42 protein-coding genes and 2 pseudogenes are annotated in these 50,688 nt (G+C 74.3%); 28 read left to right on the top strand and 16 right to left on the bottom strand.

What is annotated here, in order from left to right; genetic code table 11:
* Nucleotides 1–353 precede the first annotated feature (353 nt).
* The 5 genes and pseudogenes from bdeA to AC069T_RS07040 all read left to right on the top strand — a co-directional run.
* Nucleotides 354–1,331: a bis(hydroxyethyl) terephthalate hydrolase gene (gene bdeA, locus AC069T_RS07020; RefSeq protein ID WP_478781746.1), complete on the top strand. Its 978-nt coding sequence runs from the start codon at nucleotides 354–356 to the stop codon at nucleotides 1,329–1,331.
* A 759-nt stretch (nucleotides 1,332–2,090) separates the two neighbouring features.
* Nucleotides 2,091–4,376, top strand: a complete 2,286-nt coding sequence (locus AC069T_RS07025) for a helix-turn-helix transcriptional regulator (protein WP_478781747.1) — start codon at nucleotides 2,091–2,093, stop codon at nucleotides 4,374–4,376.
* Between the two features lie 118 nt (nucleotides 4,377–4,494).
* A complete protein-coding gene (locus AC069T_RS07030; RefSeq protein WP_478781748.1) occupies nucleotides 4,495–6,063 on the top strand; it encodes an RsbRD N-terminal domain-containing protein in 1,569 nt (522 codons plus the stop codon).
* A 193-nt stretch (nucleotides 6,064–6,256) separates the two neighbouring features.
* Nucleotides 6,257–6,907, top strand: a pseudogene (locus tag AC069T_RS07035) (MFS transporter); the annotation flags it as partial.
* A gap of 660 nt (nucleotides 6,908–7,567) precedes the next feature.
* Nucleotides 7,568–8,173, top strand: a pseudogene (locus tag AC069T_RS07040) (MFS transporter); the annotation flags it as partial.
* Nucleotides 8,174–8,363: 190 nt separating this feature from the next.
* Here AC069T_RS07040 and AC069T_RS07045 read toward each other — a convergent pair.
* Entirely contained in the window at nucleotides 8,364–8,999 is a 636-nt protein-coding gene (locus AC069T_RS07045) for a TIGR03085 family metal-binding protein (RefSeq protein WP_478781749.1), read from the bottom strand.
* A gap of 118 nt (nucleotides 9,000–9,117) precedes the next feature.
* On the opposite strand from AC069T_RS07045, the gene hisI reads away from it, so the two are divergent.
* From hisI to lgt, 11 genes are all read left to right on the top strand, one after another.
* Nucleotides 9,118–9,510, top strand: coding sequence for a phosphoribosyl-AMP cyclohydrolase (hisI, locus tag AC069T_RS07050; protein ID WP_478781750.1), 393 nt, complete (start codon nucleotides 9,118–9,120; stop codon nucleotides 9,508–9,510).
* Nucleotides 9,511–9,521: 11 nt separating this feature from the next.
* Nucleotides 9,522–11,000 carry an anthranilate synthase component I gene (locus AC069T_RS07055; RefSeq protein WP_478781751.1) on the top strand — a complete coding sequence of 493 codons (1,479 nt, stop codon included), beginning with the start codon at nucleotides 9,522–9,524 and terminating at the stop codon, nucleotides 10,998–11,000.
* Nucleotides 11,001–11,052: 52 nt separating this feature from the next.
* Entirely contained in the window at nucleotides 11,053–11,694 is a 642-nt protein-coding gene (locus tag AC069T_RS07060) for a TIGR02234 family membrane protein (RefSeq protein ID WP_478781752.1), read from the top strand.
* A 233-nt stretch (nucleotides 11,695–11,927) separates the two neighbouring features.
* Nucleotides 11,928–12,176 carry an HGxxPAAW family protein gene (locus AC069T_RS07065; RefSeq protein ID WP_358852213.1) on the top strand — a complete coding sequence of 83 codons (249 nt, stop codon included), beginning with the start codon at nucleotides 11,928–11,930 and terminating at the stop codon, nucleotides 12,174–12,176.
* Between the two features lie 115 nt (nucleotides 12,177–12,291).
* On the top strand, nucleotides 12,292–12,753 hold the full coding sequence (locus AC069T_RS07070; protein WP_478781753.1) for a DUF2752 domain-containing protein: 462 nt from the start codon (nucleotides 12,292–12,294) through the stop codon (nucleotides 12,751–12,753).
* Between the two features lie 166 nt (nucleotides 12,754–12,919).
* Nucleotides 12,920–13,729 carry an indole-3-glycerol phosphate synthase TrpC gene (gene trpC / locus AC069T_RS07075; RefSeq protein ID WP_476754051.1) on the top strand — a complete coding sequence of 270 codons (810 nt, stop codon included), beginning with the start codon at nucleotides 12,920–12,922 and terminating at the stop codon, nucleotides 13,727–13,729.
* 49 nt (nucleotides 13,730–13,778) lie between these two features.
* The gene (trpM, locus tag AC069T_RS07080; protein WP_478781860.1) at nucleotides 13,779–14,030 is read left to right on the top strand and encodes a tryptophan biosynthesis modulator TrpM; all 252 of its coding nucleotides are present in this window, start codon (nucleotides 13,779–13,781) and stop codon (nucleotides 14,028–14,030) included.
* Between the two features lie 141 nt (nucleotides 14,031–14,171).
* Nucleotides 14,172–15,458, top strand: a complete 1,287-nt coding sequence (gene trpB / locus AC069T_RS07085; RefSeq protein WP_478781754.1) for a tryptophan synthase subunit beta — start codon at nucleotides 14,172–14,174, stop codon at nucleotides 15,456–15,458.
* A complete protein-coding gene (gene trpA, locus AC069T_RS07090; protein ID WP_478781755.1) occupies nucleotides 15,455–16,270 on the top strand; it encodes a tryptophan synthase subunit alpha in 816 nt (271 codons plus the stop codon). Before trpB ends, trpA begins: the two co-directional genes overlap by 4 nt.
* Before the next feature lie 84 nt (nucleotides 16,271–16,354).
* Nucleotides 16,355–17,131, top strand: a complete 777-nt coding sequence (locus tag AC069T_RS07095) for a DsbA family protein (RefSeq protein WP_478781756.1) — start codon at nucleotides 16,355–16,357, stop codon at nucleotides 17,129–17,131.
* Between the two features lie 131 nt (nucleotides 17,132–17,262).
* Complete coding sequence (gene lgt / locus AC069T_RS07100) at nucleotides 17,263–18,375, top strand: prolipoprotein diacylglyceryl transferase (RefSeq protein ID WP_478781757.1); 1,113 nt, start codon at nucleotides 17,263–17,265, stop codon at nucleotides 18,373–18,375.
* 83 nt (nucleotides 18,376–18,458) lie between these two features.
* Here lgt and AC069T_RS07105 read toward each other — a convergent pair whose 3' ends face one another.
* From AC069T_RS07105 to AC069T_RS07135, 7 genes are all read right to left on the bottom strand, one after another.
* Entirely contained in the window at nucleotides 18,459–19,292 is an 834-nt protein-coding gene (locus tag AC069T_RS07105; RefSeq protein ID WP_478781758.1) for an HpcH/HpaI aldolase/citrate lyase family protein, read from the bottom strand.
* Nucleotides 19,289–20,464, bottom strand: coding sequence for a CaiB/BaiF CoA transferase family protein (locus AC069T_RS07110; RefSeq protein WP_478781861.1), 1,176 nt, complete (start codon nucleotides 20,462–20,464; stop codon nucleotides 19,289–19,291). The genes AC069T_RS07105 and AC069T_RS07110 overlap by 4 nt, the downstream gene beginning before the upstream one ends.
* Before the next feature lie 161 nt (nucleotides 20,465–20,625).
* Nucleotides 20,626–21,528, bottom strand: a complete 903-nt coding sequence (gene rbsK / locus AC069T_RS07115; protein WP_478781759.1) for a ribokinase — start codon at nucleotides 21,526–21,528, stop codon at nucleotides 20,626–20,628.
* Nucleotides 21,525–22,907, bottom strand: coding sequence for an ADP-ribosylglycohydrolase family protein (locus AC069T_RS07120; protein WP_478781760.1), 1,383 nt, complete (start codon nucleotides 22,905–22,907; stop codon nucleotides 21,525–21,527). The genes rbsK and AC069T_RS07120 overlap by 4 nt, the downstream gene beginning before the upstream one ends.
* Nucleotides 22,895–24,058, bottom strand: a complete 1,164-nt coding sequence (locus tag AC069T_RS07125) for an ADP-ribosylglycohydrolase family protein (RefSeq protein ID WP_478781761.1) — start codon at nucleotides 24,056–24,058, stop codon at nucleotides 22,895–22,897. Before AC069T_RS07125 ends, AC069T_RS07120 begins: the two co-directional genes overlap by 13 nt.
* 7 nt (nucleotides 24,059–24,065) lie before the next feature.
* On the bottom strand, nucleotides 24,066–25,385 hold the full coding sequence (locus AC069T_RS07130) for an ADP-ribosylglycohydrolase family protein (protein ID WP_478781862.1): 1,320 nt from the start codon (nucleotides 25,383–25,385) through the stop codon (nucleotides 24,066–24,068).
* A 128-nt stretch (nucleotides 25,386–25,513) separates the two neighbouring features.
* Nucleotides 25,514–26,629 (bottom strand): ADP-ribosylglycohydrolase family protein, encoded by a 1,116-nt coding sequence (locus tag AC069T_RS07135; protein ID WP_478781762.1) that lies wholly within the window; start codon nucleotides 26,627–26,629, stop codon nucleotides 25,514–25,516.
* 311 nt (nucleotides 26,630–26,940) lie between these two features.
* Between AC069T_RS07135 and AC069T_RS07140 the strand changes: the two genes are divergently transcribed.
* The 3 genes from AC069T_RS07140 (at nucleotide 26,941) to AC069T_RS07150 (ending at nucleotide 34,113) form a co-directional block, all read left to right on the top strand.
* Nucleotides 26,941–27,672 (top strand): VIT1/CCC1 transporter family protein, encoded by a 732-nt coding sequence (locus tag AC069T_RS07140; protein WP_478781763.1) that lies wholly within the window; start codon nucleotides 26,941–26,943, stop codon nucleotides 27,670–27,672.
* A gap of 395 nt (nucleotides 27,673–28,067) precedes the next feature.
* The gene (gltB, locus tag AC069T_RS07145) at nucleotides 28,068–32,660 is read left to right on the top strand and encodes a glutamate synthase large subunit (protein WP_478781764.1); all 4,593 of its coding nucleotides are present in this window, start codon (nucleotides 28,068–28,070) and stop codon (nucleotides 32,658–32,660) included.
* A complete protein-coding gene (locus AC069T_RS07150; protein ID WP_478781765.1) occupies nucleotides 32,653–34,113 on the top strand; it encodes a glutamate synthase subunit beta in 1,461 nt (486 codons plus the stop codon). The genes gltB and AC069T_RS07150 overlap by 8 nt, the downstream gene beginning before the upstream one ends.
* A gap of 120 nt (nucleotides 34,114–34,233) precedes the next feature.
* On the opposite strand, the gene AC069T_RS07155 is transcribed toward AC069T_RS07150, so the two are convergent.
* Nucleotides 34,234–35,130 carry a chitosanase gene (locus tag AC069T_RS07155; protein ID WP_478781766.1) on the bottom strand — a complete coding sequence of 299 codons (897 nt, stop codon included), beginning with the start codon at nucleotides 35,128–35,130 and terminating at the stop codon, nucleotides 34,234–34,236.
* Between the two features lie 190 nt (nucleotides 35,131–35,320).
* Here AC069T_RS07155 and AC069T_RS07160 point away from each other — a divergent pair, with 190 nt between their 5' ends.
* Both AC069T_RS07160 and AC069T_RS07165 read left to right on the top strand, forming a co-directional pair.
* Nucleotides 35,321–36,040, top strand: coding sequence for a vWA domain-containing protein (locus tag AC069T_RS07160; protein WP_478781767.1), 720 nt, complete (start codon nucleotides 35,321–35,323; stop codon nucleotides 36,038–36,040).
* Complete coding sequence (locus AC069T_RS07165; protein WP_478781768.1) at nucleotides 36,037–36,588, top strand: HutD/Ves family protein; 552 nt, start codon at nucleotides 36,037–36,039, stop codon at nucleotides 36,586–36,588. The genes AC069T_RS07160 and AC069T_RS07165 overlap by 4 nt, the downstream gene beginning before the upstream one ends.
* A gap of 609 nt (nucleotides 36,589–37,197) precedes the next feature.
* On the opposite strand, the gene AC069T_RS07170 is transcribed toward AC069T_RS07165, so the two are convergent.
* Together AC069T_RS07170 and AC069T_RS07175 are read right to left on the bottom strand one after the other, a co-directional pair.
* Nucleotides 37,198–38,178, bottom strand: a complete 981-nt coding sequence (locus AC069T_RS07170) for an acyl-CoA dehydrogenase family protein (protein WP_478781769.1) — start codon at nucleotides 38,176–38,178, stop codon at nucleotides 37,198–37,200.
* Nucleotides 38,178–39,323, bottom strand: coding sequence for an acyl-CoA dehydrogenase family protein (locus AC069T_RS07175; protein ID WP_478781770.1), 1,146 nt, complete (start codon nucleotides 39,321–39,323; stop codon nucleotides 38,178–38,180). Before AC069T_RS07175 ends, AC069T_RS07170 begins: the two co-directional genes overlap by 1 nt.
* A 181-nt stretch (nucleotides 39,324–39,504) precedes the next feature.
* On the opposite strand from AC069T_RS07175, the gene AC069T_RS07180 reads away from it, so the two are divergent.
* Genes AC069T_RS07180 through AC069T_RS07190 form a run of 3 tightly spaced genes read left to right on the top strand, consistent with a single transcriptional unit; the run spans nucleotide 39,505 to nucleotide 42,118 of the window.
* Nucleotides 39,505–40,296, top strand: a complete 792-nt coding sequence (locus tag AC069T_RS07180; protein ID WP_478781771.1) for an SDR family oxidoreductase — start codon at nucleotides 39,505–39,507, stop codon at nucleotides 40,294–40,296.
* A 30-nt stretch (nucleotides 40,297–40,326) separates the two neighbouring features.
* Entirely contained in the window at nucleotides 40,327–40,941 is a 615-nt protein-coding gene (locus AC069T_RS07185) for a TetR/AcrR family transcriptional regulator (protein WP_478781772.1), read from the top strand.
* Between the two features lie 19 nt (nucleotides 40,942–40,960).
* On the top strand, nucleotides 40,961–42,118 hold the full coding sequence (locus tag AC069T_RS07190) for an acetyl-CoA C-acetyltransferase (RefSeq protein ID WP_478781773.1): 1,158 nt from the start codon (nucleotides 40,961–40,963) through the stop codon (nucleotides 42,116–42,118).
* Nucleotides 42,119–42,398: 280 nt separating this feature from the next.
* Here AC069T_RS07190 and AC069T_RS07195 read toward each other — a convergent pair whose 3' ends face one another.
* From AC069T_RS07195 to AC069T_RS07210, 4 genes are all read right to left on the bottom strand, one after another.
* The gene (locus tag AC069T_RS07195) at nucleotides 42,399–43,490 is read right to left on the bottom strand and encodes an NAD(P)H-dependent flavin oxidoreductase (RefSeq protein WP_478781774.1); all 1,092 of its coding nucleotides are present in this window, start codon (nucleotides 43,488–43,490) and stop codon (nucleotides 42,399–42,401) included.
* Complete coding sequence (locus AC069T_RS07200; protein WP_478781863.1) at nucleotides 43,490–44,299, bottom strand: CoA-transferase subunit beta; 810 nt, start codon at nucleotides 44,297–44,299, stop codon at nucleotides 43,490–43,492. Before AC069T_RS07200 ends, AC069T_RS07195 begins: the two co-directional genes overlap by 1 nt.
* 110 nt (nucleotides 44,300–44,409) lie before the next feature.
* Nucleotides 44,410–45,276 (bottom strand): CoA transferase subunit A, encoded by an 867-nt coding sequence (locus tag AC069T_RS07205; protein WP_478781775.1) that lies wholly within the window; start codon nucleotides 45,274–45,276, stop codon nucleotides 44,410–44,412.
* Complete coding sequence (locus tag AC069T_RS07210; protein WP_478781776.1) at nucleotides 45,273–46,040, bottom strand: enoyl-CoA hydratase family protein; 768 nt, start codon at nucleotides 46,038–46,040, stop codon at nucleotides 45,273–45,275. Before AC069T_RS07210 ends, AC069T_RS07205 begins: the two co-directional genes overlap by 4 nt.
* 83 nt (nucleotides 46,041–46,123) lie before the next feature.
* Here AC069T_RS07210 and AC069T_RS07215 point away from each other — a divergent pair, with 83 nt between their 5' ends.
* On the top strand, nucleotides 46,124–46,873 hold the full coding sequence (locus AC069T_RS07215) for an SDR family oxidoreductase (RefSeq protein ID WP_478781777.1): 750 nt from the start codon (nucleotides 46,124–46,126) through the stop codon (nucleotides 46,871–46,873).
* A 1-nt stretch (nucleotide 46,874) separates the two neighbouring features.
* Nucleotides 46,875–47,807, top strand: coding sequence for an SDR family oxidoreductase (locus AC069T_RS07220; RefSeq protein WP_478781778.1), 933 nt, complete (start codon nucleotides 46,875–46,877; stop codon nucleotides 47,805–47,807).
* 85 nt (nucleotides 47,808–47,892) lie between these two features.
* Here AC069T_RS07220 and AC069T_RS07225 read toward each other — a convergent pair whose 3' ends face one another.
* A complete protein-coding gene (locus AC069T_RS07225; RefSeq protein ID WP_478781779.1) occupies nucleotides 47,893–48,792 on the bottom strand; it encodes a hypothetical protein in 900 nt (299 codons plus the stop codon).
* Between the two features lie 199 nt (nucleotides 48,793–48,991).
* Here AC069T_RS07225 and AC069T_RS07230 point away from each other — a divergent pair, with 199 nt between their 5' ends.
* The gene (locus AC069T_RS07230) at nucleotides 48,992–49,771 is read left to right on the top strand and encodes a S1 family peptidase (protein WP_478781780.1); all 780 of its coding nucleotides are present in this window, start codon (nucleotides 48,992–48,994) and stop codon (nucleotides 49,769–49,771) included.
* Between the two features lie 425 nt (nucleotides 49,772–50,196).
* Entirely contained in the window at nucleotides 50,197–50,568 is a 372-nt protein-coding gene (locus AC069T_RS07235; protein ID WP_478781781.1) for a chorismate mutase, read from the top strand.
* The last annotated feature ends 120 nt before the right edge of the window (nucleotides 50,569–50,688 follow it).

Below are 50,688 nucleotides of genomic sequence, written 5' to 3' on the forward strand. Positions count from 1 at the left end.
TCATCTGCCCCCCCCGCCCAAGCCCTTGCCAGACGCACCCCCCCCCCCCCCCCCCCCCCCCCCCCCCTCCCCCCCCCCCCCCCCCCCGGCCCCCCCCCCCCCCCCCCGTCCCGGGCCGTTCGGCCTGCCGGGGGCGGGAGCGGGGCCCGTGCGGACGGGTGTTCCGCCGGGGTGGCCGGGCCCGGTCCTGAGCGAGACCGGTGATTCTGCCGATGTGCGGGGGCGGGCGGGCCGGGACAGTTGCCGCTGCAACCAACCGAGACGGATCCCGCCGTGCCGGAGGCGTTCCTTCCGGCGCCCCACGCCCTGCGGTACGCCGACCCGCGGCCGGGTCCGTCGCCCCTTCCGAGAGGATGCACACCGTCGTGCAGCAGCCGAGCAGCGAACTCCCCACCGCCGCCCCCGTCGGCACCGCCCCGGCCGGATCCCGGCCGAGCCGCCTCAAGTCCCGCCTCGTCCGGTCCGGCCTCGCGGCCTTCCTGGCCGTCGGCGCGCTCGTCGCCGGGCAGGCCACCGGAGCGCAGGCCGCCGGGACGGAGGCCGCCGCGAACCCCTACGAGCGCGGTCCCGCGCCGACCCAGTCGAGCATCGAAGCGTCCCGCGGCTCGTACGCCGTCTCCGAGACCTCCGTCTCCGCCCTCTCCGTCACCGGCTTCGGCGGCGGCACCATCTACTACCCGACCTCGACCAGCGACGGCACGTTCGGCGCCATCGCCATCTCGCCCGGCTACACCGCCTACCAGTCGTCCATCGCCTGGCTCGGACCGCGGCTCGCCTCCCAGGGCTTCGTGGTGTTCACCATCGACACCAACACGACCCTCGACCAGCCCGCCAGCCGCGGCGACCAGCTGCTGGCCGCACTCGACTACCTGACCTCGCGCAGCACCGTCCGCACGCGCATCGACAGCAGCCGGCTCGGCGTGATGGGCCACTCCATGGGCGGCGGAGGCACGCTGGAGGCCGCCAAGGACCGTCCCTCGCTCCAGGCGGCGATCCCGCTGACCGGCTGGAACCTCGACAAGACCTGGCCGGAGATCAAGACGCCGACCCTGATCTTCGGTGCCGACGGCGACACGATCGCGCCGGTGGCCTCGCACTCCGAGCCCTTCTACACGAGCCTGCCCAGCTCGCTCGACAAGGCCTACCTGGAGCTGAACGGCGCCACGCACTTCACGCCCAACAGCTCGAACACGACGATCGCGAAGTACAGCATTTCCTGGCTGAAGCGGTTCATCGACAACGACACCCGCTACGAGCAGTTCCTCTGCCCGCTGCCGCGGCCGTCCCTCTCCATCGCGGAGTACCGCGGCAACTGCCCGCACACCTCCTGACCCCGGCGGCGCCCCTTCCCGTGGCGGGGGCGCCCCGGCCGGTGCACCGATGACGGCCGTGTGACACGCGGCCGTCATCGGCGTGTCCGGCCGTCTGTCGCCCGTCCGGTTCGGGGACACTGCCGGCGGTGCGGGCCCGCCGGGCACTGTGCGGCCGCACAAGCTTGCCGCGCCGCGGCTGGGACCGTGCCCATCGCGCATCGTCCCGGCGGGCACCTTCCGGCTGGTCACGCGGGGTGCCCGGGCGAGCGGAACAAGTGAAGGCAGGACTTCCGCGTTCGGTTACGCGGAAGTAACGTGACGGTCGTGACCGGAATGACGACTGCGCGAAGTCCACTCCGGATTTACGGCCGGAGTGCTGAACCCCCGCCCGCGCGGGGGTCGTTGGAGGAGCCGGGGCATGCCCCCGGCCCCGTGCCGCCGCCCGGCGCCGGGCCCGCCCCAGGACCTGCCCCGACGCTGTCCCGCGCCCTCACGGCCGGACCGCCCGACGTCCCGGCGCCGGGCACCGAGCAGCTCCCGCCGCGTGGAGGGGACGCGGCGGGAGCCCCCGCCCGCGCCCCCGGGGACCACCGGGACACCGGGAGGGCGGGGCCCGCTGCATACGGCGCCGGGGGCGATCGGGGCGAGGGTGTGCGGGACGACGCGGCCGGTGACCCGCGGGGCGGGTCCTCCGAGGATTCCGGATCCACCGGGGGCGCGGGCGGCGACGCTCGGCGCGATGCGGCCGAGGGTGTGCCCGCGGGTGCGGCCGGTGACATGCCGGACGTCGCCCGCGGTCGGACGTCCGGCGGTGCGATCCAGGAGCTGCCGGGCGGTGTGCGGCCGGGGGTCCCCGATTCCGTTCACGCCGGTGTGGACCCCGGCGTGCCCGACGGTGCCGGGGCGGGCTCCGGCGGTGCGGCGTCCGGTCCCGAGGAGCCGGCCGGTGACCCGGCGGCTCCCGGAACGGACGGGCCGTCCGCCGCCGTGGCGCGGTTGCTGCTGCTGGCCGCGGCCGAGCAGGAGCGGGACCCGGGGGCAGCCGGGGTGGACGCCGGGGTCGTCCTGCGGGCGGCCGGGGCGGCCGGGCTCGACGCCGGTGTCGTCGAGGCCGCGGAGGCCGCGGGCGTCGTCCGGCCGGCCGGGGGCCGCCTGTGCCTCGTGGACCCGCGGTGGGCCCGTACCGTCTACGCCGCCGCTCCGCGCGCCCGCCGCCGCGCCGCCCACCGCCTCCTCGCCGACGCCTTCGAGGCGGAGCTGTGTGCGGCCCCCGAGCCGTCCCGCCCGGACGGCCCCGACCAGGGCGACGAGCCGGACGGCGCCCGCGAAGGTGACCGGTACGCGCTGCCGCTGCTGTACCACCGGGCCTCCGCCGCCGAGGGCCCCGCGCCGGGGCTCGGTGACGAACTGGCCGCCGCCGCGGGCGCCGCCGCCGGTCCCCGCCGGCGGCCGACGCACCCCGAGCGGGCAGCGGCGTACGCGCGTTCCGCGGAACTCGCCGTGGCCGAGGGTCCCCGGGCTGTCCGGCTGACGGCCGCGGCGGACCACGCCCGGCTCGGCGGACTCCCGGACCGGGCCGGGGAACTGCTCGACGCGGCCGGCCGCGAGGACCTGCCCGACGCCGTGCGCGGAGCCGCCGAACTCGTCCGCGGCCGGCTCGCCCTGTGCGACGGGCCCGTCGCCGACGCCCGCGAGACCCTGCTCCTGGCCGCCGAACTGCTCGCCCCGCACGACCCTCCCCGCTCCCTCGCGGCACGCCTCGCCGCCATGGAGGCGGCCTGGGCGATGGGCGACGCGGCGGCCTACCTGGAAGCGCTGGACCACCCCTCGGCCCGCACCGACCCCGACCAGCGCCTCGCCGAGTACCGCGCCGGGATGTCCGCGGTCATGCACGGACGCCTGCACGCCGGACGGCAACGGCTGCGGGGATACCTGGCGAGCGGGCGCACCGAGGCGACCGACGACCCGGACCGCCTGCTGCACGCCGGGGTCGCCGCCCTCGTCGTCGGCGACCTCGTGGCGGCCTGCCGGATCAACTCCCGTGCCCTGGCCCTCGCCCGGGCCCGCGGGCCGTACATCCTCGTGCCGCAGGCCCTGGAACACCTCGCCTACGGCGAACTGCGCGCCGGCCGCCACGCCCGGGCCCGCGCCCACGCCGAGGACGGACTGCGCACCGCCCTCGACACCGGGCAGCGCAACATCGCGGCCCACCACCACGCCATCCTCGCCCTGGCCGCCTCGGTCGAGGGCGACCCCGACGCCGTGGCCGAACACGCCACCGCCGCGGAACGCGTGGCCGCGCCGCACGGCCTGGTCCAGGCGGCCACCCTGGCCCAGTGGGCCAGAGCCCGGGCCGACCTCGGCCGGGGCCGGGTCCCCGAGGCCGCCGCCCGCCTCGGCCCGCTGGTGGGCCCCGGCCCGCGGAGCGGCCACTTCGCCGTCCGCATGCTGGCCATCCCCTGCTTCGTGGAGGCGTCGGCCCGGGCGGGCCAGCCCGGCGCCGCCAGGGCCGCGGTGGCCGAGTTCGCCGGCTGGGCCGCGCAGGGCGCCGATCCCCAGGCACCGGCCCAGCTGGCCCGCTGCCAGGCACTGCTCGCCGGTCCCGAGGAGTGCGAGCCGTTCTTCGCCACCGCGCTGGCCTGCCACGACCGGGCGGACGGCGACTTCGAGCGCGGTCGCACCCTGCTCCTCTACGGAGCCTGGCTGCGGCGGCGGCGCAGGCCGGGCGAGGCCCGCGGCAGGCTCCGCGACGCGCTGGTCTCCTTCGAGCGCGGCGGGGCCCTGGGCTGGGCCACGCAGGCACGGGCGGAACTGCGCGCGACCGGCGAGGCCGGCGCCCAGGAACCGCCGGGGCCGCTGGCGCTGCTGACGCCGCAGCAGCTGCGGATCGCCCGCTGTGTCGCGGAGGGGGCCACCAACCGTGAGGTGGCGCTGCGGCTGTCCGTGAGTCCGCGCACAGTGGACTACCACCTGCGGAACGTCTTCGCAGCTCTGGGGGTCCGTTCCCGCGTCGAGCTGTCCCGATTGGTGGACCGGGCGGAGAAGACCGCCGCACACCCCTAGGTACCGACCGGGCGGTATGCCATCCTGCGGGCTCAGGAAAGGTCCGGCGGGACCGGCGTGCCGTGCGGCGGCGCACCGTGCCGAGCCGGTCCGAGCCGATTCCGGTGGAGGACAGCGAATGCAGCACCTCGTACAGGACCACGTCCGTACCGTGTCCGGTCCGCGGCCACTCGTACCCGCCGCCCGCTCGGCCGTCGACGCGGAGGCGCTCTCCGTGCTGCACCGGGCCGCCCGGGTCCTGCTGGCGGGACTGCCCGAGCTCACCGAGGCCCTGATGGCCGTCCTGCGGGAGCGGGAACCCGCGTACCGGGCCGCCATCCACGCGGACGTCGACAGCGTCCGCGAGGAGGTGCAGCGCTCGCTCCGGCTCAACGTGGGCTCCCTGCTGCGGCCCGGCGAACTGCGCGAGGCGGCGCGCCGCTGCTCCTGGGGGATCGGCAGGACCCGCGCCGAACGCGGCCTCCCGCTGGACGCCCTGCTGCGCGCCTTCCGCCTCGGCGGCGGCATGGTCTGGCAGGGGCTGGTCGACGAGACGAGCCGCCGCCATCCCACGGACGTCCGCCTCCTCGTGCACGTGGCCGCCGACGTGTGGAACTTCGTCGACGAGCACTGCGCGATCGTCGCCGACGCCTACCGCCAGACGGAGCGCGAACTGACCTGGCGCCGGGAGAACCGGCTGCGGCTGATGACCGCCGCGCTGCTGGACGGCACCGCCCGCATCGCCGACCTCCCGGCGACGGCCGCCGGGCTCGGCCTGCCCGAGCAAGGACGGTACGCCGTCGTCCTGGCGCAGAGCGCCGCCGGCCCGGCGCTGGTGAACGGCCGCGTCCCGGTGGATCTCCCGGGCCTGCGGGTGCAGTGGCACCGGGAGGCGGGCGGCGACTACGGCATCGTCCTGCTGGGCGGGCGCCCGCACGGCGACACCGGGCCGCTCCGCGGTGACGGGCGCGGGCAGGACGCCCGCCCGTACGGCGACACGCGCCTTCCGCGCGGCCAGCTGCCCGGCGACGGAGAGCACCTGCCCGGCGACGACGCCCGTCCGCGCGGAGACGGCCAGCACGACCGGGCCGACGACGGCCACGACGGGCGCGTGCACGACGGCACCGGGGAGGGAGGCGGGGCGCAGGAGCGTCCGCGCGCCCACGGGCTCGCCGAGGACGCCGGTGACATCGCCCGCCGGCTGAGCGCCCCGCCCGGCACCCGGATCGGGGTGAGCCCGGTCGTCGACGGCCTCGCCGCGGTCGGGGACGCCCGGCGGCTCGCCGACACGGCGCTGCGCGCCTGTCCGCGGGCCGGGGGCACCGTCGTACTGGAGGAGAACCTGCCCGCCGCCCTCGTCGTCTCCGCGCCCGCCCTCGGTGCGGCGCTCGCCGAGCGGGTCCTCGGCCCCCTGCTGCGCCTGGACCCCTCCGACCGGGACATCCTGCTGGACACCCTCACCGCCTGGCTGGCCTGCGACGGTTCGGCCCAGCGGTCCGCCGCCCGGCTCTACTGCCACCGCAACACCGTCCTGAACCGGCTGCGCCGCTGCGAGCAGCTGACGGGCCGCTCCCTGACCCGCCCCACGGACGTGGTGGAGCTCTCACTCGCGCTGGCCGCCCGCACCCTGCTGGATCCCGGCCGGACCGGCCGGTCCGAAGGCGCGCCGGAGGGGCCCCGGTCCAGGGCGGCGACTCCGCGGCCCTGAGCCGGAGGACGGCCGATAGGCTGTCCGCGCCGACCGGCGAGCCGCTCGCCGTGCTCGTGACGTCCGAGGAACGGTGCCGTGCCGCCGAGGCGGCGGTGCCGTGCAGCCCGGGCGTCCGGCGACACCGAGGGGCGCGGGAGCGTGGCGCCGCCCGTGTCCGGCCGCCCGTTCCGTGCCCGAGAGGACGCCGCCCGTGACCGCCGGCACCGCGTACGCCGTCGAGCCCGCCGTCGCCGCCGAACGGCCCGCCCACCGGGACGGCAACGTCCTGCGCTGGCTCGGCGCGTACACCGCGTCGATGCTCGGCGACAACATCTACTACCTCGCCCTGTCCTGGGCGGCCGTCCAGGCCGGGACGCCCGCGCAGGCCGGACTCGTGACGGCCGCGAGCGCCGTGCCCCGGGCCCTGCTCATGCTGGGCGGGGGAGTGGTCGCGGACCGCTTCGGACCCCGCAAGGTCGTCATCGGCAGTGACGCCGTGCGCTGCGCGGCCGTCCTCGCGGTCGCCGCGCTGCTGTTCGCGGCCGAGCCCGGTCTGTGGCCGCTGGCCCTGCTCGCCCTGGTCTTCGGCACCGTCGACGCCGTCTTCATGCCGGCCGTCGGCGCGCTTCCCGCCCGCATCACCGGACGCGGGCAGCTCGCCCGCGTCCAGGGCATGCGCGGTCTCGCGATCCGCTTCGCCAACGTGGTGGGCGCCCCGCTCGGCGGCCTCGGCGTGGCCGCGGGCGGCGCGGCGGCCGCCTTCGGCCTGGCGGGCCTGCTGATCGCCGTGTCCGTGCCACTGCTGGTCTCCGTACGGATGACAGACCTGCCCCCGCACCCGGCCGACGGCCCTGCCACAGCCGCCGGAACGGGGCCGGTCGACGGAGGCGGACCGGCTGACGGCCCTGCCGTGTCCGCCGGACCTGGACCGGCCGCCGCCGGGGTGGCCGTACCCGCGGGGCAGGAGTCGAGTGCGGAAGCCGAGCCGGTCGGCAGGGCTGCCGCACCCGCCGAACCTGGACCGGCCGCCGGGGTGGCCGTACCCGCGGGGCCGGAGTGGAGCGCCGAAGCCGAGCCGGTGGACGGGGCCGGACGGGTTGACGCGTCTGCCGTGGCCGCCGGAATCGGGAGGACCGACGCGTCTGCCGTGCCCGCAGGGGCCGGACCGCTCGCCGGGTCCGAGCCGCCTGCCGGGGCCGCTCTACCCGCCGGGTTCGAGCCGCCCGTCGGGGGCGCCGTGGCCGCCGGGGCCGGACCGCTCGCCGGGTCCGTGCCGCCTGCCGGGGCTGCTGTACCCGCCGGGTTCGAGCCGACCGCCGGGGGCGTCGTAGCCGCCGGGGCCGAACCGCTCGCCGGATGCGAACCGCTCGCCGGGGCTGCCATACCCGCCGAGTCCGAGCCGCCCGTCGAGGGCGCCGCGTCCGCTGCGGCCGGACCGCCCGCCGGATGCGAGCCGCCCGTCGGGGGCGCCGTGGCCGCCGGGGACGGGGTGGTCGACGGCGACCGGCCGTCGTCTCCGAACGCGTGGCGGGAGCTCCGTGACGGTCTGCGTTACATCCGGCGGCACCCGGTGCTCGCCCCGCTGATCGTCTCCATAGCCCTCGGCGACCTCGGCTTCGTCGGTCCGCTCAACGTGGGGCTGGCCCTGCTCGCGGACCAGCGCGGCTGGGGAGCCGCCGGCATGGGCTGGGTGCTCGCCGGGTTCGGCACCGGGGCGGGGCTCGTCTCCCTGCTGCTGACCGCGCGGGGACGGCTGCCCTGCGCCGGGCGCGTCATGGCCGTCGCGCTCCTCCTCGGGTGCGTGGCGATGGGTTCCCTCGCCCACGTCCCCGGCGTGGCCGTCGCGACGGGAGTCGCCCTGCTCGTCGGACTGCTCGCCGGCCTGAGCGGCGTCCTGTGCGGGGCGCTGCTGCAGACCGAGACCGACCCCGCCTATCTCGGCCGGGTCAGCGCGGTGGCGGGGATCGTCAGCCTCGGCTTCGCCCCGCTCAGCATGCCGGTCTCCGCCACCGCCATCGGCGTGTGGGGCACCGGCCCCGTCTTCGTCGTCAGCGCCGCGGTCTGCGGTCTCGGCGGCGTCGTCGCCCTCTGCTCGGGCCCCCTGCGCCGCGCCGAACTGCCGAAGTAGCGCGGACGGACCCCGGAGGGGATCCGGAGCCGTCCCGGGCGGACGCCCGGTGAAGGCGACCGTCCGCGGCCTCCGGCTCCGGATGCCGTCCGGGCGCCGCCCGGCCGCCGTCCGGGCACCCCGAGGCCCGCGCGGCAGTCGCGGCGCGCGGACCGGGAGGTCAGATATCCAGCGGGTTCGGACCGGAAGGTCAGAGGCCCAGCGGCTTCGCCTCCCGCAGCTTCGCGATCGCCTCCTTGTCGCCCTCCAGCTCCACGGCGGCCACACTCTGGCGTCCGTAGGCGAAGAGCAGCAGCTCCGAGGGCTCGCCGGTCACCGTCACCACCGGGGTGCCCCTGCGGGCGACCGCCGTCTGGCCGTCCGGGCGGCGCAGCACCAGACCGGTCGGCGTGCCGCGGCCCACCAGCCGGGCCGTGCGCTCCAGCCGCGACCAGAGGGTGTCCTGGAAGACGGGGTCCAGCGGCCGGGGCGTCCAGGCGGGCCGGGCCCGGCGCACGTCCTCGGTGTGGACGTAGAACTCGATCGTGTTCGACGCCTCGTCGACCTGCTTCAGGGAGAAGGGCGAGAATCGCGGCGGCCCCGTACGGATGAGCTGGATCAGCTCCTCGTACGGCTTCTCGGCGAACTCCGCCTGCACCCGTTCCAGCCGGGGCGCGAGCTGCTTGATCAGGATTCCGCCCGCGGCGTCCGCGCGGCGCTCGCGCACCACGACGTGCGCGGCGAGGTCACGGGTGGTCCAGCCGTCGCACAGGGTGGGGGCGTCCGGCCCCTCGGCCTCCAACAGATCGGCGAGGAGAAGTCGTTCACGCTTCGCATGGGTCGACATGACGCCAGCCTACGACCGCCGCGCCACTCCGCCCAGTGGACATCCGGCGGGAACGCCACCCGGTCCGCCCAGTGGACGCCCGCCGGGCGCGTCCGGCGGGCGCGGCACAATGGTCGCCATGACCAGTACGCCCCCGCCCAGCAGCCTCGACCCCGGCATCGCCGCGCGTCTCAAGCGCGGCGCCGACGGGCTCGTCCCCGCGATCGCCCAGCAGTACGACACCGGGGAGGTGCTGATGCTGGGCTGGATGGATGACGAGGCCCTGCACCGCACCCTCACCACGGGCCGCTGCACCTACTGGTCCCGCAGCCGCCAGGAGTACTGGGTCAAGGGCGACACCTCGGGGCACGTCCAGCACGTGAAGTCCGTGGCGCTCGACTGCGACGCCGACACCGTCCTCGTCAAGGTCGACCAGACCGGCGCCGCCTGCCACACCGGCGCCCCGACCTGCTTCGAAGCCGACGTCCTGCTCACGGACGCCGGGTCCGGCACACCGTCCGCCGGTCAGTAGGGTCAGCCGTCATGGACCTCGAGACGTTCCGCAAGCTGGCCACCGACCGCAGGGTGATCCCCGTCGGCCGCAAGCTCCTCGCGGACGGCGACACCCCCGTCGCCCTGTACCGCAAGCTGGCCGCCGAGCGCCCCGGCACCTTCCTGCTGGAATCGGCCGAGAACGGCCGGTCCTGGTCTCGCTATTCCTTCGTCGGCGTCCGCAGCCACGCGACGCTGACCGAGCGCGACGGCCGGGCCCACTGGCTCGGCACGCCCCCCGTCGGCGTGCCCGTGGACGGCGACCCGCTGGCCGCGCTGCGCGCCACGGTCGAGGCGCTGCACACACCGCGCGCGGACGGCCTGCCGCCCTTCACCGGCGGCATGGTCGGCTACCTCGGCTACGACGTCGTGCGCCGCCTGGAGAAGATCGGCCCCGGCGAACGGGACGACCTGAAGCTCCCCGAGCTGACCATGCTGCTCACCAGCGACCTCGCCGTCCTCGACCACTGGGACGGCACGGTCCAGCTGATCGCCAACGCCATCAACCACAACGACCTCGACACGGGTGTCGACGAGGCGTACGCGGACGCCGTCGCCCGCCTCGACGCGATGGAGGCGGACCTGTCGCGCGCGGTCTCTCAGCCCCCGGCCGCGCTCCCGCCGTCCGAGCTTCCCGAGTACACGGCGCTGTGGGGCGGCCCGCAGTACCAGGACGCCGTCGAGGACATCAAGGAGCGCATCCGCGCCGGCGAGGCCTTCCAGGTCGTGCCCTCCCAGCGCTTCGAGACCCCCTGCACGGCCAGTGCCCTGGACGTCTACCGGGTCCTGCGGGCGACCAACCCCTCGCCGTACATGTACCTCTTCCGCTTCGAGGGCTTCGACGTCGTGGGCTCGTCCCCCGAGGCGCTGGTCAAGGTCGAGGACGGGCAGGCGATGGTCCACCCCATCGCGGGCACCCGGCCGCGCGGCGCCACCGTCCAGGAGGACCAGGCACTCGCCGACGAGCTGATCGCCGACCCCAAGGAACGCGCCGAGCACCTCATGCTCGTCGACCTCGGGCGGAACGACCTGGGGCGGGTCTGCGAGCCCGGTTCGGTCGAGGTCGTCGACTTCATGTCCATCGAGCGGTACTCCCACGTCATGCACATCGTCTCGACGGTGACCGGCCGGGTCGCCCGGGGACGTACGGCCTTCGACGTGCTGACCGCCTGCTTCCCGGCGGGCACCCTGTCCGGAGCGCCCAAGCCGCGCGCCATGCAGATCATCGACGAACTGGAGCCCTCCCGGCGCGGCCTGTACGGCGGCTGCGTCGGCTACCTCGACTTCGCCGGCGACTCGGACACCGCCATCGCCATCCGTACGGCGCTGCTGCGGGACGGCACGGCCTACGTGCAGGCCGGTGCCGGCGTGGTGGCCGACTCCGACCCGGTCGCGGAGGACACCGAGTGCCGCAACAAGGCCGCAGCGGTGCTCCGCGCCGTGCACACGGCGAACCGGCTCGGGAAGTAGGACGCTTCTCACGTGAACCCCGGGTGACGGTTCGCCCGGGGTTCAGGCGATAGTGGAGTACGTGACTGCTGTGCCTCACCCCCGATCCGAAGCCGCCGCGGGACCCGACGGGTCCGGCCGCCGCAGCCTGGCCGTGGCGCTGTTCTGCGGCGCGCTCGGCGCCGCCGTGACGCTGCTCGCCACCCGGCAGGGCTGGTCGGAGGGCACCACGCCGGTGGCCGGCGGCGAGTTCCCGCTGTCCGCGAAGGGCAGCGACGTCACGGGCGTGCCCGCCGCGCTCGCCGTGGTCAGCCTCGCCGCGCTCGTCGCCGTCTTCGCCGTACGCCGCTCCGGGCGGCTCCTCGTCTCCGCGCTGCTCGCCCTCTCGGGCGCCGGCGTCGCCGCGGCGGCCCTGCTCGGCGCCGAGGACAGCTCCGCACTCGACGACAAGGCCGCCCAGGCGTCCGGCGACACCTCCGCGACCGTGCACGCGCTCGGCCACACCGCCTGGCCGTACGTGGCCGCGGCCGGCGGCGCGCTCATCCTGCTGGCCGGGCTGCTCGCGCTGCGCTACGGACGCCGGTGGCCCGCCATGTCCGGCCGCTACGAGCGCGACGGCACCCCCCGGCCGCGCAGGACCAGGCCCGTGGACCCCGACCGGCCCGAGGACCTGTGGAAGGCCCTGGACCGCGGCGAGGACCCGACTGGGACCTGAGACGCCCCTCCCCGGGGCGGCCGGGACCCGAGACATCGGCCTCCCCCGGGGCTGCCGGGACCTGAGACCCCCGCCCTCCGGGGCCGCCGGGACCTTCGGCCCGGGACGTCCGTCCCGATCCGGCCCGGCCGCCGCGGAAGGGGGCACCCCGCGCTCAAGGCGGACCCGCGAGTACGGGACAATGGACGCCGAGCGTCCGACTCACACACGCACACAGCAACGAGGAGCAAGTCATGGCGGGCAGCAGCCACGGCCACACCCCGGCCGCCTGGACCGGTGTCATCATCGCCTTCATCGGTTTCTGCGTCTCCGGCGCGTTCATGGTGCTGGCCAACCCGCTGGGCTTCTGGGCCGGCATGGTCATCGTCGTCCTCGGTGGTGTCGTCGGCGGCATCATGCGCGCGATGGGGATGGGCCAGCCGAAGGAGGCGCACGTCCAGAAGCCGCACTCGGCGCCCCAGGTCGCGGGCGCGGAGGGCTGAGGGCTCCCGCCCGACCTCGCACGTCACCAAGCAGCCCCCGGAGTCTGCCGGGGGCCGCTTCGCCGTGCGCGACGGCACCGTGCGTAACGGGCGCCCGGGCGCCGCGCGGGGCAGAATGCTCCGGGTGAACGCCGAAACCCACAGGGTGACCCCGCCGGACGCGGGCACCGGCCCGCCGACCGGGGCGGCGCGGCGGCTGGCGGTCCCTGCCGGTCTGCTCGCCGCCGTCGTCGGCGCCTTCGCCTACGTCGGAGCCGTCGACCCGAACGAGCCGGGCCACTATCCGGTCTGCCCGCTGCTGCGCCTCACCGGGCTCTACTGCCCCGGCTGCGGCGGCCTGCGCAGCGCCCACGCCTTCGTGCACGGGGACTTCGCGGCGGCGCTCACGGACAACGCGCTCGCCGTCGCGGGGTACCTGGTGTTCGCGGTGGTGTGGTCCGTCTGGGTGGTCCGCGCGGCGCGCGGCCGGCCGGTGCGGATCGACCTCGGGCCCGTCCACCTGTGGGGCGTCGGCGTGTTGCTGCTGGCCTTCACCATTGTCCGGAACCTGCCGTTCGGTGACTGGCTCCACCCTTGATCAATGGACGAACGTCCAGGTGGTGGGACCGGCGTCAACCGGATGCGAGGCCTGCGCCTTCCTCCGGATACCATCGCAGTGACCCGTCTCAACCGTCAGGGACGGCGGACCCGGGTCGACCGCCCGACCGCTCAAACCGTCCACCGCAGGGAAGGGGGCCGCTCGCGTGAGTGTGCTCGACGAGATCATCGACGGAGTCCGTGCCGACCTCGCGGAGCGACAGGCGCGCGTCAGCCTCGACGAGCTCAAGGAGCGCGCCGCGAAGGCTCCGGCGGCCAAGGACGGCGTGGCCGCCCTGCGCGGTGACGGCGTCAAGGTCATCTGCGAGGTCAAGCGCTCCAGCCCCTCCAAGGGCGCGCTCGCCGCGATCGCCGACCCGGCCGCCCTCGCCGCGGACTACGAGGCGGGCGGTGCGGCCGTCATCTCCGTGCTGACCGAGCAGCGCCGCTTCGGCGGCTCGCTGGCCGACCTGGAGGCCGTCCGCGCCAAGGTCGACATCCCCGTGCTGCGCAAGGACTTCATCGTCACGTCGTACCAGCTGTGGGAGGCCCGGGCCTACGGCGCCGACCTCGTCCTGCTGATCGTGGCCGCCCTCGACCAGGCCGCCCTGGAGTCCCTCATCGAGCGCGCCGAGTCCATCGGGCTCACCCCGCTCGTCGAGGTGCACGACGAGGACGAGGCCGAGCGGGCGGTGGACGCCGGCGCGAAGGTGATCGGTGTCAACGCGCGCGACCTGAAGACGCTGAAGGTCGACCGCACCACCTTCGAGCGGGTCGCCCCCGAGATCCCGGACCACCTCGTCAAGATCGCCGAGTCCGGTGTCCGCGGCCCCCACGACCTCATCGCGTACGCCAACGCCGGCGCCGACGCGGTCCTGGTCGGCGAGTCCCTCGTCACCGGCCGCGACCCCAGGGCCGCGGTCTCCGACCTCGTCGCGGCCGGGGCCCACCCCGCGCTGCGCCACGGACGGGGCTGACGCTCCCGTGGCCGGCCCGACCGCACCCCGGCACCGGGTGAGCCTGCGCTTGCCCGGCGCCGCCGGGTGCCTGCGGTCGGCCGCCCCGCTCCCCGCCGCCCGGACGGCGCGGGATCCCTACGCCCGCCTCGCCCGCGGCTGCCGCCCGCGAGGCTGCCGGGCCCCGGCCCGCCGCGTGCACGGCCGCCGGGTCCGCTACGTCATCGGGGACGAGCCCGGGCAGGTCAACGGCATGCGATGGCGCGTGCGCGTGCGCGCACTCACGCCGGCCCCGGCCCGGTCCGCCCTCCGGGTGGTCTGACCGGTCCCTCCACCACCGCCCCGCCCGTCGGCGGCGATGTGGACGGGCCGCCGGGTACCCGCGGCGTGGTGCGCGCGTGCGTCGACGACGTGACTCCTGTCCGATCCGTGACCGGGGCAGACGCCCCTGCGAGGTATCCGCATGCCCAGCGAGTTCTTCATTCCCGACCCCGAGGGTCTGATCCCCAGCGCCGAGGGGTACTTCGGCGCGTTCGGCGGCAAGTTCATCCCGGAGGCGCTCGTCGCCGCCGTGGACGAGGTCGCCGTCGAGTACGACAAGGCCAAGGCCGACCCCGAGTTCGCCCGCGAACTGGACGACCTGCTCGTCCACTACACCGGACGCCCGAGCTCCCTCACCGAGGTGCCGCGCTTCGCCGGACACGCGGGCGGCGCCCGGGTGTTCCTCAAGCGCGAGGACCTGAACCACACCGGGTCTCACAAGATCAACAACGTGCTCGGCCAGGCGCTGCTCACCCGGCGCATGGGCAAGACGCGGGTCATCGCCGAGACCGGGGCCGGACAGCACGGCGTGGCCACCGCCACCGCCTGCGCGCTGTTCGGACTCGACTGCACCATCTACATGGGTGAGATCGACACCGAGCGGCAGGCCCTGAACGTGGCCCGGATGCGCATGCTCGGCGCCGAGGTCATCGCCGTGAAGTCCGGCAGCCGCACCCTCAAGGACGCCATCAACGAGGCGTTCCGCGACTGGGTCGCCAACGTCGACCGCACCCACTACCTCTTCGGCACGGTGGCGGGCCCGCATCCCTTCCCGGCCATGGTGCGGGACTTCCACCGGGTGATCGGCGTCGAGGCGCGCCGGCAGATCCTGGAGCGCGCGGGACGGCTCCCCGACGCCGCCGTCGCCTGCGTCGGCGGCGGCTCCAACGCCATCGGCCTCTTCCACGCCTTCATCCCCGACACCGGCGTCCGCCTCATCGGCTGCGAGCCCGCCGGGCACGGCATCGAGACCGGCGAGCACGCGGCGACGCTGACCGCCGGCGAGCCGGGCATCCTGCACGGCTCGCGGTCCTACGTCCTCCAGGACGAGGAGGGGCAGATCACCGAGCCGTACTCGATCTCGGCCGGCCTCGACTACCCCGGCATCGGCCCCGAGCACTCCTACCTCAAGGACAGCGGACGCGGCGAGTACCGCGCCGTCACCGACGACGCGGCCATGCAGGCACTGCGCCTGCTCTCCCGCACCGAGGGCATCATCCCGGCCATCGAGAGCGCGCACGCGCTGGCCGGCGCCCTGGAGGTCGGCAGGGAACTGGGCAAGGACGGGCTGATCGTGGTCAACCTGTCGGGGCGCGGCGACAAGGACATGGACACCGCCGCCCGCTACTTCGGGCTGTACGACACCGACGCCGTCGTCGAGGCGGACGAGGCCGGCGACGGCGCCGAGATCGAGGGGGACGCCAAGTGAGCGGCAACATCCAGCTGTTGGGCGACACGCTCGCCGGCGCCAGGGCCGAGGGCAGGGCCGCCCTGATCGCGTACCTCCCGGCCGGCTTCCCGACCGTGGACGGCGGGATCGCGGCGATCAAGGCCGCCTTCGACGGCGGCGCCGACGTCGTCGAGGTGGGGCTGCCGCACAGCGACCCCGTCCTCGACGGGCCCGTCATCCAGACCGCCGACGACATCGCCCTGCGCGGCGGCGTCCGGATCGCGGACGTGATGCGCACGGTCCGCGAGGCGCACGCGGCCACCGGGAAGCCGGTGCTCGTGATGACGTACTGGAACCCCATCGACCGCTACGGCGTCGAGCGCTTCACCGCCGAACTCGCCGCGGCGGGCGGGGCCGGGTGCATCCTGCCCGACCTGCCGGTGCAGGAGTCGGCGCTGTGGAGGGAGCACGCCGACAAGCACGGTCTCGCGACCGTCTTCGTCGTCGCCCCCAGCAGCAAGGACGCCCGGCTCGGCGAGATCACCGCGGCGGGCTCCGGCTTCGTCTATGCCGCCTCGCTGATGGGCGTCACCGGCACCCGCGAGTCGGTGGGCGCCGAGGCGCAGGACCTGGTGCACCGCACCAAGGCCACCACGGACCTGCCCGTCTGCGTCGGCCTCGGCGTCTCCAACGCCACGCAGGCCGCCGAGGTGGCCGGCTTCGCCGACGGCGTGATCGTCGGCTCGGCCTTCGTGAAGCGGATGCTGGACGCGCCGGACGAGGCGGCCGGACTGGACGCCGTACGCGCCCTCGCGAGCGACCTGGCGAAGGGCGTGCGCGGCACGGCGTGACGCACACCGGAGATCCGCTCACTCGAACGGGTGGACCTGGGGCCGGGGAGGCGCGCTGCGCCTCCCCGGTTCGTTCTGCCGGATGTGAGCGAGAAGAACCGTGACGGAAAGCGCACCGCCCGCGAGCGGCTGGCGGTCGAGCGAGAGAAGCAGAAGGCCGGGGAGAAGCGCCGGCGGGCGCTGATCGTGGGGGCGTCGGTGGTCTGCGTCCTCGGTCTCGCCGCGGTGGTGGGCGTCGTCGCCGCCAACGCGGGCAAGGACGACAAGAGCGACGCCGCGGGCCCCGTCGTGTCGCCCTCGGGGGCGCGGGGCAAGGACGGTCTCGCGATCCCCGTGGGCAAGGACGACGCCAGATCCACCCTCACGGTCTACGAGGACTTCCGCTGCCCGGCCTGCAAGTCCTTCGAGACGGCGTACCGCCCGACCATCCACGAGCTGGTGGACGCCGGGCAGCTGAAGGTCGACTACCACCTCGCCACGCTCATCGACGGGAACATGGGCGGCAGCGGCTCCCGCCGGGCGGCCAACGCCGCGGCCTGCGCCCAGGACGCCGGCAAGTTCACCGCGTACCACGACGTCCTGTACGACAGCCAGCCCCAGGAGACCGACGACGCCTTCGCGAAGCCGGACAGGCTCCTCGAGCTGGCGGGCAAGGTGGAGGGGCTGGACACCCCGGCGTTCCGCAAGTGCGTCGACGACGGCACGCACGACACCTGGGTGCTGAAGTCGAACCAGGCATTCCAGGCGGGCCACTTCGGCGGCACGCCGACCGTGCTGTTCGGCGGCAAGAACATCTACGCGGACCGGGCGATGACCCCGGCGAAGCTGAAGCAGCTGGTGCAGGCGGAGAACAGGGGCTGAGCCCCTCCGCCGAAGCCCCGCGGGGGTGCCCGGCCCGGGTCTCCCGCGGGCCCGGAGGCGCTCCCCGTTATGGACCCGTAGCCGGGCTGCCCGCCGTCGGCCCGGCCCGGCACGGTAGCGTCGACCCTGCCATGGAACTTGCCTACATTCCCAGCCCGTCGCGCGGGGTGCTGCCCCTCGGCCCCATTCCGCTGCGCGCCTACGCGTTCTGCATCATCATCGGCGTCTTCGTGGCCGTCTGGCTCGGCAACAAGCGCTGGATCGCCCGCGGCGGGCGTCCCGGCACGGTGGCCGACATCGCGGTCTGGGCCGTCCCGTTCGGCCTCGTCGGCGGACGGCTCTACCACGTGATCACGGACTACGAGCTGTACTTCAGCGAGGGCCGTGACTGGGTGGACGCCTTCAAGATCTGGGAGGGCGGCCTCGGCATCTGGGGCGCGATCGCCCTCGGCGCGGTGGGTGCGTGGATCGGCTGCCGCCGCCGCGGCATCCCGCTGCCGGCGTGGGCCGACGCCCTCGCGCCCGGCATCGTCTTCGCCCAGGCCATCGGGCGCTGGGGCAACTGGTTCAACCAGGAGCTGTACGGCCGGGAGACGTCGGTTCCCTGGGCGCTGCACATCACGTCCTCGACGGGCGGGCGGGTGCCGGGCTACTACCACCCGACGTTCCTTTACGAGTCGCTGTGGTGCGTCGGCGTCGGTTTCCTCGTCATCTGGGCCGACCGCCGCTTCAGGCTCGGGCACGGCCGGGCGTTCGCGCTGTACGTCGCCGCGTACTGCGTGGGCCGGGGCTGGATCGAGTACATGCGCGTCGACGACGCCCACCACTTCCTCGGCCTGCGCCTGAACGACTGGACCGCGATGGCGGTCTTCGTCCTCGCCGTGGTCTACCTGGTCCTGTCCGCGCGGATGCGGCCCGGACGCGAGGAGGTCGTCGAGCCGGACACGGGCACGGACCCCTCGGCGGAGGACGCCCGGGACACCGACGGCGAGAAGACCGCGTCCGACGGCAAGCCGGACGCCGGGACCGACGTCAAGCCGGACGCCCTGACGGACGCCAAGACCGACGGCGGGACGGGCGCCACGACGGCCGCGTCCGACGTCAGGACCGACGGGAAGAGCGGGGCCACGCCGGACGGTGACGCCGTCGAGCTGGGCAAGAAGCCCGGGGCCGAAGGCCCCGCGGACGCCGCCGGGGCCGACGCGTCCGAGAGGGACGGGGCCGGGTCGGCCAAGAAGAACTGACCGGACCCGCCACGACGGGTCGAAGGGCGCCGGATCACGGATCCGGCGCCCTTCGCGTGTGCGGGCCGCGGACACACACGCCGTCAGCCGCGGCGGGCCAGCGCCAGGGTGCGGTGGGCGCCCGCCACCACCGCCGCGTCGACGAACCGGCCGTCGGGCAGCGCCAGAGCGCCCGGGTGGACGGCGGCGGCCTCGACCACCGCCTCGGCGGACTCGATCTCCTCCGGGGTCGGGAGGTACGCCCGCTCGATGACGGGGAGCTGCCGGGGATGGATGGCAGCCCGCCCGAGGAAGCCCAGGGCACGGCCGTGCGCACACGACACGGCGAGCCCGTCCAGGTCCCTGATGTCCGGGTAGACCGACTGGCTGGGCGGCGGCAGACCCGCCGCCCGGGCGGCGACGACCACCCGGGCGCGCGCCCAGTCCAGGCCCGCGCCCTCCCGTACGCCGAGATCGGCCCGCAGGTCGGCCTCGCCGAGCGCGATGCCGCGCAGGGCGTGGTGCGCGGACGCGACGGCGAACGCCTGCTCCACCCCGAGGGCCGTCTCCAGCAGGGCGTACAGCCCGAGGTCGCTGCCCTCGGCGCGGAAGGCGCCCTCCGCCACGCGCACGACGTCCCAGGGCGAGGTCACCTTCGGCAGCCGGAGACCGGACAGGCCGGGCAGCGGGGCGAGCGTCTTCAGGTCGGCCTCGGCCAGGGGGCCGTCCAGGGCGTTCACCCGGACGTGGACGGCGACCGGGGCCACGTCGGAGAGCAGCTCCGCGGTGGCCGCGCGGGCGTACTCCTTGCGGGCGGGGGCGACCGCGTCCTCCAGGTCGACGATCACGGCGTCCGCGCCGCACGCGAGCGCCTTGACCACCACGTCGGGCCGGTCGCCGGGGACATACAGCCAGGTCAGGACCGGTTCCGCGGTCACAGGGCGCCCTCCGACCGCAGGCGGTCGAGTTCGGGCTCCGTCAGGCCGAGTTCGGTCAGCACCGCCGCCGTGTCCGCGCCGTGCGGCCGGCCCGCCCAGCGGATCGCGCCGGGCGTGGCGGAGAGCCGGAAGAGGACGTTCTGCATGCGCAGCGGGCCCAGTTCGGGGTCGTCGATAGTGGTGATGCTGTCCAGGGCCGCGTACTGCGGGTCCGCCATGACGTCCCGTACGTCCTGGACCGGCGCCACCGCCGCCTCCGCCTTCTCGAAGGCGCTCAGCACCTCCTCGCGGGTGTGGCGGGCGATCCACGTGCCGACGGCCTCGTCCAGCACGTCCGCGTTGCGGGCCCGCTCCGCGCCCGACGCGAACCACGGCTCGTCGATCAGCTCCGGGCGTCCGACCAGCCGCATCAGCCGTTCCGCGACCGACTGCGCCGACGTGGACACCGCGACCCACACGCCGTCGGCCGTGCGGTAGGTGTTGCGGGGCGCGTTGTTGGCGGAGCGGTTGCCGGTACGGGGCTGGACGTGGCCGAGCTGGTCGTACCAGAGGGGCTGCGGGCCGACGACGGTGAGGATCGGTTCGATGATCGCCATGTCGACCACCTGGCCCTCGCCCGTGCGGTCCCGGGCCGTCAGCGCCGTCATCACCGCGTACGCCGTCGCCAGGCCGGCGATCGAGTCGGCCAGGCCGAAGGGCGGCAGGGTCGGCGGGGCGCCCGGTTCGCCGGTGATCGCCGCGAACCCGCTCATCGCCTCGGCCAGCGTGCCGAACCCGGGGCGGTGCGCGTACGGGCCGAACTGGCCGAAGCCGGTGACCCTGGCGAGCACCAGCCGCGGGTTGGCGGCCGACAGCTTCTCCCAGCCGAGGCCCCACTTCTCCAGGGTGCCGGGGCGGAAGTTCTCGACGACGACGTCGGCCGTCGCGGCGAGGCGGAGCAGGGTGTCGCGGCCGCCGGGGCTCGACAGGTCGAGTGTGATGGTGCGCTTGTTGCGGCCGAGGAGCTTCCACCACAGGCCGACACCGTCCTTGGACGGGCCGTGGCCCCGGGAGGGGTCGGGCTTGGCCGGGTGCTCGACCTTGATCACCTCGGCGCCGAAGTCCCCGAGCATGGTGGCGGCCAGCGGTCCCGCGAAGAGGGTCGCGAGGTCGAGCACGCGCAGGCCGGTCAGCGGGCCGTGCTCCGTCGCCGTACCGGCGCCGTGCTCCCGTGACGTGTCCTGTTCCCGGCCTGCGGCCGGGGGGAGCTGCGCGGGTCCGCCGGATCCGGGTTCCTGGAGGGCGGCTGCCGTGTGCCGCCCCGGTCCGCTCGGGCCGTGTTCCTGGCGGGCGCTCACGACGCGGGCCGCGACGCCTGGGCGTCGATCTCGGAGCGGTAGGGCATCGAGGACGAGGCGCCGGCCCGCTGCACCGACAGCGCGGCGGCGGCCGAGGCCCAGGCGAGGGCGGACCGCATCGGCCTGCCCTCGCCGAGCGCGACGGCCAGGGTGCCGACGAAGGTGTCGCCCGCGCCGGTGGTGTCCACGGCGGTCACCCGCGGCACGGGGACACTGATCGGGTCGTGATCCCGCGCGACGTACAGGCAGCCCGCCGCGCCGAGCGTCACGATCACGGCCGGGACCCGTGCGAGCAGGGTCTTGGCCGCCTCCCGGGGTTCGATGACCCCGCCGAGTGCGGCGGCCTCGTGCTGGTTGGCCACCAACAGGTCGACGGAGTCGAGGAGTTCGGGTGGCAGCGGCTGGACGGGGGAGGGGGTCAGGACCGTGCGGACGCCGTGCCCGCGTGCGGCCTCGGCGCCCGCGACGACAGCGGCCAGCGGGATCTCCAGCTGGAGCAGGAGCGCGTCGGCGGCGGCGATGAGGGCCTCGTCGCCGGGGGCGAGATGGTCGACGGTGCCGTTCGCGCCCGGGATGACGACGATGGCGTTGCCTCCCTCGTCGTCCACGACGATGTGGGCGGTGCCGGACGGGCCCTCGGCGGTGCGCAGGTGGTCGGTGTCCACGCCGGAGTGTTCGAGGGTGGACCGCAGTCCGGTGCCGAAGGCGTCCTGGCCCACCGCGCCGATCATCGAGACGTCGGCGCCCGCGCGGGCCGCGGCGATCGCCTGGTTGGCGCCCTTGCCGCCGGGGACCGTGCGGAACTCCCGGCCCGTCACGGTCTCGCCGCGCTGCGGGGCCTTGGCGACGTACGTGACGAGGTCCATGTTCGTGCTGCCGAGTACGGCGATGAGAGTCATGGGCGGCAGGCCTCCTGGTGGCTCTGGCGGTGGGTGAGCTGGGCGAGGGTGTCGAAGCCGACGCCGTTGAAGTCGGCGATCGAGGTGGCCAGCCGGTTCTTGAGCGGAGCGGTCCACCGCTCGGGGAGGGCGGCGGGGTCCCCGGCCAGCAGGCCCGCGACGCTGCCCGCCGTCGCGCCGTTGGAGTCCGTGTCCCAGCCGCCCGACACGGCACGGCAGACGGAGCCCGCGAAGTCCCCGTCCGCATGGGTGAGGGCCGCGGCGATCAGGGCGGTGTTGGGGACGGCGTGGACCCAGTGGTAGGCGCGGTGCGCGGCATGCAGTTCGTCGACGACGGCGTCGAAGTCCTCGGTCGTACGGGCGAGCCGGACGGCGTGACGGACGGCTTCGGCCAGCCGGGAGCCGGCCGGGACGACGGCGAGTCCCGCCCGCAGGCACGTGTGGACGTCGCCGTTGCCGCCCGCCGCCGCGGCGAGGGCCGCCGCCGCGAACATCGCCGCGTACACCCCGTTCGCCGTGTGGGTGAGGGTGGCGTCCCGGTGGGCCTGTTCCGCGGCGGCCGCCGGGTCACCGGGGTTCGTCCAGCCGTGGACGTCCGCGCGGATCAGGGCGCCGATCCACTCGCGGAAGGGGTTGCGGTGGCGGGCCGTGCGCGGGGGCTCCACGCCGGCGAGGAGGTTGCGGTACGCGACGCGCTCCGCGGTGAACGTGCGGCCCGCGGGGAGTTCGTCCAGCCACAGCCGCGCCACGTCGGCGGTGGTGAACCCGCGGCCGTACCGCTGGAGCAACAGCACGTTCAGCACGGGGTAGTTGAGGTCGTCGTCCTCCGGCATGCCGTCGATGTTCTCGGCGAGTGAGGTGGGCGCGGAGCGCTTGTTCCAGGGGTGGGCCGTCGCGAGTTCCGCGGGGACTCCGCGGGCCGTGAAATAGGTGCTCAGCGGCCAGTTGCCGGTGGCGCGGGCCAGTTCGCGGATTCCCCGCAGGGGGAGTTTCTCCACCGGTTTGCCCAGCAGGCAGCCCGCGGCCCGGCCGAGCCAGGCGGCTTCCAGCCGGCGGGGGCCGGCCGCGGCGGGTGCGGGACCGGCCGGATCCCGTGCGGGCCAGTCCGGGCAGCGGTCCCTGATCCGTCCGAGGCCGGTCGGTTCCCGGTCCGCCAGGGCGCCGGGCAGGTCGGCCAGTTCGTCGAGCAGGTCCTCCGCGAGGACGCGCAGATACGGGGAGGCCGGTGTCGGCGAGGCGCCTGCCCGGGCGGGCGCCTCGGGTCCGCCCGCCGCCCGCCAGCGGGCCGTGACGGCCGCGGTCTCGCGGCCGTCCTGCGCGGCCTGGCGCAGCTCGTGGCCGAGGAGGTCCTCGGGCTGGACCCAGGTCAGCCGGAGCACGGTGCCCCCGTGAGCGCGGCGAACGCCGCCTCGTGGGCCCTTCGGCGCCGGACGTCCCGGTCGAAGATCTCGCGGGTGACCTCGGCGAGGGTCGTCGCGGGTGCGTGCAGGTCGAGGCGGCTCGACTCCGCGACCGTCTTGGACCAGTCGCGGGGGACCTCGGAGCCCAGGGCGCCTGCGAGGGCACCGGCCATGGTGGCGATGGAGTCGCAGTCCCGGCCGTAGTTGACGCAGCCCAGCACGGCGTGCCGGTAGTCGCCGCCGGCGACCAGCAACATGCCCAGCGCGACGGGGAGTTCCTCGATGGCGTGCAGGCGGGAGGGGCGGCGGGCGCCGAGCGAGGGGGCGCGGTAGTCGGGGCCGACGGTGTCGAAGGGGGCCACGGCCTCCCGCAGCGGGCGGAGCGCCGACTCGAAGTCGGTGTGCCGGACGGCGACTTCGCAGACCGCCTCGACGGCGGCTCGCGTGCCGTCCTTGGCCAGGGCGAGGCAGGCGTCGACGACCGAGGCCGGGCTGGCCCCCGGCGCGCACGCCGCGGCGACCGCCGCCGCGAAGACGCCCGCCGCCTCACGGCCGTACGACGACTGGTGGGCACCGGCGACGTCGAGCGCCTCGGCGTACGCGGCGGCGGGGTCGGCGGCGTTGACCAGGCCGACCGGGGCCATGTACATCGCCGCACCGCAGTTGACGATGTTCCCGGTGCCGGCCTCGCGCGGGTCGGCGTGCCCGTAGTGGATCCGGGCCACCAGCCACTTCTCGGCGAGGAAGATCCGCTGGAGGGGGAGGGCCTCGGCCTCCAGTTCGGGGATCCAGCGGGGCGTGCCCATGAGGTCGGGGACCAGGTGCCCGGCGACCGCGTAGGCGTCGAGGTGGTCGCGGACCGTGGCGTACACCCGGACCAGGGCGTGGGTCATCAGGGTGTCGTCGGTGACGTGTCCGTCACCCTTGTGGTACGGGGCGATCGGGCGGGCGGTGCGCCAGGTGTCGCCGTTCCAGGGGCCGACGACGCCGTGCACGCGGCCGCCGTGGCGTTCGAGGATCTGCTCGGGGCTGTACCCCTCGACCGGTCCGCCTAGGGCGTCGCCGACGGCGGCGCCGACGAGGGCCCCGGTGATCCGTTCTTCGAGGGTTTCCGTGGTTGTGGGCGTCATGCCCGAATCATCCTCCTGGTGCGCTCAGTTCCGTGGCTGCCAGGAGTCCGGCGAGTTCCACCAGGTCGGTGCCCGTGAGGCGGGGCAGGGCGCAGCCGGAGAGGGTGCGGCAGGCGTCGCGCCAGGCGGCGGGGATCGTGTCGCCGCCGCCGAGCGCGCCGGTCAGGGCGCCGGCCAGGGCCGGGGCGGAGTCGGCCACCCGGGACAGGCACGCGGCGGCCGGCACCGCCTCGGCGATGCGGCCCCGCGCGGCGGTCGCGAGGGCGAGGGCGACGGGGACGGTCTCGGCGGCCGCGATGCCGTAGCTGTAGACGTGGTCGACGATCTGGTGCTCCAGCAGGGGTACGAGACCGAAGGTGCTGTCGGCGCCCCGCGCGAGGGTGATCGCGTGCCGCGCGTTGCGGCCGATCTCCGTCGCCGCCGGCAGCTCGGCGAGCGCGGCCGTCACGCAGGCGTCGACGTGCGCGCCGGTCAGGGCGAGCGCGACGGCCGCGGCCATGGCGCGGGCGCCGTGCACGCCGTCGCCGTCCTGGGTGTAGCGGGCGTCGAACTCGGCCAGCTCCGCGGCGAGTCGGGGGTCGCCCGGGTGGGCCACGGCGAGCACGCAGGCGCGTACGCAGGCGGCGTCGTCGAAGTAGTGGGGGTTGTCGTGGCCGGTGGCGGGCGGGCGCAGGCCGGCGGCGAGGTTGCCGAGGCCGGCCCGGACCGAGATCCGGGCGCGCAGCGGCAGTACGGCCGACTCGACCTCCGGGGCGCGTTCGGCCGCGGCGGCCACCTCGCCGGCGACGGCGTTCCACGCCAGGTCGATCGCCGCGCGCATCCGGCGCTCCCGGCTGAGGTCGCCGAGGGCGCTGCCGTCCCCGGCCCGCAGGACCGCCTCGGCCGCGAAGGCGGCCCATTCGGCGTCGTCCGAGGGGCCGAGCCGCAGGGGTTCGGGCGGCTGGTTGAGGGCGATGGGCACGGGCAGGGTGGTGGTCGCGTTCTGCTCCGCGAACGTGTCCAGTTCGCGGGTGAGCCGCCGCGTCCACTCGGGCATGCGGGCGGCCCGGTGCCGGGCGGCCGGCCATCCCGCGGCGTCCCCCGCGGCCAGCCCGAGCAACAACCCCTCGATCCGCCGCACCGCGACACCGGCCCCGCCCGGGGGACCCTCCACGAGGAGGCTCGCGGGCCGCACGGCGAGGCTCAGGTGCTGGACGTCGGGGGCCGCGGGCTCGTCCCCGTGGCTCGGGGGCCGGACACCGAGGGGCGCCACTGAAACCGTGCGCGCGGAGTCGGTGGGGGCGGACGTCTTCTGGGATGCCGGCGACGGCGTGACGGCGGCACCCACGGCGGGCGCGTCACCGCCCTCCGAGGGCTCCGTGTGCGTCCGCGTGCCGGAGAGAAACGCCGTCCGCGTCTGGTCACCGGGCGCCGAGGCGGCGTCCTCGCGGGGTTCGTCCCCCACCAGACCGGGGGTCACGGCCGTACCTCGCCGGTGATCACGTACGTGTGCGGGTCGGGGCGCAGGTGCGTGCCGCCGGGGTCGTCGAGCGGTTCCCGGGGTGCGGGGCCGGGCCCCGCGGTCCACTTCTCGTCGTCCTCCGGGGTCAGCAGCTCCGCCACGTCCAGCACATGATGGCCCGCCATCGAGGGAAGGCAGCTGCCGAGCGCCGGGCCGATGGCCGCGGCCCACTCGGCCGGAATGGCGGCGGCGCCCCGAGTGGCACCGGCCAGCGCCCCGGCCACCGCCGCCGTGGTGTCGGCGTCGCGGCCCATGTTGACCGCGGTGAGCACGGATTCCGTGAAGTCGCCGTCGGCCGCCGCGTACGCGCCGAAGGCGAGGGCGACGGCCTCCGGGGCGAGGTCCGTCCACGGGTAGCCGCCGATGACGACCGCCGAGCGGACCGCGCGCTCGCCCCGGTGGGCGACCGCGACCGCGCGCCGCAGCGACCGGGCCGTCCAGGAGTCGTCCGGGACCACGGCGAGGGCGCAGGCCACCACGGCGATGGTGGGAGCGCCGGTCATCGCCGCCGCGACCCCGGCCGCCACCGCCTGCCCGCCGTAGATGCCCTCCCCCTCGTGGCTGACCGAGCCGTCGATCGCCACCAGGCGGGCCGCCTCGGCCGGGCGGCCCGCCGCGAAGACGCCGAAGGGTGCCGCGCGCATCGCGAGACCGTCGCTCCACGCGTGCCGGTGCTGGGCGGAGATGGGTGCCGCGAGCCCCCGGCGCAGGTTCTCCAGCGTGCCCCGCTCGCTGAACCCGGCGCCGCGGAACGGCCCCTCGTCCCGGTCCGCGATCCAGTGGTGCCAGGCCGTCTCCACATGGGCCGCGGTGAGTGCCGAGCCATGGCGGGCCAGCAGCAGTCCGGAGAAGATCGCGTACTCGGTGTCGTCGGTCCCGGCCGGGTGCTCGGCGACGTACCCGGTGATACGGCCCCACCGCGCCCGGATCTCGGACGGCTTCATGTTCTCGGCGGGTGCCCCGAGCGCGTCCCCGACGGCGAGCCCGAGCAGCGCACCGCGCGCCCGGTCCCGCAGGCGGGCGGCGTCCTGGGGCGGCGGTACCGAGGGAACGCAGGCGATGGGAGCCATCCGGTGCCTCTTCTCTCCCGGCTCCGGTCACAGCGCGGAGCCACAGCGCGGAACCGTGTGCGGCACCACGGGGCGGAACCGTGCGCGGAACCCTTTGCGGATCTGTCCCACCGGAACGGCCCGGCACGGCCTCAAGGCCCGCAGCGTCACCCGGTCGACAGCTGCGCGCGACCCGCCACGGATGAGCGCCGACGGGCAAAGGCGCAGGTTAGCGCAGCCTTTCCTTGCTGGCGGGCAGGAAATTCAAGGCGTACCTTTGCTGTTGTCGAAAAGTAGAACCCGTCCAAAAAAGAGCCTGCTGGGGGACCGAGATGGCCATCATCGACACCGAAGCCGCACTGCACGAGGCGCACCGCGACAACCACACCCACCGCGACGTCAACGGCGGCTGGCTGCGCCCCGCCGTGTTCGGCGCGATGGACGGACTCGTCTCCAACCTCGCCCTGATGACGGGTGTCGCCGGCGGATCCGTCGCGCACCAGACGATCGTCATCACCGGTCTCGCGGGACTCGCGGCCGGCGCCTTCTCGATGGCCGCGGGCGAATACACCTCCGTCGCCTCCCAGCGCGAGCTGGTCGAGGCGGAACTGGCCGTCGAGCGCCGTGAGCTGCGCAAGCACCCGCAGGACGAGGAGCGCGAGCTCGCCGAGCTGTACGAGGCCCGTGGTGTCGAGCCCGCGCTGGCGAGGGAGGTGGCCAGGCAGCTCTCGCGCGATCCCGAGCAGGCGCTGGAGATCCACGCGCGCGAGGAACTGGGCATAGACCCGGGCGACCTGCCCTCGCCGTCCGTCGCCGCCGTCTCCAGCTTCGGCTCCTTCGCCCTGGGCGCCCTGCTCCCCGTCCTGCCCTTCCTGCTGGGTGCGACCGCCCTGTGGCCCGCGCTGCTGCTCGCGTTCGTCGGACTCTTCGCGTGCGGCGCGCTTGTTGCCAAGGTGACCGCGCGTTCCTGGTGGTACAGCGGTCTGCGGCAGCTGGCCCTCGGTGGCGCCGCGGCGGGTGTGACGTACGTCCTGGGCAGCTGGTTCGGTACGGCCGTAGGATGAGGCCCGGTGCACTTATGCGAAGGGCTGCATAACTAGTCGTTACCCGGCGGTTTCGAACGCTTAACCACCGGGCATGACCCGTAAGCGCGTGGGCAATGAGGCCCGCGCCGCACCCTGCGTGACCGGCGAAGCCGCCTGCCGCGCCCGGGCCCGAGGACATCGATCTGTCCGGATGGGTTCCCCACACTTCACCGCCGTGCGCGGTACCCCCGCCGCCACCGCGGTGTCCGCATGCTGAAACGGAGTATCCGGTTCCCGAGAACCACTCCATCATGTAACCTGCACGAAATTTTGCACTCCACCGCAGAGGGCCAACGTCGTCCCTCGGCAATCGCTCCCCCAGAGCCTCAAGAGCCTGGGAGGTGCCCCCAGCCACGACGACGACGGGAGAGCCGATGCGTACGCCGCGCCAGCCGTCCCAGCACTCCGCGAATGGCCAGAACTGGTCCTTCATGGATGCTCGCCCTGCCGCGCAGGGTATGTACGACCCCCGCAACGAGCACGACGCCTGCGGCGTCGGCTTCGTGGCCACCCTCACCGGCGAGGCGAGCCACGCGCTGGTCGAGCAGGCGCTCACGGTTCTGCGCAACCTGGAGCATCGCGGTGCCACCGGCTCCGAGCCCGACTCGGGCGACGGCGCCGGCATCCTGTCCCAGGTCCCGGACGCCTTCTTCCGCGAGGTCGCCGGGTTCGAGCTGCCCGAGGCCGGTTCGTACGCGGTCGGCATCGCCTTCCTGCCGGAGGACAGCGCCCACGCCGTCTCACAGATCGAGACGTTCGCCGCGGAAGAGGGCCTCACCGTCCTCGGCTGGCGCGACGTCCCCGTCGCCCCCCAGCTGCTCGGCGCCACCGCGCGCTCGACGATGCCCGCCTTCCGCCAGCTCTTCGTGGCCGGACAGGACGCCGCCACCGGCATCGACCTGGACCGCAAGGCATTCGTGCTGCGCAAGCGCGCCGAGCGCGAGGCCGGTGTCTACTTCCCGTCCCTGTCGGCCCGCACCATCGTCTACAAGGGCATGCTGACCACCGGCCAGCTGGAGCCCTTCTTCCCGGACCTGTCCGACCGCCGCTTCGCCTCCGCGATCGCGCTCGTGCACTCCCGGTTCTCCACGAACACCTTCCCCAGCTGGCCGCTCGCCCACCCGTACCGCTTCGTCGCGCACAACGGCGAGATCAACACGGTCAAGGGCAACCGCAACTGGATGAAGGCCCGCGAGTCGCAGCTCGTCTCCAGCCTGTTCGGCAGCGAGAAGCTCGACCGCATCTTCCCGGTCTGTACGCCGGACGCCTCCGACTCGGCGTCCTTCGACGAGGTCCTGGAACTGCTCCACCTCGGCGGCCGCTCCCTGCCGCACTCCGTGCTGATGATGATCCCGGAGGCCTGGGAGAACCACGCCTCCATGGACCCGGCCCGCCGCGCGTTCTACCAGTACCACGCCACGCAGATGGAGCCCTGGGACGGCCCCGCCTGCGTCACCTTCACCGACGGCACCCAGGTCGGCGCGGTCCTCGACCGCAACGGCCTGCGCCCCGGCCGCTACTGGGTCACCGACGACGGCCTCGTCGTCCTCGGCTCCGAGGTCGGCGTCCTCGACATCGACCCCGCGAAGGTCGTCCGCAAGGGCCGCCTGCAGCCCGGCCGCATGTTCCTCGTGGACACCGCCGAGCACCGCATCATCGAGGACGACGAGATCAAGGCCGCCCTCGCCGCCGAGAACCCGTACGCGGAGTGGCTGGAAGCCGGCGAGATCGAGCTGTCCGACCTGCCCGAGCGCGAGCACATCGTGCACACGCACGCCTCGGTCACCCGCCGCCAGCAGACCTTCGGCTACACCGAGGAAGAGCTGCGCGTCATCGTCGCGCCGATGGCCAGGGCCGGCGCCGAGCCGATCGGCTCGATGGGCACCGACACGCCGATCGCCGCGCTCTCACAGCGCCCGCGGCTGCTCTTCGACTACTTCACGCAGCTGTTCGCGCAGGTCACCAACCCGCCGCTGGACGCCATCCGCGAGGAGCTCGTCACCTCCCTGCGCTCGTCGCTGGGCCCGCAGGGCAACCTGCTCGAGCCGACCGCCGCGTCCTGCCGCAGCGTCACCCTGCCGTTCCCGGTGATCGACAACGACGAGCTGGCCAAGCTCATCCACATCAACGCCGACGGCGACATGCCGGGCATGAAGGCCGCGACGCTGTCCGGCCTGTACCGGGTCTCCGGCGGCGGCGACTCGCTGGCCGCCCGGCTCGAGGAGATCTGCACGGAGGCCGACGCCGCCATCGGCAACGGCGCCCGGCTGATCGTCCTGTCCGACCGGCACTCGGACGCCGAGCACGCGCCGATCCCGTCGCTGCTGCTCACCGCGGCCGTCCACCACCACCTCATCCGCACCAAGCAGCGCACCCAGGTGGGCCTGCTGGTCGAGGCCGGCGACGTCCGCGAGGTCCACCACGTGGCCCTCCTCATCGGCTACGGCGCCGCCGCCGTCAACCCCTACCTGGCGATGGAGTCCGTCGAGGACCTGGTCCGCGCGGGCACGTTCCTGGAGGGCATCGAGCCCGAGCAGGCCATCCGCAACCTGATCTACGCCCTCGGCAAGGGCGTCCTGAAGGTCATGTCCAAGATGGGCATCTCCACCGTCGCCTCCTACCGCGGAGCCCAGGTCTTCGAGGCCGTCGGCCTGGACCAGGCCTTCGTCGAGAAGTACTTCAGCGGCACCGCGACGAAGATCGGCGGCGCCGGTCTCGACGTCGTCGCCAAGGAGGTCGCCGCCCGCCACGCCAAGGCGTACCCGGCCTCCGGCATCGCGCCCGCGCACCGCGCCCTGGAGATAGGGGGCGAGTACCAGTGGCGCCGCGAGGGCGAGCCGCACCTGTTCGACCCGGAGACGGTCTTCCGCCTCCAGCACTCCACGCGCACCCGCCGCTACGACATCTTCAAGAAGTACACGGACCGCGTGAACGAGCAGTCCGAGCGCCTCATGACGCTGCGCGGCCTGTTCGGCTTCACCTCCGGCCGCGAGCCGATCTCCATCGACGAGGTCGAGCCGGTCAGCGAGATCGTCAAGCGCTTCTCCACCGGCGCCATGTCGTACGGCTCCATCTCCAAGGAGGCGCACGAGACCCTCGCCATCGCCATGAACCAGCTGGGCGGCAAGTCCAACACCGGTGAGGGCGGCGAGGACGCGGACCGGCTGTACGACCCGGCCCGCCGCTCGTCGATCAAGCAGGTCGCCTCCGGCCGCTTCGGCGTCACGTCCGAGTACCTGGTCAACGCCGACGACATCCAGATCAAGATGGCGCAGGGCGCCAAGCCCGGCGAGGGCGGCCAGCTGCCCGGCCACAAGGTCTACCCGTGGGTCGCCAAGACCCGGCACAGCACCCCCGGCGTCGGCCTGATCTCCCCGCCGCCGCACCACGACATCTACTCCATCGAGGACCTGGCCCAGCTGATCCACGACCTGAAGAACGCGAACCCGCAGGCGCGGATTCACGTCAAGCTGGTCTCCGAGGTCGGCGTCGGCACGGTCGCCGCGGGTGTCTCCAAGGCGCACGCGGACGTGGTGCTCATCTCCGGCCACGACGGCGGCACCGGCGCCTCCCCGCTGACCTCCCTCAAGCACGCGGGCGGCCCCTGGGAGCTCGGCCTCGCCGAGACCCAGCAGACGCTGCTGCTCAACGGCCTGCGCGACCGCATCGTCGTGCAGACCGACGGCCAGCTGAAGACCGGCCGCGACGTCGTCATCGCCGCGCTGCTCGGCGCCGAGGAGTTCGGTTTCGCGACCGCGCCGCTCGTCGTCTCCGGCTGCGTCATGATGCGCGTCTGCCACCTGGACACCTGCCCGGTCGGCATCGCCACGCAGAACCCGACCCTCCGGGACCGGTTCGCCGGCAAGGCCGAGTACATCGTGAACTTCTTCCAGTTCATCGCCGAAGAGGTCCGCGAGATCCTCGCCGAGCTGGGCTTCCGCTCCATCGAGGAGGCCGTCGGCCACGCGGACGTGCTCGACGTCACCCGCGCCGTCGACCACTGGAAGGCGCAGGGCCTGGACCTGTCCCCGCTGTTCTACGTGCCCGAGCTGCCCGAGGGCGCGGCGCTGCACCAGGTCATCCAGCAGGACCACGGCCTGGAGAAGGCGCTCGACAACGAGCTGATCAGGCTCGCCGGCGACGCGCTGGCCGCGAACTCCGCCACCGACGCCCAGCCGGTCCGCGCCCAGGTCGCGATCCGCAACATCAACCGCACGGTCGGCACCATGCTCGGCCACGAGGTGACGAAGAAGTTCGGTGGCGCGGGCCTGCCCGACGACACCATCGACATCACCTTCACCGGCTCCGCGGGCCAGTCCTTCGGCGCCTTCCTGCCGCGCGGTGTCACGCTGCGCCTGGAGGGCGACGCCAACGACTACGTCGGCAAGGGCCTCTCCGGCGGCCGGGTGATCGTCCGTCCCGACCGGGGCGCCGACCACCTCGCCGAGTACTCGACGATCGCGGGCAACACGATCGCGTACGGCGCGACGAGCGGCGAGCTCTTCCTGCGCGGCCGCACCGGCGAGCGCTTCTGCGTCCGCAACTCCGGTGCCACGGTGGTGTCCGAGGGCGTGGGCGACCACGGCTGCGAGTACATGACCGGCGGTCACGCGGTCGTGCTCGGCGAGACGGGCCGCAACTTCGCGGCCGGCATGTCCGGCGGCGTCGCCTACGTCATCGACCTGCACCGCGACAACGTGAACGTGGGCAACGTGAACGCCGTCGAGGCCCTCGACGACACCGACAAGCAGTGGCTGCACGACGTGGTGCGCCGCCACCAGGAGGAGACGGGCTCGACCGTCGCCGAGAAGCTCCTGGCCGAGTGGGACACCGCGGTGGGCCGCTTCAGCAAGATCATCCCCAGCACGTACAAGGCAGTGCTCGCCGCCAAGGACGCCGCCGAGCGAGCCGGTCTCTCCGAGACCGAGATCACCGAGAAGATGATGGAGGCGGCGACCAATGGCTGATCCCAAGGGCTTTCTCAACCACGGGCGCGAGGTCGCCAGGTCCCGCCCCGTCGAGGAGCGCGTCAGGGACTGGAACGAGGTCTACGTCCCGGGCTCGCTGCTGCCGATCATCCCCACGCAGGCCTCGCGCTGCATGGACTGCGGCATCCCGTTCTGCCACAACGGCTGTCCGCTCGGGAACCTGATCCCCGAGTGGAACGACTACGCCTACCGCGAGGACTGGCAGGCGGCCTCGGAGCGCCTGCACGCGACCAACAACTTCCCCGAGTTCACCGGCCGCCTGTGCCCGGCGCCCTGCGAGTCGGCCTGCGTCCTCGGCATCAACCAGCCCGCCGTGACCATCAAGAACGTCGAGGTCTCGATCATCGACAAGGCGTGGGACACCGGGGACGTCGCCCCGCAGATCCCCGAGCGCCTCAGCGGCAAGACGGTCGCCGTCGTCGGCTCGGGACCGGCGGGTCTCGCCGCCGCCCAGCAGCTCACCCGGGCCGGTCACACGGTCGCGGTGTACGAGCGCGCGGACCGCGTCGGCGGCCTCCTGCGGTACGGCATCCCCGAGTTCAAGATGGAGAAGCGGCACATCAACCGGCGCATCGAGCAGATGCGCGCGGAGGGCACCCGCTTCCGTACCGGCATCGAGATCGGCCGCGACCTCAAGGCGACGGACCTGCGCAAGCGGTACGACGCCGTGGTCGTCGCCGCCGGCGCCACCACCGCCCGTGACCTGCCCGTCCCGGGCCGCGAACTGAGCGGCATCCACCAGGCGATGGAGTACCTGCCCCTCGCCAACAAGGTGCAGGAGGGCGATTTCGTGACGCCCCCGATCACCGCCGCGGGCAAGCACGTCGTCGTGATCGGCGGCGGTGACACGGGCGCCGACTGCGTGGGCACCGCCCACCGTCAGGGCGCCGCCTCCGTCACGCAGCTGGAGATCATGCCGAGGCCCGGCGAGGACCGCGCCCCGCACCAGCCGTGGCCGACCTTCCCGATGCTCTACAAGGTCACCTCCGCGCACGAGGAGGGCGGTGAGCGGGTCTACTCCGTCAACACCACCCACTTCGAGGGCGACGAGGACGGCAACGTCCAGTGGCTGCACCTCGTCGAGGTCGAGTTCGTCGACGGCAAGCTGACCCAGAAGCCGGGCACGGAACGCAAGATCCCCGCTCAGCTGGTGACGCTGGCGATGGGCTTCACCGGCACCGACGTCCAGAACGGCCTGGTCTCGCAGTTCGCCCTCGACCTCGACGAGCGCGGCAACATCGCCCGCGACGGCGACTACCAGACCAACGTGCCCGGCGTCTTCGTCGCCGGTGACGCGGGCCGCGGCCAGTCGCTCATCGTGTGGGCCATCGCGGAGGGCCGCTCGGCCGCCCGCGGGGTCGACCGCTTCCTGACCGGTGCCAGCGACCTGCCGGCGCCGATCCGCCCGACGGACCGTTCCCTGATGGTCTGAGAGCCGGACGCTCCACCCCCACAGACGTCCCGTACAAAGGCGTACGGAACTGAACGCGGCGCCTGCCCCGTCCCCGACCGGACCTGGGCGGGCGCCGTGGTGCGTCCGCGCCCGGGCCGGCTACTCCACCCTGTACGGCTCCCCGTACACCCTCCACTCCAGCGGGGTGTCGAGGTCCAGGTTGCCGTCGTAGAGGAAACGGCGCTGGGCGGTGTCGATGCGGGTCGTGTCGCGGTGGTCGGGAGAGGACTTCATGGCGCGACGCCGGACGTCGAGGAAGATGTCGAGGTACTCCTTCTCGGAGCCGCCCTCGGCCGGGGTGTCCGCCTCCGCGACGGCCCGCTCGCGCAGGCCGTCGAAGCCGTCGGGGCCGCGGCCCGCGCCGTGCATGACCATCGCGTCGTAGTAGACGAACTGCCCGAGCGTGCCGAGGCCGTCGCGCTCGGCGCGCCGGACCGCCGGACGGAAGTACACGCGGTCCCGTTCGGCGTCCTGGACCCGGCGGAACGCCGCGACGCGGGCCTCCGCCCGCCAGGCAGCCGTGAACCCCGGGCCGAGGCCGCGGTGGGAGTCCGTGCCGTCGACCTCGCGCAGCGCGGGGAGGTAGCGGGCGAGGGGGTTGCCGGGGCGGCCCCTCGTGTAGCGCTCCACCACGGTCAGCAGGTCGTGGGTGCCGGAGCAGAAGCCGACGATGCCCGCGGTGTAGCCCCGCCCGTCGCCGATGTCCTCGATGTAGCCGTACTGTCCGCGCCAGTCGAGCGTGGAGTTCTCGGCACTCGACACCAGCTGCTGGGCCAGTTCCTTCTTCTCCGGCGCGGCGAGCCCGGCCTGCCGGCGGGCGGTCCGCCCACCGCCGCCCGCCGGTCCCGCCGTCGTGCTCCCGGGCCCGGCGTGCCGTGAAGCGGTGGCCCGGCCCTTGTCGTGCTGCGTGCCGGGGTGACCGGGCGGCGCGCACGAGACGGCCGCCGCGGCCACGAGAGGGACGGTGGCCCACAGCAGGCCGACGGCACGTTTCATGCCGCACAGGGTACGGCGGGACCGGGCACGGAGGCGGACCGGGCCGGGCGCCGCCGGCCGCGAGGCAGCGGACCCGGCCCGGAACAGCGAACGCAGGCGGGAGGGGTGGGGGCGGGGCCCGGGTGACGTGGGCACGGTGACGTAATCTCGGCACCGCGTCACCCGACGACGCCCCGGGAAGGGAGCCCGCATGGCCGGAATCAGCCTCACCGAGGTGGCGGAGACGGCGCCCGCCCTGGTCAGCCTGTACAAGACCGCGGGGCTCTCCCTCACCAGGAACGGGCTGGAGGGACAGCGGGCCGCCGTCTACCTCGTCGTCGACCACTCGGGCTCGATGAAGCCGTACTACAAGGACGGCAGTGTGCAGGCGCTCGCCGACCGCGTGCTCGGTCTCGCGGCGCACTTCGACGACGACGGGACGGTCCCGGTCGTCTTCTTCTCGACCGGCATAGACGCCGTCACCGACATCGCGCTCGCCGGGCACCGGGGCCGCATCGAGCAGATCGCGGCGGGGCTCGGGCACATGGGCAGGACCAGTTACCACCTGGCGATGGACGCGGTCATCGACCACTACCTCGACAGCGGCTCCACGGACCCGGCCCTCGTCGTCTTCCAGACCGACGGCGGACCGGTCAACAAGCTCGCCGCCGAGCGGTACCTGTGCAAAGCGGCGAAACTGCCGCTGTTCTGGCAGTTCATCGGTTTCGGCGACCCGGGCAGCAGGCAGTTCGAGTTCCTGCGCAAGCTCGACGAACTCGCCGTACCGCAGAAGCGGGTCGTCGACAACGCCGGTTTCTTCCACGCGGGCCAGGAGCCGCGCGAGGTCTCCGACGCGGAGCTGTACGACCGCCTGGTCGGCGAGTTCCCGCAGTGGCTGGCGGCGGCACGGGCGCGGGGGATCGTCCGGTGATCCGGCCGCTGCCCGCCGCCGGGCGGGTTGCCGTGCCCTGGAAGGACGGCGGCGGCGTCACGCGCGAGATCGCGGCCTGGCCGCCGGGCGCGGACATGACGGACTTCGTCTGCCGGGTGAGCCTCGCCGAGGTCGGCGCGGACGGACCGTTCTCCGCGTTCCCCGGCGTCGACCGCACCCTGACCCTCGTCGAGGGCGCCGGGATGGACCTGACGGTGGGCGGCGAGCGCCGGCTCGTCGACACGCGCCACGCCCCGCAGGACTTGCGCGGTGACGAGCCGACCCACTGCCGGCTCATCGCCGGGCCGGTGGTGAACCTCAACGTCATGTGGAGAAGGGACGGCGGCCGTCCCGCCCCGACCGTCGCGGTGGTACGCGGCACACTGCCCCTGACCGCCGCGCCCGCGCTGGTCGTCGCGCTCGACGGGAGCGCCGAGGTGGCGGGGGCGACGCTCGGCCCCTACGACGCGGTGCTGCTGACCGGCGCGCACACCGTCCTGCGCGCGACGGGCCGCACGGCCGTCCTCGGCAACGTGCCGCGGGACTGACAGCCTCGGGCCGTCCTCGGCAACATGCCGTGGGACTGACAGCCTCGGGCCGTCCTCGGCAACGTGCCGTGGGACTGACGGCCTCGGGCCGTCCTCGGCAACGTGCCGTGGGACTGACGGCCTCGGGCCGTCCTCGGCAACGTGCCGCGTGACTGACGGCCTCGGGCCGTCCTCGGCAACGTGCCGCGTGACTGACAGCCCGGAGCCGTCCTCGGCAACGTGCCGTGGGACTGACAGCCTCGGGCCGTCCTCGGCAACGTGCCGCGTGACTGACAGCCTCGGGCCGTCCTCGGCAACGTGCCGCGTGACTGACAGCCTCGGGCCGTCCTCGGCAACGTGCCGCGTGACTGACAGCCCGGAGCCGTCCTCGGCAACGTGCCGCGGGACTGACGGCCTGACAGCCCCGGGGGATCCGCCCGGTCGTCGACTCCCGCGCCGTCCGGGGCGCCGGGTCGCCCCCTCCCGCCGGCTGCGCGCCCGGCCTGCCCGCGCCGCCCTGTACGGGCCGGGGAGGCTGCGCGCCCGGCCTGCCCGCGCCCCTTACGGGCCGCGCCCCGTAAGGGCCGGGGGCGCGGATCCCGGCGCCGACGGGGGAGCAGCACCGGGAACTCACCGGCCGCGGCCACCCCCACCGAGGACAGCGGCCCGGCACTCGGACGGCGTCCCCCACGCAGTCCGCAGGGCGCGGGCCCTGGTCAGCCACAGCGAGAGGTCGTACTCCGCGGTGTAGCCGATCGCGCCGTGCAGCTGGAGGGCCGCCCGTGCCGTCGCGTACGCGCTCTCGCAGGCCATGACCTTGGCGGCGGCCACGTCGGCGGGGTCCATGGTGACGGCGGCGCCGAACAGCAGCGGGCGGGCGAACTCCAGGGCCGTCTTGGCGTCCGCGAGCCGGTGCTTGACGGCCTGGAACGAGCCGACGGGAACACCGAACTGGGTGCGCCGCCCCACGTACGCGACGGTCCGCTCCAGCAGCGCCAGACCGGTACCCAGGGCCTGGGCTGCGGTGGCGAGCCGGGCCCAGACGAGGGCGCGGGCGCTCGCGCGGGTGACGCAGGGACCTGCCGCGAGCAGCTCACCGCCCGGCAGCGGGCGGGTCAGCGGGCGGGCCCGGTCCAGGGAGCCGTGCACCGGACCGTGCCCGGGGGCCGCCCGCAGCTCGTCCCCGGACACCACCAGGATCACCTCGGCCGCCTCACCGTCCAGCACGCATGCGTCCCCGAGCGCCAGCGTGGCGAGGGTCCCGCCCGACACCAGCGCCGGCAGCAGACGCCCGGCCGGCCCCGGGGCGCCGAGCTCCGCCAGCAGGACGGCCGCCGACGCCGTCTCCACCAGCGGCCCGGGAACCCCGTGCCGCCCCAATTCGACGAACGCCACCGCGAGTTCCACGGGAAGCGGGCCGACCCCCTCGTACGTCTCGGACACCGGCAGCGCGAAGACGCCCGCATCGGCGAGCCGGGACCACAGGGCGCGGCCCGGCGTGCGGTCGCCCGCACCCCAGGCCCGGACGACGGCGGGTGTGTCCGCGGACGTCAGCATCGCGTCGAGCGAGCGGGCGAAGGCACGCTGCTCGGCGTCGAGGAGGAAACGCATCAGCGGCGGCCCTTCGGCAGGCCGAGCAGCCGCTCGGCGACGATGTCGCGCTGGATCTCGTTGGTGCCGGCGTACAGCGGGCCGGCCAGCGCGAAGACGTACCCCTGCGCCCAGCCGGTGCCGGCCGACTCCCCGTCCGCGCCCAGCAGATCGAGCGCCGTCTCGTGCAGCGCGATGTCGTACTCGGACCAGAAGAGCTTGTTCAGACTGGACTCCGCTCCGAGCGCCTCGCCCGCGGCGAGACGGGACGCCTGGGCGCAGGCGAACAGCTGGTAGGCGCGGGCGCCGATCACCGCGTCCGCCACCCGGTCCCGCAGGGCGGTGTCCGCCGGATCGGCATGGGCGCGCCACAGCGCGGTCAGCCGGCCGGCGGCGGCGAGGAAACGGCCGGGGGAGCGGAGCGTCAGACCGCGTTCGTCGCCCGCCGTCGACATGGCGACCCGCCAGCCGTCGCCCGGCTCGCCGATCACGTCCTCGTCCGGCACGAAGACCTCGTCCAGGAAGATCTCGGCGAAGGCGGGTTTCCCGTCGAGGCGGCCGATGGGCCGGACCGTGACACCGGGCGCCCGCAGACCGAACATCAGATACGTCAGCCCCAGGTGCCGCTTCGGCGCGGCCGTGTCGCTGCGGAACAGTCCGAACGCCCGGTCCGCGAACGCCGCCCGCGACGACCACGTCTTCTGCCCGCTCAGCAGCCAGCCCCCGTCGGCGCGCACCGCGCGGGAGGTGAGCGAGGCCAGGTCGGACCCCGCCTCCGGCTCGGACCACGCCTGCGCCCAGACGGTCTCGCCGCGGGCCATGGGAGGAAGCACGCGGGCTCGCTGCTCCTCGGTGCCGTGGGCGAAGAGCGTCGGGGCGAGCAGGCTGACGCCGTTCTGGCCGACCCTGCCCGGGGCGCCGGCCGCGTAGTACTCCTCCTCGAAGACCAGCCACCGGAAGACGTCCGCGTCCCGGCCGCCGTACCGCGCAGGCCAGGACACCACCGACCAGCGGTCCGCGGCCAGTTCGGCCTCCCACGCGCGGTGCGCGGCGAAGCCCTCCGCGGTCTCCAGGGAGGGCAGCGGCGCCGGCGGGACGTGGCGCGCGAGCCAGGCCCGGGCCTCCGCGCGGAACGCCTCGTCGGCGGGGGAGTGCGTGAGGTCCATGGACGGCACCCTTCGGTGGCGGGCTCGCGGCGGCGGGTATCGGGGCGTTGGCCTGTATCGGGTGTTGGTGGCCGCGGGACGGCGGCGGTCACGGGACGACGGAAGCAGCGGGACGACGGAAGCCGCGGGACGATCACGGCGCGACTTCCCTAACAAGTGTTTGGTAGGTTAGCTTGGAGGCATGAGCGACGTCGAGAGCCCGGCGTACGTGCCCGGGCACGGGCTGCTGAGGGACCGCACCGCCGTCATCACCGCCGCGGCGGGCGCCGGCATCGGCGGGGCCACCGCACGCCGCTTCCTGGAGGAGGGCGCGCGCGTGCTGATCAGCGACGCGCACACACGCCGCCTCCAGGAGACCGCCGCCGCCCTCGCCGAGGAGTTCGGCGCCGCGCCCGTGGCCGCGCTGCCCTGCGACGTCACCGACGAGACCCAGGTCCAGGCCCTCTTCGACGCCGCGACCGCACTCCACGGCCGCGTGGACGTCGTCGTCAACAACGCGGGCCTGGGCGGGACTTCACCCCTCGTCGACATGACCGACGAGCAGTGGTCGAAGGTGCTCGACGTGACACTGACCGGCACGTTCCGGTGCACCCGGGCCGCACTGCGGCGGTTCGCGGTCCACGGCCGGGGCGGAGCGGTCGTCAACAACGCCTCCGTCATCGGCTGGCGCGCCCAGGCCGGGCAGGCGCACTACGCGGCGGCCAAGGCCGGGGTCATGGCGCTCACCCGGTGCGCGGCCGTGGAGGCCGCCGCCCACGGGGTCCGGGTCAACGCCGTCGCCCCGAGCCTCGCGATGCATCCGCACCTGGTGAAGGTGACCACCCCCGAACTCCTGGCGGAACTCACCGCCCAGGAGGCCTTCGGACGGTACGCCGAGCCCTGGGAGGTGGCCAACGTGATCGTCTTCCTGGCGTCCGGCTACTCCTCGTACATGACCGGCGAGGTCGTCTCCGTCAGCAGTCGGCATGCGTAGGACGAAGAGTTGAGGGACCACAATGGACCCGTGCCTACCAAGAAGAAGTCCCAGGTGACCGCGTCACCGGAGCGACGCCGTGAACTGCTCGGCACGGCCGCCGAGGTCTTCGCCGAACAGGGCTACAACGCCACCACCGTCCGCAAGATCGCCGACCAGGCCGGAATGCTCGCGGGCAGTCTCTACTACCACTTCGACTCCAAGGAGTCGATGCTGGAGGAGATCCTGCGGACCTTCCTCGACGAGCTCTGGGACGGTTACGACACCGTCCTCGTCGCCGGACTCGGCCCCAGGCAAACCCTGGAGGCCCTGGTCACCGAGTCCTTCCGGGAGATCGACCGGCACCGCGCCGCCGTCGCGATCTACCAGAAGGAGTCGAAACAGCTCGCCGCGCAGGAGCGGTTCGCCTTCCTCGCCGCGTCGCAGCGCAACTTCGAGAAGGCATGGCTCAGCACCCTGGAGCGCGGTGTCGCCGCCGAGGTCTTCCGCGCCGACCTGGACATCCGGCTCGCCTACCGGTTCGTGCGCGACACGGTGTGGGTCGCCGCGTCCTGGTACCGGCCCGGCGGGCAGCACAGCCCGGAGGAGATCGCCCGGCAGTACCTGTCGATGGTGCTGGACGGGATCTCCCTACGCGACACGTGAACCCCGGAGGGACACCGTCATGGCCGAGGCCTACATCGTCGAAGCGGTCCGCACACCCGTCGGGCGACGGGGCGGGGGACTGGCCGGCGCCCACCCGGCGGACCTGGGCGCGCACGTCCTCAAAGCCCTCGTCGCACGGTGCGGGGTGGATCCGGCCGCCGTCGAGGACGTCGTCTTCGGCTGCCTGGACACGGTGGGCCCGCAGGCCGGGGACATCGCCCGCACCTCCTGGCTGGCGGCCGGACTGCCCGAGGAGGTGCCCGGTGTCACCGTCGACCGGCAGTGCGGATCCTCCCAGCAGGCCGTCCACTTCGCGGCCCAGGCGGTCCTGTCCGGCACGCAGGACCTGGTGGTCGCGGGCGGCGTCCAGAACATGACCCAGATCCCCATCGCCTTCGCCTCCCGGCAGGCCGCCGAACCGCTCGGCCTGACCCAGGGCCCCTTCGCGGGCAGCGAGGGCTGGCGGTCCCGCTACGGCGACCGGCCCGTCGACCAGTTCCACGGCGCCGAACTGATCGCCGCCACGTGGGGCATCACCCGCCGCGCCCAGGAGGAGTTCGCCCTGCGCTCGCACCAGCGGGCCGTACGCGCCCTGGACGAGGGCCGCTTCGCCCGCGAGACCGTGGCGTACGGGAAGGTCACCGCCGACGAGGGCCCGCGCCGGGACACCTCGCCGGAGAAGATGGCCGCCCTGAAACCGGTCGTCGAGGGCGGCACGATCACCGCCGCCTGCTCCTCCCAGGTCTCCGACGGCGCCGCCGCGATGCTGCTCGCCTCCGAGCGGGCCGTACGGGACCACGGGCTGACCCCGCGCGCCCGGGTGCACCATCTCTCCGTCCGCGGTGAGGACCCCGTCCGCATGCTGTCCGCGCCCATCCCGGCCACCGCGCACGCCCTCAGGAAGACCGGCATGACCCTCGACGACATCGACCTCGTCGAGATCAACGAGGCCTTCGCGCCGGTCGTCCTCGCCTGGCTCGCGGAGACCGGAGCGGACCCGGACAAGGTCAACGTCAACGGCGGCGCGATCGCACTGGGCCACCCCCTCGGCGCCACCGGCGTGAAGCTGATGACGACCCTGCTGCACGAACTGGAGCGCACCGGCGGCCGCTTCGGGCTCCAGACCATGTGTGAGGGCGGCGGCCAGGCGAACGTGACGATCATCGAGCGGCTCTGAGAATTCCCCGGACCGGCGGGCTCACCCGGGACAGCCGGTCCGGACGGAGGTGATCTGGGGGTGGGTGTCCCGGGGCGAGGGGGGGGCGGAGGTGGGTGCTCCGGGAGGTGTCTCGGGGCGGGGGCACGGAGGTGGGTGCTCCGGGTCGTGTCCCGGGGCGGGTGCGCGGAGGTGGGTGCTTCGGGGGCCGGTGTCTCGGAGCTGGGTGTTCGAGGCGGCGGGACTCAGGGGGTGGGTGCCCAGGGGACGGGTCTCAGGGTGCGTGCCCGGGGCGCGGGTCTCAGGGGGTGGGTGCCCCGGACGGGGGCGCCCCGAGGGCGGGGGCCTCGGGTGTCGGCAGCGCGTGCAGTGTCGCGTGGGCCTGCGCCATCACCCGCTCGACCAGCTCCGCGCACGACGGCAGATCCTCGATCACACCCGCGACCTGCCCCGCCGCCATCACCCCGAGATCCGTACGCCCGTCGACCATCGACGCCTTGAGCAGCATGGGCGCGTTGGCTGCGAGCAGGACCTGGCTCCAGGTGAGGTCCCTGCCGTGTCTCATGGCGAGCCCGTCACGCATCATCCGGGACCAGGAGAGACCGGAGACTCTCCGGAACCCGGCGGCCCGGCGGAGCGCCCGGACCAGGGACGCCGTACGGCCCGCACCCTCCAGGGAGTCGACGAGGTCCGTGCGCAGCATGCGGTGCGGCAGTCCGTCGACGGCCTTCGTGACCGTCACGTCCCCGACCGCCGCAGCCAGGTACCGCGCCTTCACGGCGTCCGGGACCGTCGAGTCGGACGTCAGCAGGAAGCGCGTGCCCATCGCCACGCCCGCCGCGCCGTACGCCAGCGCGGCCACCAGTCCCCGGCCGTCGTGGAAGCCGCCCGCCGCGACGACCGGGACACCGACCGCGTCCACCACCTGCGGCAGCAGCACGGACGTCGCCACCTCGCCGGTGTGCCCGCCGCCCTCGCCGCCCTGCACGATCACCGCGTCGGCACCCCAGGCGGTCACCTTCTCGGCGTGCCGCCGCGCCCCGACGGAGGGGACGACGACCACGCCCGCCGCCTTCAGCTCGGCGATCAGCTCGCGCGAGGGGGCGAGGGCGAAGGACGCGACGCGCACCCCCTCCTCGACGAGGATCCGCACCCGGTCGCCCGCGTCCCCCGCGTCCGTCCGCAGATTCACCCCGAACGGCGCGTCCGTACGGGACTTGACCTCCCGCACGGCCTCCCGCAGACGGCCGGGCGTCATCGTCGCGGAGGCCAGGATCCCGAGGGCGCCCGCGTTCGCCGTCGCGGAGACCAGGCGCGGGCCGGCCACCCAGCCCATGCCGGTCTGCACGATCGGGTACCGGACGCCGACGAGCCGGGTGAACGAGGTCTCCATCAGTGCCCGGCCCCACGCGCGGCGATCGGGCCGGGACCGGTGACCCGGCCGGGACCTGTGACCGTGCCTGGCTCGGCGACCGTGCCTGGACCGGCGACTGCGCCGGCGTCGGGAACCTCGTGGTCTCTGACGCCCTCCGGGTCGATGACCTCGCGCAGCAGCTCCCGCTCCTCCCGCGTCGGTTCACGGGTGTGGGGCACCCCGTCCGGGACGTGCAGCTCGAACCCCGTCGCCGCTCTGACCTGCTCGACCGTGACACCGGGATGCAGGGAGACGAGGCGCATCACGTGCTCCGGGGTGGCGAAGTCGAAGACGCCGAGGTCGGAGACGACCCGGGGGATGCGGTGGAAGCGGGTGGCGCTCGGCCCCGCCGCCGAGGCACTGTCGTACCCCACCCCGCACACCACGTCGACCGCCGCGACGAAGACGCGCGGGGAGTGCTTCGGCACCCAGTAACTGGTCGGGTTGTTCAGGGTGTTGACCGGAGCACCCCGCACGCCGAGCAGCTGGCGGGCGGGCCGGGACCAGTCGCCGATGCACGAGATGTTCTGGTTGCCGAAGCGGTCGAGCTGGCTCGCGCCCATCATCACGTGCCGCCGGCCACCCGTCACCATGGCCAGATGCTGCCGGTAGGGCAGCCAGCCCTCCGGTGTGCCGTCCGGCCCGACGAGCATCGCCTCGCCGTCGGTCAGCAGCAGGTCCGGCGCGAAGGTGCGCCTGGCGAGCCGGGCGCCCAGGGACGGGATCACACCCATCGTGGCGGCGAGCACCTCACCGTCGCCCCGCCAGGCCTCGGCGCAGGCGATCACGCAGTACTCGGCGCGGGTGGGCGGCGGGAGGGGCGCCGTGGACCCGGCCGGCGGCGCCCCGGCGGGCGGGGGAGTGGGCGGGGCCGGTGGCGGGGGTGCAGCGGGTGTGCTCACGGGGTCCGCTCCTTCTGCCAGGCCTGGACGGCGCGCTGGTAGGCCCGCTCGTCGCCGTCGAGGAACCGCGCGGCGAACTCGGCGTACGGCGTGGTGGCGTACAGCTTCTGGAAGGCCTCGTCACGGCCGTGGTCCGGGGCGCAGGACGTGAAGTGCGCGCCGTTCGGCGTCTCGATCACCCCGGTCACGTACGACCGTTTCAGCAGCATCGTCTGGGGCGCGGCCTGCTGGGTCAGCGCTGCGGTGTCCACGAGCCGTTCGCACGAGACGTAGGCGGCGTCGGCGGCCTCGCAGAACAGGTCGTCGAAGTACGGGTCGGGGCCCAGATACCGGCCGTTGCCGAGGCGGTCCGCGCGGTTCATGTGGACCAGCGCGGCGTCCAGGTGCAGGGCGGGCATGGCGACGAACTCCTCCCGGATCCCCGTCGACGCGTCGGCGTACGGCGAAGTGACCGTCCGCAGGCCGGGGTTGACCCGCATCACGGCCGAGCCGATCCCGGCCCGCACCGGCAGGAAGGGCAGCCGGTTCGCCGCCGCGTGCAGCCCCCACATGAACATCGCCTCGTCGACCTCGGTCAGCTCGAAGTCCGCCCGCTGCCGCGCCGCGCGGTAGTGCGGTTCGAGCGGGATCGAGTCGAGGGTCACGAAGGCGGCGACGAGTCTGCGGATCCGCCCGGCCGCGGCGAGCAGACCGACGTCCGGCCCGCCGTACGACACGACCGTGAGATCACCGATACCCGTCCGGAGCAGCGCTCTCACCAGAGCCATCGGCTTGCGGCGTGAGCCCCAGCCGCCGATGCCGAGTGTCATCCCGCTCTCCAGCCGGCCGACGGCCTCCTCCGCCGACATCGTCTTGTCGCTCACCGCGCCTCCTCCTGCCTGCCGCGCCTGCCGTCGAAGGCGTCGCGGACGCGGCCGGCGGCCCCGCTGAGATTCGCCTCGAAGGTGAAGCCCTGCTCGAAGCGGTAGCTGCGGCGCACGTCGACGGGGTCGATGCCGTTGATCGCGGCCTTGGCCAGCCGGAGGAGACCGCCGTCCTTGGCGGCCATCTCGCGGGCCAGCGCCCGCGCGGACGCGTCGAGTCCAGCGCGCGGCACGACCTGCCACACCGAGCCGTGCGCGCGCAGCTCGGCCGCGGTCACGGTGCGCGAGGTGAAGTACAGGACGCGCATCAGGTGGGGCGGGACCAGCCGGGCGAGATGCGTGGCGGCGCCGAGCGCGCCCCGGTCCAGCTCGGGCAGCCCGAACGTGGCGTCCTCGCTGGCCACGATCGCGTCCGCGTTCCCCACCAGGCCTATGCCGCCGCCCAGGCAGAAGCCGTGCACCGCGGCGACGACGGGGACCTCGCACTCGTACACCGCGGCGAAGGCCTCGAAGCAGCCCCTGTTCGCCCCGATCAGCGCGCCGTGACCCCCGGTGTCCCGCTGCAGCTCCTTGATGTCGACGCCCGCGTTGAACCCGCGTCCCTCGGCTCTCAGCACGACGCAGCGGACCTCGGGGTCGCGCCCGGCCGACCGGACCGCGTCGGCCAGTGCGAACCAGCCCCGCACCGGCAGCGCGTTCACCGGCGGGTAGTCGACCGTGACGACGGAAATCCCCTTTTCCGGGGACGAGGTGGAGACACCCATGGACGCATCAGCTACCTTTCCACCAAACGTTTGTTAGGTGCACTGCCGAAGCTAGCAGCGAACGCATCCGAGCGGGAGGCCCTGTGGACAACGCGGATCTCGGCGGCAGGACCGTCGTCGTCACGGGCGGCACCAGGGGGGTCGGCGCCGGGATCGCGCGGGCCTTCGCCGCGGCGGGCGCCGACGTCGTGGTCTGCGCGCGCCGGCCGCCGCCGCGGCCCCTCGCGGGCGTCCGCTTCGCCGCCGTCGACCTGAGGGACCCGGCCGCCGTCCGCGACCTCTTCGAGGACCTGGCCCGCGTCGACGTCCTCGTCAACAACGCCGGCGGCACACCGCACCGGCTCCTCGCGGAGTCGGAGGCCGAGCGGCACGCCCGCGTCATCGAGCTCAACCTCACCACGCCGCTGACCGCCTCGCTCGCCGCGCGCCGCCGGCTGTGCCGTACCCGGGGGGCGATCGTGATGATCGGCAGCGTCAGCGGCACCCGGCCCTCGCCCGGCACGGCGGCCTACGGCGCGGCCAAGGCGGGCCTGGAGAGCCTGGCCCGCTCGATGGCCGTCGAGTGGGCCCCCGACATCCGGGTCAACACCCTCGTCGTCGGCATGGTCCGCACCGAGCGTTCCCACCTGCACTACGGCGACGCGGACGGGGTCGCCGCCGTCGCACGGACCGTCCCGCTCGGCCGCCTCGCCGAACCCGGCGACGTGGGCCGGGCCGCCGTCTTCCTCGCCTCCGACGCCGCCGCCTACATCACCGGCGCGAGCCTGCTCGTGCACGGCGGCGGGGAACGGCCCGCCTTCCTCGATGCCGCGACCGTCAACAAGGGGAGCTGACATGGGTGCACCGCTGCTGTGCGAGGGGCGGGTCGTGATAGTGACGGGCGCGGGCCGCGGACTCGGCCGGGCGCACGCCCTCGCGTTCGCCGCGCAGGGCGCCCGCGTCGTCGTCAACGATCTCGGGGTCGGCCTCGACGGCACCCCGGACCCCGACAGCCCCGCCGCGCGGGTGACCGAGGAGATCCGCGCGGCCGGCGGTACGGTGGTGGCCCACGGCGGCGACATCGCGACCACCGAGGGCGCCGCGTCCCTCGTACGCACCGCCCTGGACGCCTACGGGCGCCTCGACACCCTCGTCAACAACGCCGGTTTCCTGCGCGACCGGATGCTGGTCAACCTCGACGAGGACGACTGGGACGCCGTGCTGCGCGTCCACCTCAAGGGTCACTTCCTGCCGCTCCGGCACGCGGCGGCGCACTGGCGGACGGAGATGAAGGCGGGGCGCCCGCCGCGGGCCCGCGTCGTCAACACCAGCAGCGGGGCGGGCCTGTCGGGGTCGGTGGGACAGGCCAACTACAGCGCCGCGAAGGCCGGGATCCTCGGCCTGACCCTGGTCGCCGCGGCCGAACTCGCGCGGTACGGCGTCCAGGTCAACGCGATCGCCCCGGCGGCCCGCACCCGCATGACCGAACGGACCTTCGCGCGGACCATGGCCGCGCCGGGCAGCCCCGGGGCCTTCGACGCGATGGCCCCGGAGAACGTGTCGCCGCTGGTCGTCTGGCTCGGCTCCGCCGCCTGCGCGGGCGTCACCGGACGGGTCTTCGAGGCCGAGGGCGGACGCATCACGGTGATGGAGGGCTGGCGCCCGGGCCCCACCGCCGACAAGGGCGCGCGATGGACACCCGCCCAGGCCGGGGAGACGGTACGGGAACTACTGGCGGAAGCGGTCCGTCCGGCGGCGGTGTACGGGGCGACGGACGGGGGGCTGTAGCGACGGACGGGGTGCCGTAGCGCGCGCGAGCAGGAGCCCTCCGGAGGTCCGGTGTCCCGCCCCTCCGCTGGGCCCCGCCGCCCGTTCAGGTGTCGCACTCCAGGACCGTCCGGCACAGGGCGCAGCGGGCCCGGACGCGACCGCGGACGGGGACGCGGATGCGCTGGTGGCAGGTGGGGCAGGGGAAGGAGACGCGGAGCGGCCCGCCGTCGTCCGGGGTGAAGGTGTAGGGCGCGTCCGGCCGGGCGCCGGGCCCGGTCCCGTGGGCCCGGGCGTGCCGGCGGTCCTGCGCGTAGCGGCGGCGGCCCGCCCAGCCCGCCGCGGTCAGCGGCGGCTGCCGCTCGTCCCTGCGCGCCTGCTCAAGCCCCTTGTTGTACGCGGTGTACGCCTGCGGGCTGGTGAACCAGACCGCCGGGTCCTCGCCGAAGACCAGGGCGCGCTTGGCGAGGACGTAACCGAACTCCTCCGGGGTGAGGTAGCCGAGCTTCTGCGAGGAGGCCGCGTCCTCGCGGAAGGCGTCCAGCAGGAGCCACCCCGCGCCGAGATACGCCGCAGCCGTGTCCGTGAGGATCTCGTTGTCCCGGGTGCCGGGGAAGGAGAGGTCCAGACGGTGCAGGTAGACGTGCATCACCTCGTGGGCGAGGGCGGCCCCGATGTCACGCCGATGGGTGCGGAACCGGTCGTTGAGTTCCACGAAGTACTCGGGCCCTGCGGTGAGTTCGACGTTCGCGGCATGGGTCATCTCGCGGAATCCGACGACCATCCGGGCGTCCGGCAGCCGGTAGTGGCGCACCATCTCGCGGGCGACGCGCTGGGCGCCCAGATGCAGGTCGTCGGTGTCGCAGAAGGCCACGTCGGCGGGGGCCACGCTGGCGGCGAACGTCTGGACCGTGTCGCAGGACAGCCGCCGGTACAGCGCGGTGATCGACGCCCGCACGGTGTCCAGGTGCGGGTAGCCGTGCTCGACCGGTCCGCCGTTCGCCACGTCCGCACCCCCTGAAGACGCCGGAACAGGCCCCGGGGGGACCTGGACTCCTCACCTCCACTCTAAGGCGCCGTCCGGCGTGGCCGGAAAGGCGCCTTGTGGGACGAGCGCGCGGGTTTCGATAATCCAACCCCCACGTTGTCGGGGTCATGCCATGCGACTCGGCTTCGTGGTGCAACCCCCCACGAAAGGAAGCACGTTGAAGACTCTCCAGAAGCTCAACGGACTCAGACGCCTGCTCGCCACCGGCGCCGTGACCCTCGCCGCCGTCTCCCTCCAGCCCCTGTCCGCGCAAGCCGCACCGCAGCCCGTCGTCGGCGGAACCCGGGCCGCACAGGGCGAGTTCCCGTTCATGGTCCGCCTCTCCATGGGCTGCGGCGGAGCCCTGTACGCCAAGGACGTCGTCCTGACCGCCGCGCACTGTGTGAACGGCTCCGGCAACAACACGTCCATCACCGCCACCGCCGGCGTCGTCGACCTGCAGAGCAGCAGCGCGACCAAGGTCAAATCGACCAAGGTCCTCCAGGCACCCGGCTACAACGGCAAGGGCAAGGACTGGGCCCTCATCAAACTCGCCAGGCCGATCGAACAGCCCACCCTGAAGATCGCCACCACCACCGCCTACAACAGCGGGAACTTCACCGTCGCCGGGTGGGGCGCCGCGCGCGAGGGCGGTGCCCAGCAGCGGTACCTGCTCAAGGCCACCGTCCCCTTCGTCGACGACGCCACCTGCCGCCAGGCCTACGGCAGCGACCTCGTCCCCGGCGATGAGATCTGCGCCGGATTCCCGCAGGGCGGTGTCGACACCTGCCAGGGCGACTCCGGCGGCCCCATGTTCCGCAAGGACGACACCGGCGCGTACCTCCAGGTCGGCATCGTCAGCTGGGGCGAGGGCTGCGCGCGCGCCGGCTACCCGGGGGTCTACAGCGAGGTGTCGACCTTCGCGGCGGACATAGCCCGAGCGGCGGCCGGACTCTAGGGCCTGTCGTTTGGATCAGGCTGGCTGTGACCGACGGTTCGTCCTGACCGACCCGAGCGGGGTCTGGCGCGTACAGCTGCAAGGCGGAGGAGGGAGTCGACGCGGAGCGTCGGCGACCGACGACAACGCCGCAGATGTGCGTGCCAGACCCCGCGACGCCGGCGTGATCCAAACGACAGGCCCTAGACCCCACGGCCGCCGGAGCCGACGCACACGGCGCACGGGACGCCTGCGGCGGCACATGGCACGGGACGCCCGCGACCGGCTCGCGGGCGTCCTGCCGTACGCCGCCACCCGCGAACAGCTGGGCCGCACCGTGCCCGGCGACCGGAGCGGCCAGACACCGGCGGCCGGACACCGGAGCGGCCGGACGCCGACGATCCGCCGATCATCGAAGGGCCGGCCGCCCCTTAAGGTGGACCCCCATGACCCACGGCAACACCAACGAAGCGACCACTCCTGGCGGCAACGGCGGGACCGATCCCGCCGTGCGCGCCGAACTCGGCCGGCTCCGCGACAGCATCGACAACATCGACGCCGCCGTCGTCCACATGCTCGCCGAACGCTTCAAATGCACCCAGCAGGTCGGACACCTCAAGGCCCAGCACCAGTTGCCGCCCGCCGACCCCGCCCGCGAAGCCCGCCAGATCGCCCGGCTGCGCCAGCTCGCCGAGAACGCGAAACTCGACCCGGCCTTCGCGGAGAAGCTGCTCAACTTCATCATCGCCGAGGTGATCCGCCACCACGAGCACATCGCCGACCACGCGGGCAGCGGGCCGTCCGAGCCGGGGGAGTGACGGCCGGCCCCGCGGTCAGCGGTCCGTCCGAGCCGGGGGAGTGACGGCCGGCCCCGCGGTCAGCGGTCCGTCCGAGCCGGGGGAGTGACGGCCGGCCCCGCGGTCAGCGGTCCGTCCGAG

The organism is Streptomyces sp. NPDC043867, assembly GCF_056435845.1.

What these genes read in the sequence shown, in the direction of transcription:
- bdeA (WP_478781746.1), top strand. Translation starts at nt 354, where the DNA reads ATGCACACCGTCGTGCAGCAGCCGAGCAGCGAACTCCCCACCGCCGCC.
- AC069T_RS07025 (WP_478781747.1), top strand. Translation starts at nt 2,091, where the DNA reads ATGCCGGACGTCGCCCGCGGTCGGACGTCCGGCGGTGCGATCCAGGAG.
- AC069T_RS07030 (WP_478781748.1), top strand. Translation starts at nt 4,495, where the DNA reads ATGCAGCACCTCGTACAGGACCACGTCCGTACCGTGTCCGGTCCGCGG.
- AC069T_RS07045 (WP_478781749.1), bottom strand. Translation starts at nt 8,999, where the DNA reads ATGTCGACCCATGCGAAGCGTGAACGACTTCTCCTCGCCGATCTGTTG.
- hisI (WP_478781750.1), top strand. Translation starts at nt 9,118, where the DNA reads ATGACCAGTACGCCCCCGCCCAGCAGCCTCGACCCCGGCATCGCCGCG.
- AC069T_RS07055 (WP_478781751.1), top strand. Translation starts at nt 9,522, where the DNA reads ATGGACCTCGAGACGTTCCGCAAGCTGGCCACCGACCGCAGGGTGATC.
- AC069T_RS07065 (WP_358852213.1), top strand. Translation starts at nt 11,928, where the DNA reads ATGGCGGGCAGCAGCCACGGCCACACCCCGGCCGCCTGGACCGGTGTC.
- AC069T_RS07070 (WP_478781753.1), top strand. Translation starts at nt 12,292, where the DNA reads ATGCTCCGGGTGAACGCCGAAACCCACAGGGTGACCCCGCCGGACGCG.
- trpB (WP_478781754.1), top strand. Translation starts at nt 14,172, where the DNA reads ATGCCCAGCGAGTTCTTCATTCCCGACCCCGAGGGTCTGATCCCCAGC.
- lgt (WP_478781757.1), top strand. Translation starts at nt 17,263, where the DNA reads ATGGAACTTGCCTACATTCCCAGCCCGTCGCGCGGGGTGCTGCCCCTC.
- rbsK (WP_478781759.1), bottom strand. Translation starts at nt 21,528, where the DNA reads ATGACTCTCATCGCCGTACTCGGCAGCACGAACATGGACCTCGTCACG.
- AC069T_RS07125 (WP_478781761.1), bottom strand. Translation starts at nt 24,058, where the DNA reads ATGACGCCCACAACCACGGAAACCCTCGAAGAACGGATCACCGGGGCC.
- AC069T_RS07135 (WP_478781762.1), bottom strand. Translation starts at nt 26,629, where the DNA reads ATGGCTCCCATCGCCTGCGTTCCCTCGGTACCGCCGCCCCAGGACGCC.
- AC069T_RS07140 (WP_478781763.1), top strand. Translation starts at nt 26,941, where the DNA reads ATGGCCATCATCGACACCGAAGCCGCACTGCACGAGGCGCACCGCGAC.
- gltB (WP_478781764.1), top strand. Translation starts at nt 28,068, where the DNA reads ATGCGTACGCCGCGCCAGCCGTCCCAGCACTCCGCGAATGGCCAGAAC.
- AC069T_RS07150 (WP_478781765.1), top strand. Translation starts at nt 32,653, where the DNA reads ATGGCTGATCCCAAGGGCTTTCTCAACCACGGGCGCGAGGTCGCCAGG.
- AC069T_RS07155 (WP_478781766.1), bottom strand. Translation starts at nt 35,130, where the DNA reads ATGAAACGTGCCGTCGGCCTGCTGTGGGCCACCGTCCCTCTCGTGGCC.
- AC069T_RS07160 (WP_478781767.1), top strand. Translation starts at nt 35,321, where the DNA reads ATGGCCGGAATCAGCCTCACCGAGGTGGCGGAGACGGCGCCCGCCCTG.
- AC069T_RS07170 (WP_478781769.1), bottom strand. Translation starts at nt 38,178, where the DNA reads ATGCGTTTCCTCCTCGACGCCGAGCAGCGTGCCTTCGCCCGCTCGCTC.
- AC069T_RS07175 (WP_478781770.1), bottom strand. Translation starts at nt 39,323, where the DNA reads ATGGACCTCACGCACTCCCCCGCCGACGAGGCGTTCCGCGCGGAGGCC.
- AC069T_RS07180 (WP_478781771.1), top strand. Translation starts at nt 39,505, where the DNA reads ATGAGCGACGTCGAGAGCCCGGCGTACGTGCCCGGGCACGGGCTGCTG.
- AC069T_RS07190 (WP_478781773.1), top strand. Translation starts at nt 40,961, where the DNA reads ATGGCCGAGGCCTACATCGTCGAAGCGGTCCGCACACCCGTCGGGCGA.
- AC069T_RS07195 (WP_478781774.1), bottom strand. Translation starts at nt 43,490, where the DNA reads ATGGAGACCTCGTTCACCCGGCTCGTCGGCGTCCGGTACCCGATCGTG.
- AC069T_RS07210 (WP_478781776.1), bottom strand. Translation starts at nt 46,040, where the DNA reads ATGGGTGTCTCCACCTCGTCCCCGGAAAAGGGGATTTCCGTCGTCACG.
- AC069T_RS07220 (WP_478781778.1), top strand. Translation starts at nt 46,875, where the DNA reads ATGGGTGCACCGCTGCTGTGCGAGGGGCGGGTCGTGATAGTGACGGGC.
- AC069T_RS07235 (WP_478781781.1), top strand. Translation starts at nt 50,197, where the DNA reads ATGACCCACGGCAACACCAACGAAGCGACCACTCCTGGCGGCAACGGC.